General features: G+C 39.9%; 50 protein-coding genes (1 of these 50 running past the window's edge). 24 read left to right on the top strand and 26 right to left on the bottom strand.

The features are described 5' to 3' along the window. The 10 genes from J8L97_RS09105 to J8L97_RS09060 form a co-directional block, all read right to left on the bottom strand. On the bottom strand, positions 1-720 hold the 5' portion of the coding sequence (locus tag J8L97_RS09105) for a hypothetical protein (RefSeq protein ID WP_211048930.1). Its footprint begins 585 nt before the window's first position; only the first 720 of its 1305 coding nucleotides appear in the window; the start codon lies at positions 718-720; the stop codon falls past the left edge of the window. A gap of 24 nt (positions 721-744) precedes the next feature. Continuing rightward, positions 745-1350 (bottom strand): energy transducer TonB, encoded by a 606-nt coding sequence (locus tag J8L97_RS09100; RefSeq protein ID WP_211048928.1) that lies wholly within the window; start codon positions 1348-1350, stop codon positions 745-747. Between the two features lie 2 nt (positions 1351-1352). Next, complete coding sequence (locus J8L97_RS09095; RefSeq protein ID WP_192509289.1) at positions 1353-1763, bottom strand: ExbD/TolR family protein; 411 nt, start codon at positions 1761-1763, stop codon at positions 1353-1355. Between the two features lie 23 nt (positions 1764-1786). Continuing rightward, entirely contained in the window at positions 1787-2314 is a 528-nt protein-coding gene (locus J8L97_RS09090; protein WP_210994927.1) for a MotA/TolQ/ExbB proton channel family protein, read from the bottom strand. A 2-nt stretch (positions 2315-2316) separates the two neighbouring features. Continuing rightward, positions 2317-3684, bottom strand: a complete 1368-nt coding sequence (locus J8L97_RS09085) for a MotA/TolQ/ExbB proton channel family protein (RefSeq protein ID WP_211048926.1) — start codon at positions 3682-3684, stop codon at positions 2317-2319. Positions 3685-3693: 9 nt separating this feature from the next. Next, positions 3694-4446, bottom strand: coding sequence for a DUF3450 domain-containing protein (locus tag J8L97_RS09080; RefSeq protein WP_210994925.1), 753 nt, complete (start codon positions 4444-4446; stop codon positions 3694-3696). A gap of 216 nt (positions 4447-4662) precedes the next feature. Next, positions 4663-6552 (bottom strand): methyl-accepting chemotaxis protein, encoded by a 1890-nt coding sequence (locus J8L97_RS09075; protein WP_211048925.1) that lies wholly within the window; start codon positions 6550-6552, stop codon positions 4663-4665. Positions 6553-6808: 256 nt separating this feature from the next. Further along, the gene (locus J8L97_RS09070; RefSeq protein ID WP_211048924.1) at positions 6809-7573 is read right to left on the bottom strand and encodes a basic secretory protein-like protein; all 765 of its coding nucleotides are present in this window, start codon (positions 7571-7573) and stop codon (positions 6809-6811) included. Beyond that, entirely contained in the window at positions 7573-9924 is a 2352-nt protein-coding gene (locus tag J8L97_RS09065) for a GH92 family glycosyl hydrolase (RefSeq protein WP_211048923.1), read from the bottom strand. Before J8L97_RS09065 ends, J8L97_RS09070 begins: the two co-directional genes overlap by 1 nt. A 157-nt stretch (positions 9925-10081) precedes the next feature. Beyond that, on the bottom strand, positions 10082-11350 hold the full coding sequence (locus J8L97_RS09060) for a sugar MFS transporter (protein ID WP_211048922.1): 1269 nt from the start codon (positions 11348-11350) through the stop codon (positions 10082-10084). A 134-nt stretch (positions 11351-11484) separates the two neighbouring features. Here J8L97_RS09060 and J8L97_RS09055 point away from each other — a divergent pair, with 134 nt between their 5' ends. From J8L97_RS09055 to J8L97_RS24055, 6 genes are all read left to right on the top strand, one after another. Continuing rightward, a complete protein-coding gene (locus J8L97_RS09055; protein ID WP_211048921.1) occupies positions 11485-12675 on the top strand; it encodes an AGE family epimerase/isomerase in 1191 nt (396 codons plus the stop codon). Beyond that, on the top strand, positions 12675-13619 hold the full coding sequence (locus J8L97_RS09050; protein ID WP_211048920.1) for a carbohydrate kinase: 945 nt from the start codon (positions 12675-12677) through the stop codon (positions 13617-13619). Before J8L97_RS09055 ends, J8L97_RS09050 begins: the two co-directional genes overlap by 1 nt. A 136-nt stretch (positions 13620-13755) precedes the next feature. Continuing rightward, the gene (locus J8L97_RS09045) at positions 13756-15924 is read left to right on the top strand and encodes a tetratricopeptide repeat-containing sensor histidine kinase (RefSeq protein WP_211048919.1); all 2169 of its coding nucleotides are present in this window, start codon (positions 13756-13758) and stop codon (positions 15922-15924) included. Between the two features lie 190 nt (positions 15925-16114). Next, the gene (locus tag J8L97_RS09040; protein ID WP_211048917.1) at positions 16115-16447 is read left to right on the top strand and encodes a hypothetical protein; all 333 of its coding nucleotides are present in this window, start codon (positions 16115-16117) and stop codon (positions 16445-16447) included. A 149-nt stretch (positions 16448-16596) separates the two neighbouring features. After that, on the top strand, positions 16597-19419 hold the full coding sequence (locus J8L97_RS09035) for a VCBS repeat-containing protein (RefSeq protein WP_211048915.1): 2823 nt from the start codon (positions 16597-16599) through the stop codon (positions 19417-19419). Positions 19420-19753: 334 nt separating this feature from the next. Further along, on the top strand, positions 19754-19897 hold the full coding sequence (locus tag J8L97_RS24055) for a YdeI/OmpD-associated family protein (protein ID WP_211048913.1): 144 nt from the start codon (positions 19754-19756) through the stop codon (positions 19895-19897). 159 nt (positions 19898-20056) lie between these two features. Here J8L97_RS24055 and J8L97_RS09025 read toward each other — a convergent pair whose 3' ends face one another. The 4 genes from J8L97_RS09025 to J8L97_RS09010 all read right to left on the bottom strand — a co-directional run bounded on the left by J8L97_RS09025 (position 20057) and on the right by J8L97_RS09010 (position 26090). Further along, the gene (locus J8L97_RS09025; RefSeq protein ID WP_211048911.1) at positions 20057-21373 is read right to left on the bottom strand and encodes a leucine-rich repeat-containing protein kinase family protein; all 1317 of its coding nucleotides are present in this window, start codon (positions 21371-21373) and stop codon (positions 20057-20059) included. 61 nt (positions 21374-21434) lie between these two features. After that, positions 21435-21935 (bottom strand): YcgN family cysteine cluster protein, encoded by a 501-nt coding sequence (locus tag J8L97_RS09020; RefSeq protein WP_211048909.1) that lies wholly within the window; start codon positions 21933-21935, stop codon positions 21435-21437. 113 nt (positions 21936-22048) lie between these two features. After that, entirely contained in the window at positions 22049-23857 is a 1809-nt protein-coding gene (locus J8L97_RS09015) for a DUF885 family protein (protein WP_247688597.1), read from the bottom strand. 283 nt (positions 23858-24140) lie between these two features. After that, positions 24141-26090, bottom strand: coding sequence for a sensor histidine kinase (locus tag J8L97_RS09010; protein ID WP_247688602.1), 1950 nt, complete (start codon positions 26088-26090; stop codon positions 24141-24143). Between the two features lie 374 nt (positions 26091-26464). Here J8L97_RS09010 and J8L97_RS09005 point away from each other — a divergent pair, with 374 nt between their 5' ends. From J8L97_RS09005 to J8L97_RS08985, 5 genes are all read left to right on the top strand, one after another. Then, positions 26465-27604: a Na/Pi symporter gene (locus J8L97_RS09005; RefSeq protein WP_211048903.1), complete on the top strand. Its 1140-nt coding sequence runs from the start codon at positions 26465-26467 to the stop codon at positions 27602-27604. Positions 27605-27794: 190 nt separating this feature from the next. Beyond that, positions 27795-29462 carry a hypothetical protein gene (locus J8L97_RS09000; RefSeq protein ID WP_211048901.1) on the top strand — a complete coding sequence of 556 codons (1668 nt, stop codon included), beginning with the start codon at positions 27795-27797 and terminating at the stop codon, positions 29460-29462. 454 nt (positions 29463-29916) lie between these two features. Beyond that, positions 29917-30462, top strand: coding sequence for a GbsR/MarR family transcriptional regulator (locus J8L97_RS08995; RefSeq protein ID WP_211048899.1), 546 nt, complete (start codon positions 29917-29919; stop codon positions 30460-30462). Positions 30463-30478: 16 nt separating this feature from the next. Continuing rightward, positions 30479-31822 (top strand): cytochrome ubiquinol oxidase subunit I, encoded by a 1344-nt coding sequence (locus tag J8L97_RS08990; RefSeq protein ID WP_211048897.1) that lies wholly within the window; start codon positions 30479-30481, stop codon positions 31820-31822. After that, positions 31815-32813, top strand: a complete 999-nt coding sequence (locus tag J8L97_RS08985; RefSeq protein ID WP_210994910.1) for a cytochrome d ubiquinol oxidase subunit II — start codon at positions 31815-31817, stop codon at positions 32811-32813. Before J8L97_RS08990 ends, J8L97_RS08985 begins: the two co-directional genes overlap by 8 nt. 77 nt (positions 32814-32890) lie before the next feature. On the opposite strand, the gene J8L97_RS08980 is transcribed toward J8L97_RS08985, so the two are convergent. Further along, positions 32891-33907 carry a lytic transglycosylase domain-containing protein gene (locus J8L97_RS08980; protein WP_211048895.1) on the bottom strand — a complete coding sequence of 339 codons (1017 nt, stop codon included), beginning with the start codon at positions 33905-33907 and terminating at the stop codon, positions 32891-32893. Continuing rightward, on the bottom strand, positions 33900-34181 hold the full coding sequence (locus J8L97_RS08975) for a YcgL domain-containing protein (RefSeq protein ID WP_192509269.1): 282 nt from the start codon (positions 34179-34181) through the stop codon (positions 33900-33902). The genes J8L97_RS08980 and J8L97_RS08975 overlap by 8 nt, the downstream gene beginning before the upstream one ends. Before the next feature lie 214 nt (positions 34182-34395). On the opposite strand from J8L97_RS08975, the gene minC reads away from it, so the two are divergent. The 3 genes from minC to minE are packed head-to-tail and all read left to right on the top strand — an operon-like array spanning position 34396 to position 36183. Further along, positions 34396-35097, top strand: a complete 702-nt coding sequence (minC, locus tag J8L97_RS08970) for a septum site-determining protein MinC (RefSeq protein WP_192509268.1) — start codon at positions 34396-34398, stop codon at positions 35095-35097. A 5-nt stretch (positions 35098-35102) separates the two neighbouring features. Continuing rightward, the gene (gene minD, locus J8L97_RS08965) at positions 35103-35912 is read left to right on the top strand and encodes a septum site-determining protein MinD (RefSeq protein WP_192509267.1); all 810 of its coding nucleotides are present in this window, start codon (positions 35103-35105) and stop codon (positions 35910-35912) included. 1 nt (position 35913) lies between these two features. Continuing rightward, positions 35914-36183 (top strand): cell division topological specificity factor MinE, encoded by a 270-nt coding sequence (gene minE, locus J8L97_RS08960; protein WP_210994907.1) that lies wholly within the window; start codon positions 35914-35916, stop codon positions 36181-36183. A gap of 66 nt (positions 36184-36249) precedes the next feature. Here the strand turns inward: minE and rnd are convergent, their stop codons facing one another. The 3 genes from rnd to J8L97_RS08945 form a co-directional block, all read right to left on the bottom strand. After that, positions 36250-37380, bottom strand: coding sequence for a ribonuclease D (rnd, locus tag J8L97_RS08955; protein WP_211048893.1), 1131 nt, complete (start codon positions 37378-37380; stop codon positions 36250-36252). Positions 37381-37435: 55 nt separating this feature from the next. Further along, positions 37436-39088: an AMP-binding protein gene (locus tag J8L97_RS08950; protein WP_211048891.1), complete on the bottom strand. Its 1653-nt coding sequence runs from the start codon at positions 39086-39088 to the stop codon at positions 37436-37438. Positions 39089-39208: 120 nt separating this feature from the next. Next, positions 39209-40072 (bottom strand): alpha/beta fold hydrolase, encoded by an 864-nt coding sequence (locus J8L97_RS08945; protein WP_211048889.1) that lies wholly within the window; start codon positions 40070-40072, stop codon positions 39209-39211. Between the two features lie 133 nt (positions 40073-40205). Between J8L97_RS08945 and J8L97_RS08940 the strand changes: the two genes are divergently transcribed. Continuing rightward, positions 40206-41495 carry an alkaline phosphatase gene (locus J8L97_RS08940; protein WP_211048887.1) on the top strand — a complete coding sequence of 430 codons (1290 nt, stop codon included), beginning with the start codon at positions 40206-40208 and terminating at the stop codon, positions 41493-41495. 19 nt (positions 41496-41514) lie between these two features. On the opposite strand, the gene J8L97_RS08935 is transcribed toward J8L97_RS08940, so the two are convergent. From J8L97_RS08935 to J8L97_RS08910, 6 genes are all read right to left on the bottom strand, one after another. Continuing rightward, positions 41515-43530, bottom strand: a complete 2016-nt coding sequence (locus J8L97_RS08935; protein ID WP_247688596.1) for an EAL domain-containing protein — start codon at positions 43528-43530, stop codon at positions 41515-41517. A 91-nt stretch (positions 43531-43621) separates the two neighbouring features. Further along, entirely contained in the window at positions 43622-43918 is a 297-nt protein-coding gene (locus J8L97_RS08930) for a hypothetical protein (protein WP_211048885.1), read from the bottom strand. A gap of 44 nt (positions 43919-43962) precedes the next feature. Beyond that, complete coding sequence (gene tsaB / locus J8L97_RS08925; protein ID WP_211048882.1) at positions 43963-44649, bottom strand: tRNA (adenosine(37)-N6)-threonylcarbamoyltransferase complex dimerization subunit type 1 TsaB; 687 nt, start codon at positions 44647-44649, stop codon at positions 43963-43965. Between the two features lies 1 nt (position 44650). Continuing rightward, positions 44651-46477 (bottom strand): ATP-dependent DNA helicase, encoded by a 1827-nt coding sequence (locus J8L97_RS08920; protein ID WP_247688600.1) that lies wholly within the window; start codon positions 46475-46477, stop codon positions 44651-44653. Between the two features lie 170 nt (positions 46478-46647). Beyond that, positions 46648-48252 carry a methyl-accepting chemotaxis protein gene (locus tag J8L97_RS08915; protein WP_211048878.1) on the bottom strand — a complete coding sequence of 535 codons (1605 nt, stop codon included), beginning with the start codon at positions 48250-48252 and terminating at the stop codon, positions 46648-46650. Between the two features lie 145 nt (positions 48253-48397). Then, positions 48398-48625 (bottom strand): hypothetical protein, encoded by a 228-nt coding sequence (locus J8L97_RS08910; protein ID WP_211048876.1) that lies wholly within the window; start codon positions 48623-48625, stop codon positions 48398-48400. Positions 48626-48941: 316 nt separating this feature from the next. Between J8L97_RS08910 and hisG the strand changes: the two genes are divergently transcribed. From hisG to J8L97_RS08865, 9 genes are all read left to right on the top strand, one after another. After that, positions 48942-49841 carry an ATP phosphoribosyltransferase gene (gene hisG / locus J8L97_RS08905; RefSeq protein ID WP_192509256.1) on the top strand — a complete coding sequence of 300 codons (900 nt, stop codon included), beginning with the start codon at positions 48942-48944 and terminating at the stop codon, positions 49839-49841. A 4-nt stretch (positions 49842-49845) separates the two neighbouring features. Beyond that, the gene (gene hisD, locus J8L97_RS08900; RefSeq protein ID WP_211048874.1) at positions 49846-51147 is read left to right on the top strand and encodes a histidinol dehydrogenase; all 1302 of its coding nucleotides are present in this window, start codon (positions 49846-49848) and stop codon (positions 51145-51147) included. After that, positions 51137-52210 (top strand): histidinol-phosphate transaminase, encoded by a 1074-nt coding sequence (gene hisC / locus J8L97_RS08895; protein ID WP_211048873.1) that lies wholly within the window; start codon positions 51137-51139, stop codon positions 52208-52210. Before hisD ends, hisC begins: the two co-directional genes overlap by 11 nt. Positions 52211-52220: 10 nt before the next feature. After that, positions 52221-53282 (top strand): bifunctional histidinol-phosphatase/imidazoleglycerol-phosphate dehydratase HisB, encoded by a 1062-nt coding sequence (gene hisB, locus J8L97_RS08890; protein ID WP_211048871.1) that lies wholly within the window; start codon positions 52221-52223, stop codon positions 53280-53282. After that, positions 53279-53869: an imidazole glycerol phosphate synthase subunit HisH gene (hisH, locus tag J8L97_RS08885; protein WP_192509252.1), complete on the top strand. Its 591-nt coding sequence runs from the start codon at positions 53279-53281 to the stop codon at positions 53867-53869. Before hisB ends, hisH begins: the two co-directional genes overlap by 4 nt. 11 nt (positions 53870-53880) lie before the next feature. Further along, a complete protein-coding gene (locus J8L97_RS08880) occupies positions 53881-54615 on the top strand; it encodes a 1-(5-phosphoribosyl)-5-[(5-phosphoribosylamino)methylideneamino] imidazole-4-carboxamide isomerase (protein WP_211048957.1) in 735 nt (244 codons plus the stop codon). Then, positions 54597-55376: an imidazole glycerol phosphate synthase subunit HisF gene (hisF, locus tag J8L97_RS08875; RefSeq protein ID WP_192509251.1), complete on the top strand. Its 780-nt coding sequence runs from the start codon at positions 54597-54599 to the stop codon at positions 55374-55376. The genes J8L97_RS08880 and hisF overlap by 19 nt, the downstream gene beginning before the upstream one ends. After that, the gene (gene hisIE / locus J8L97_RS08870) at positions 55367-55978 is read left to right on the top strand and encodes a bifunctional phosphoribosyl-AMP cyclohydrolase/phosphoribosyl-ATP diphosphatase HisIE (RefSeq protein ID WP_211048869.1); all 612 of its coding nucleotides are present in this window, start codon (positions 55367-55369) and stop codon (positions 55976-55978) included. Before hisF ends, hisIE begins: the two co-directional genes overlap by 10 nt. Positions 55979-56170: 192 nt before the next feature. After that, a complete protein-coding gene (locus tag J8L97_RS08865; RefSeq protein ID WP_211048867.1) occupies positions 56171-56938 on the top strand; it encodes a glycosyltransferase family 25 protein in 768 nt (255 codons plus the stop codon). 199 nt (positions 56939-57137) lie between these two features. Here J8L97_RS08865 and J8L97_RS08860 read toward each other — a convergent pair whose 3' ends face one another. Then, the gene (locus tag J8L97_RS08860; RefSeq protein ID WP_312037143.1) at positions 57138-57551 is read right to left on the bottom strand and encodes an RICIN domain-containing protein; all 414 of its coding nucleotides are present in this window, start codon (positions 57549-57551) and stop codon (positions 57138-57140) included. Positions 57552-57671: the final 120 nt, after the last annotated feature.

The raw sequence follows: 57671 nt of genomic DNA, 5'->3' as shown, positions 1-57671 counted from the left end.
AATCCAATATGCAGGCTTATTATATAATCGAACCATTTTTTCCAGCACACTTACAACTTCTTTTGATTCACTCATTGAATAATGGAGTGCGCGTTTTAGTACTAACCAGTTTTCTTTTGGTATATCACCTTTATTTTCTGAAAGTAATATAACCGTATCAATATAACTAAGCGCTTTAGCGTACTCCTTCAACTGATAATGCACTTGACCTCTGAGTATATAATAAGACTCAGGCGCAGGTTTATTATTAATTTCATCCCATGCATCGAGGTACTTACTCACTTTATTATAATCAGAGTTTGCCATTGCTAGCTGTGCTAGGCTAAACGTTGTAGATAACCTAAGTGATTCTGGTATTCCTTCCTCAGAAACTACTGACTCAAATGCAGCAATGGCTTTATCTAGTTCATTTTCATTATAATAAATGAACCCATAAAAGTTATACATCATTGCAATCTCATAAGAGTTCATACTTGATGCACGCTCTTTAATACCATCAAGTGCCTCAAGTCCGGCTTGGACATCACCATCGTCGGCAAGCTTTTGAGCACGGGCTAATTGGCTATATACTTTTTCTCTTAAAGCTGGAACCCGTTTGGTTTTTGTTTCAGCAAACGCTGTTCCTACATCAGTCATTGGAGTCAATGACAATATTACTGGTCCCACAGTCCCAGTCACAAACATGGCACCGTACAGTGCTAATAACTTAATTTTATTCATAATCGCATCCTCGGTCCGCAACAATTAACCGTTTATTTGGAATGATATTTTGTTTTGCACACCCGCAACTTCAACAGCTTCGCCATTAACAACTCGAGGCTTATATTTGAATTTTAGTGCGGCATCTAGTGCTGCGCGGTCAAAAATAGACTCGGGTTCTGCATTGATAACTTTAGGCGCTCGAACCGTGCCATTTTTAGTTACTATAAACTCTACAATCACATATCCTTCAATACCCCGAGACAAAGCACGACGTGGATAAACGGGTGCTACTTTAACAATCGGTAAATATTCGCCATCGCTCGATTCTAGTGCAAGCCCGCCGGCCAGATTTACATCAGCCTCTACATTTGCACTGAAATCAAAATCAGCACCTGCTGCATCGAGGTTATTACTTTGCATTTGTGGCGCATCCATTGGTGGTGGCGGCTCTTTTGGCGTAGGTGGTTTTTGTGGTTTACGCTCTTTCTTTTGTACCGTTTCTTCTTTTTTCAAACGCACAAAATCAAGTACATTTCCTTTAACAGGCTCTGTCATTGCCCCTTCTCCGCCTTGGATAAGCGCCTGCATACCCAAGAACAAGAAGAAAGTAACAACACCTGCAATCACAAGTGCTATTAAGTAACGCATAGTTATGATTCCTGTGCAGCAATTGATACATCAAAGGCACCAGCGGCACGAGATGCATCCATGACTTTGATCAACATTTCAGTCGTGGCCTTTTTATCGGCTTGAATAACCACACTACCTTGGGGATTTTCAGCTTTTAAACGCTCAATGTTCGCTTGAACTGCGCGAACATCAATTTGTCGTTTATTAATCCAAATCTCACCGGTATCGGAAATTGCAACTAAAATATTTGCACGCTGCTTTTTAACCGCAGTCGCCGCTTCTGGGCGATTTACATCGATGCCAGCTTCTTTGACGAATGATGCTGTAACGATGAAAAATATCAACATGATAAATACAACATCTAACATTGGGGTCATGTTAATTTCTTCGGCTTCTTCTTCTTGAAACACTTTTGCTAATGGGGCTCTCATATTTTCCTCCTATACTTAACCACTTAATGATCAAGTAACATTTTATCTTCTAGTAACTCAACTTCGCGTTTTGCTTTGCGCTGTAAATACGTCGATGCAAAAACACCTGATAATGCGCCAACCATGCCTGCCATCGTAGGGATCGTTGCTTTAGACACACCCGATGCCATTGAGCGAGCACTACCACTACCCGTTATAGCCATCACATCAAACACTTCTATCATGCCGGTAACCGTACCTAATAAACCTAAAAGCGGACACAATGCGACCATTACGTTGATATAAGATAAATTTGCATTTAACTGAATGCCAACCCGTGAAATCTGAGCTTGGCGTATTTGCTCTGCATTCCAGCTGTTGCGCTCAGCCCTGTTTTCCCAAAGTGATAAAACACTTCTTTTGTATGTGCGATACCGTCCAAATAGAAACATGAACCGCTCTAAAATTAGCAACCACATCGCAAAGATTATTAGACCGATGACCAAGAGAACTTGGCCACCAGTGTCTAAAAACTCTCGCAGCGTATTGATTGCTTCAATCAATAGCACCACGATTACGCTCCTTTTTCGCTACGCTCAGCAATGATCCCTGCACTTTGCTCTTGTAATATCAGTAGCAAGTTACGAGAACGGGTATTTAACAGCGTGTATAAGAATACCGTTGGAATAGCCACAACAAGACCTAGTACAGTAGTAACAAGTGCTTGTGAAATACCACCTGCCATTAATTTAGGGTCACCTGTACCAAATAAAGTAATTGCTTGGAACGTATTAATCATGCCGGTCACCGTACCTAACAGACCTAATAAAGGTGCTACAACCGATATAATCTTAATGAGCGTTAAATTACGTGTAATTTTTGGCATTTCTCGCAAAATAGCTTCGCTCAATTTTAACTCTAGGGTGTCATAAGCCACATTCGGATATTGTTCTTTTACCTTCATAACGCGACCTAATGGGTTGTCATCTCGTGCCACATCTTCTTTAAGTTGACGACGGATTTTTGCCCCCATAATCATCAAAGAGAAAAATCGCTCTAATGCAATCAGCAGTGCAAGTACACCAACGCCAAGGATCACGTAACCAACTGCACCACCTTGATGAACCTGCTCTTGTGTATTGGGTGCTTGAACTAGCAAACCAAGTATAGAGCCACCTGTCGGGTCAAGTGCAAACTCAACCGTGCCCGCCGTTGCTAATTGCAAGTCAGCAGCCGTTTCTGTGAACCGAGAAACAGGCTGACGCGTAAGCTCTGATGTTGTGTTTGTTACTGGGTTATATGTAAGGTATTTTCCATCAGCAATTAAGTTAAATGCACCAACTCTCAACACCTCTTTCGTCACCTTACTTCCACCAGCTACAATCACTTCACTGTTGTAGCGAGATACTTTACCTTGCTCTGTCATTTCCCGCTGCAATTCATACCACACCTTTTCGATGTCTTCGATAGATGCAAGGCGTGATGAAGAACCCATTTTTTTCGCCATCTCATCCATGAATGCACTTCTACCTGAGATTTGTGCAGAAACCACAGAAGTCTGAAATTTGTTACTTGAATCACCCGCAACTTGCTGCAACACACCAAATAGCTCCTTTAAAGAGCCCATTCTCTTAGACAAGGTATCTGTTAAGTTTTGCAGCTTGATTTCATTTTCTTCAAATGATGTTTCTAATCGTTCTGAACGTGATAACTCTCCGTTACGCTTATTTGTAAGCGCATTTAGCATAGACACTTGTTGGTCTTGCTTCGCGCGAAAGTCTGCTTCACGCGCTTTGTTTTGCGTTGTTTGAGCTACTTGCCCTTGTTCTAACGTTTTAAGTAGCGAATCTAAGTTCAACGCTTGATCTGCAAATGCGCTTGTTGATAGTGCCAGTGTTGCTGCCAAGATGGCTTTTTGGCTAAACTGCTTTAAAAATTTCATCTTGAACCTCTATTTAGACGCGTGAACAGGTAGGGTAAGCATATCAGGGGCTAGTTGTTTGCGAGCAATACGCAGCCCTTTGTTTATTTGACTAATCGCTGTATCATCAACCGCAACAAATTGCTGCGCTTTTTGATCCCAGCTGCCGGCATGAGAGCCATCTTTGGTCACATATAGTAGCTCTAATCGACCGATTCGTAAGAAGTCTACTTCTCGCTCTTGACCATTTACGTCTAGTAGACTGGTATAAGCTTCGATTGTTCGGCCGTAATCCACTTCAACTTGGTAAGCTTCAACAACACGGCGAAACTTTTCACTCGATGTCACATCAGCTCGTTCCATCATTTTTTTAAGTGTTTCAACGCGCTCCGCGCGCTCTTCAGATAAAAATGGCACATCAAGAGCGACAAATTGCTCAAGACCTGTGATCATTCTTAACATCAAAGGTGTAATCTGGCGTTCTATAACCGACACCTGATCCATAGAGGCATTAATTGCAACCATTTCACTCAGTTGGTTTTCGATTTGCTTATCAAGTTGTGCGTTATAAACTGTCAGCCCGTCAATCTCTTTATTAAGCGTCTTGAATTTTTGCAGACGAGATTGCATTGAGTCTGAAATAGAATCAATTTTTGTTTGAGTAGTTTGAGCTGAATCATTGATCACATTGCTCTTGTCTATGACTTTTTGTAAGTCATTCGCTTGAACGCTTGCTGTAGTTGCAAATACAGTTGCAAGTAGCAGGGGTTTCACGCACTTCATCGCATACACCTTAGTTTTCTAGTAATTAAGTTGCGAGCAGTCTAAAGTCGTTTAATGACAAACGTGTTGCGATAAAAATACAAAAAAATGACAGTTGTCATAATAGAGAAATCAACCCTTTCAGGTACAGCATTATTAAAGGAATCTGAACAGTGAGGACGTATTTATTAGGCAAAAAAAACCAGCAAATAATTGCTGGTTCCTTAAATTTTTTGTTTATACTTTGAACTTCAATACCATTTCTTCAAGTTCATCAAACTGCTGTTGTAACTGTTTACATTCAGCCAAGGTACCATTTAAATTTTCAGCCCCTTGAACACTTAAGTCACTGATATGATGGATATCACTATCAAGTGATTGAATAACCGAATTTTGTTCAGCCGTCGCACTTGCAACGGCATGATTTACACCATCAATGGACTCAATCGCATGGCTTACTTCCCCCATTTTATCACCCGCCGCTGTCGCTTGGAGCGCACTTTTAGCGGAATCATCCAAGCTTGAATTCATCACGGCAACCGCTGATGCCGAGCCCTGTTGTAACTCAACAATGGTATTTTCGATTTCTTGGGTCGACTCTTGTGTTCTTTGAGCCAACTGCCTAACTTCGTCAGCAACGACAGCAAACCCTCTCCCGGCTTCTCCTGCTCTAGCAGCCTCTATCGCAGCATTGAGCGCTAGCAGGTTAGTCTGCTCACTCACACTTTTAATCACTTCAAGTACTTGGCCAATACTCGCTGAGTGTTTATCTAAACTATCGACTGTCGACTGCGCTTTTGACATTTTGTCACTGAGCGATGCTATTTCCGCGATGTTTGCATTGAGTGCTGTTTGACTATCGTTACTCAGCTGGTTTGCCTCGCTGGCAAGTTCTGACGCATGGGTTGCATTATTCGATATTTCAACGGCACTAGAAGATAGTTCGTTAATCGCCGTAGCAACATTGTCAGTACGTTTAGATTGATCGCCATACATATTTAATGTGGATTGGGTTTGGTCTACCAAACTTTTTACTGAGTCATCAAGTGACACTGTTGTATCACGCACCTGCACAATAGAGTTATGGATCTTGTCTATAAATAGATTAAAGTAATTAGACAGCTCACCAAACTCATCATCATTCTCTACAACCAGTCGGCGTGTTAAGTCGCCCTCACCCTGTGCAATGTCTTTTATCGCTTCATTAAGATTAACAACCGGCTTCATCAAGTATTTGAGTAACACTTGTAACATGACCACAATAACGACCACACCCAAGAGCATATAAATAGCCGCCATATTTCTAAATGACGACACTGAAGAGTAAGCAATCTCTTTGTTGATCACGACCCCCAAATACCAATCAACATTTTTGATTCCTTTCATTTCAATAAAAGAAACCAGTTTATCTTGGCCGTCAATCTCGAGCTCAATAAATGCTTCATTTAATGGCACGTTACTACCAAACAACTCTGCCATTGGCTTGTCGTTAAATGCAGGATCAGGGTGAGATAAAATACGCCCGTTATTATCTAGTAAGAAACCATAGCCAAACCCTAAAAAGTCAATTTCGGTAATAATCTCAGTGATCGTTGCCATGTCGATATCACCACCAGCAACACCTGCAAATGCGCTACCATCATACATGGGAACCACAGCTGAAATAGTTAATTCATTTGTTGTGACATCAATATACGGGTTAGTAAATGCTGTGCTCCGTTTTGACTGCGCTAATTTGTACCATGGCCGAGTTGTCGCGTCATAATCTGCTGGAAGCTGAATACTCGGATCATCTAACACAAATTTACCACTGGGCATTCCGACATACACATTTTTAAAGTCTCCTGCGACATCGGCTGTTTTTAAGCGCCTAAGAACCTGCTCTTCACTATCAGACTCTCGATGACCCAATGCGACAGACTCAACAACTTGTAATCGATCATTTAGCCAGTTGGCGATATTTTGGGAAACTGAATGAGATATTTCTTGAAGGACGGCGGTTAACTGAGTTTGCGTTTGTGCGCGCATCGACACAAAATTATTAACGGTAAACAATCCTAGTACAATAACAAGCACCAATGATGCTGCGATTGTGACTTTACTTGTGAACTTAAACGATTTGAACATCCTGAGCCTATTCTTTTGTATTTATTGCAGGGACTACTATCAACTGTAAGCTTGATATCCCACTCTACCCATAATTAGCAAAAATGAGAGCATATGTCTCTTACTTATCGGACAATCCTTTTGATAGTTTAGTAAATTACTGATTTAGTACTGCATAAAATAATTAAAAATACAAAATAAAAAAGGTGAGCTAACTCACCTTTGGTACAACAACACAACTTTTATCCTTGCTAGGGGTAAGCAAAATCACAGTTGTTTACAATGAGTTTTGATATCTGTGCCAAGATTCAGTGAGTGATATTCCGGTCTTTTCAGCAAATAACGACCAGCTCCATTTTACTTTATCATACGGATCAAGCTGAGCATTGAGATCAACCAACAAGTTCGGCTGATGGTTTTTTTCTAGCCAATACAGGTAGAAAGCTGTGGTTTTGTAACCACTATCGTATTGCCCGCCACTCTTACGATGTGAGAAATCAACGTAGCCGGCCTTCATTCTCACTACATCTGCAATGCCTTCAATCACGGGACCTATTTCTTGATAATTATGATCATCAAGCTGATAGGCATGCGCAATTTCATGATAGAGCACCCCAACTAATTCATCATACACGGCTTGCGCACTATTTTTGGCCGCAAATGTCGCAAAATATTGAGCACTTATGTGAATTACCGCGCCATTGAAGTCACCTTCTTTATACGCCACTCCCTTCATATCTTCGAGTATTATACTTAGCGTTGGTAACTTTGGGGCTTTGGCTACATCACGGTATAATAATCGTGCGACATTATAGCTAATTTGTTGAATTAGTGTGCTATTCAAACTATCCCAATGCGTATTTGCTATTTTCGTTTTGCGCGTCAACGTAACTTTAGGTAAAGAAAATTTTTGCCAATGAATATCGCCTATATAAGTTACTGGCTTTAAAGATAATTCAACTTCTTTTGGCGCCGCCGCAAATAGACTCGTGTTTAACAATAAAGCAAATCCGCTGACGATAATATTTAATCGATGTTTCATTATTGATACTCCGATAAAGCAGGTGGACGCGCTGTTATATTCTTACCCCACTGTTTATTAGGCTTGTTCCCCATTACATAGCGTAGCTCGCCACCGGCAACAATATCGTTATGTGTTAAGTAATTCCGAGTAAACGCCTTACCATTTAACGTCACTGATTGGATATATTTATTTTGCTCACTCAATCCTTTTGCAAACGTCGTAAATGATTTATTTCCCGCTAGCTTCAAAGTTACCTTTTCGACTTGCGGTGCGCCAATTGCATAGCTTAAATCGCCCGGTGATACAGGGTAAAAGCCCATCGCCGAGAAAATATACCAAGCAGACATTTGCCCGACGTCATCATTTCCAGCTAACCCATCCGGTTTATCTGAACTCAATGTATCCATTATCTGACGTATACGCTCTTGTGTACGCCATGGCTTACCTGCATAGTTATATAGATATGCAATATGGTGGCTAGGCTCATTTCCATGTGCATAATTACCAATAAGGCCCGCAATATCCTCATGTTCTTTGATCATCTCATCTGACAAATGAGTATCAAACAAAGCATCTAGCCGTTGCTCAAACTTTTCATCTCCCCCCATTAAGTCAATAAGTCCAGCAACATCTTGTGGTACATAGAAGCTATATTGCTTTGAGTTTCCTTCTGTAAATGGCCCCATGTACTTAGCCTCAAATGGGTTAAAGTTTGGATCCCATTTACCCGCACTGTCTCTGCCTCGCATATAACCAGTTTCTTTGTTAAACACGTTTTTGTAACTCATAGCACGTGCAAAGTACTCTTTTGATAATTGAGTTTTCCCCATAGATTCAAACAAACGTGCTATTGCATAATCATTATATGCATACTCCAGCGTAATCGAAACAGACTCAGGTAATACGTCCATGGGTACATAACCAAACTTTTTATATTCGGGGATAGCGTCATAAACAGGATTGTTTGCAGTGCTTAATATAGCCTCAATCGCTAAGTCAGTGTCAAAGTCTCGTATTCCTTTCATATAGGCATCAGCAATGACAGATACGGCATGGTAACCAATCATTGTCCATGTTTCATGTGCATGAAATGACCAAATAGGTAACATCTTTTCATAACTTTGCTGGTAATGTACTAACATAGACTGGATCATCCCCGATACCCGCTCTGGCGCGATATATGTAAGCAGAGGATGTAATGCACGATATGTGTCCCACAGCGAAAATAACGTGTAATGCTCAAACCCTTTCCCTTCATGGATTTCACCATCAACACCTCTATACTGCCCATTCACATCTTGATAAATACTTGGCGCTTGTAGAGTGTGGTAAAGTGCGGTGTAAAATTGACGTTTTTGTGCCTTAGTTCCTTCAACATCTACTTTGTCCAAATGCTCTGCCCATTGCGCCTTAGCTGCCTGGCGAGTCTTGTCAAAATCCCAGTCAGGGATCTCGGCTTTTAAATTCTCCAGTGCGTTTGAACGGCTCACTGCGGATAACCCTACTTTAATGTAAAGTGGTTCACCTTTAACATCATTAAATGATGCAACAAATTTTACAGCCTTTCCCGCTGTTTGCTTAACAGCTTGGTTTTCGATGGTTGAGTGCTTTTCTTTGCCTAAACACCCCATACAGCGATAACGATTGTTATCTTCATTAATAAACTTATATTCGCTAATTGGCTTCGAAAATTCTATCGCAAAGTACATTTGGCGGTTGCGTGCCCAGCCATTAGTAGCACGATAAGCGACCAAGGTATGGTCATCTACTTTGCGTAAATCGCTCCAAATCACTTTATTCTTGAAATTGTAAATTGCTGCGGTTAGATCAAACATAACATGACCTTTGTCAGCGCTATTAAACGTATACTTATGCATACCGACACGCGTGGTCGCCGTAACTTCTGCCGTGACATCATAATCAAGCAGCTCAACACCGTAATATCCTGGTTCTGACCATTCTTTATCATGACTAAATCGCGAACGATAACCTTGTTCAGGGTGACTGGCTGTCCCCGCCGAAGTTTTAATATCGCCCGTCATCGGCATAACCAATAAGTCACCTAAATCAGAGTGACCCGTGCCTGAAAAATGGGTATGGGAAAAACCAGTAATAGTATGGTCATCATAATGATAGCCAGCAAAGCGTTTATAAATCTCTGACTGTTGAGACTCGCCGCGCATCGGGTTGTCTGTATCAGGGCTCAGTTGCACCATCCCAAAAGGTACCACGGCACCTGGAAATGTGTGACCATCGCCACCAGTACCGATAAATGTGTCGACCCATTGGGTATTACTCGTATCTTTTGAATTTGCTAACGCACTTGTTGCAGTAACTGCGATTGCGAAAGCCCATACTGAGCGTTGCATCTGCCTCTCCTTTATTATTAAACTTCTTTGGATCGTTCCAAGGTAATTTATATTACACCGATTATGAATACGTATTCAATACAATTGCGATAGAATTTTGTTAACAGATATAAAAAAGGCAAGCGAATGCTTGCCTGATCACGATAAGTCAGTGATCTTAGCTTACCTTACGGGTCCAGCGTTCTGATAATTTAACCACGTTAATGGCATACCAAGCAATATAAACATAACATATCGCAGGGATAATAAAGCTAAGCTGGATGTTAACAAAGTCCGCAAATAAACCTTGCAGTAACGGTACGATTGCACCACCAACTATCGCTAAACATAACCAACCTGAGCCTTTACTTGTTAACGATCCTAGCCCTTCAATCGCAATTGAAAATATCGTCGGAAACATAATAGAGTTGAATAAGCCGATGGCAAGTACAGACCACATAGCAACAGTACCATCCGTTAATATCGTCACAGCGAGCAAAGTGACAATACATATCGTATTAAATAACAATGCTTTAGAAGGAGCAACCTTTTGTAAGGCAGCAGAACCGATAAAGCGACCAATCATTGCCCCGCCCCAATAATAACTGATGTATTTAGCTGCTTCATGCTCAGCAAGACCTGCAATGTGCCCTTCAGAAAAATAATTCACTAAAAAGCTACCTATTGCGACTTCAGCACCCACATAACAAAAGATCGCAACGACACCCATCACTAAGTGGGGGGCTTCTAACAAGTTATGCTCTTTCACTTTACAGTCTTGTTCTTCAGTATGAGCAGTGATCTCTGGTAATTTCAAAAAGGCAAACACAACTGCGATAGTCAATAGCGCAGCTGCTAACATTAAATACGGCACTTTAACTGCGTCCGCACCCGCTTCAGCGGCCAATGCACCGGCCCCACCAAATAACAAAAACCCACCAACTGCCGGCCCTATTGTTGTACCTAATGAATTAAGTGCCTGTGCGAGATTGAGCCTGCTCGAAGCCGTTTTTTCTGGTCCAAGTGCTGCGACATAAGGGTTCGCAGAAACTTGCAAAACAGTGATCCCAGCAGCTAACACAAATAACGCACTTAAAAAGAGCCAATATTCGTGCACCACAACTGCGGGGTAAAACAATAAACATCCTATTGATGCGACAATAAGGCCGCTCAACACGCCATTTTTATAACCAAACCGCTTTACTAACATACCAGCAGGCAATGAAACGATGAAATATGCACTGAAGAAACAAAATTGAATCATCATCGCTTCTGTGTAACTAAGGTCAAATACATCTTTTAGACGCGGTATAAGCACATCATTTAAAACCGTAATAAAACCCCACAGAAAAAATAAGGTCGTCATAGCAGTTAAAGGCAACGCATAGTTTTGGTTTTTTGCGCTTCCACCAGTGATAAAGCTTTGGTTAGTATTAATTTCACTCACAAGAGATACTCCATTAAAAGGGATAGCCAGATTCTACACACTGTTACAAGAAAATCACAAATGTTTTATTGGATCGTTCCATATTTTTTAAAATAATGATAAAGTGAATTATCACTATATTTTTGGAGCGCCGGATGCCACAAGACTTTAGAAGTGCCGACTTTTTGCGTAAGCACATCAATACTACCATGAAATTCTATCACCCAAATTGTATTGACCAGCAAGGTGGGTTTTATCAATTCTTTAAAGACGATGGTCATGTGTATGACAAACACACGCGTCACTTGGTATCGAGCACACGTTTCGTATTTAATTATGCAATGGCTCACATAGACCAGCCAAATGAGTGTTACTTCGAACAAATAGTTAGAGGGATAGCGTATTTAGAGGACATTCATAAGCAAAGTAATGGAGGTTATGCTTGGTTGATTGAGCACGGCGTAGCCAAAGATACGACCAATCATTGTTATGGATTAGCATTTGTTTTATTGGCTAATGCGGTCGCACTTAAAGCGGGTTTAAATAGTGCACTCACAACAATCGAGCGCGTATGGCAGCTGCTTGAAGAAAAATACTTTTTGCCAGAACACAAATTGTACCTCGACGAATACGATGGTGCTTTTCACAATGCAGACCCTTATCGTGGACAAAATGCTAATATGCATATGTGCGAAGCGTTACTTATGTGCTTTGAAGCCACAAATAATAACAAGTTTTTAACTCGCGCCTATGGCCTTGCGTACACAATGACGGTCGAAAAAGCCGCACTAGCCAATGGCCTCGTCTGGGAACATTACAATGCAAACTGGCAAATCGACTGGAACTACAACAAAGACGATCCAAAACATCTATTTAGACCTTGGGGGTTTCAGCCAGGTCACCAAACTGAATGGACCAAGCTATTACTGATCTTGCACCGCCATAAAAGTGAGCCTTGGATGGTTTCAACAGCAAAATCATTGTTTGATTCAGCTTTAGAGCATGCCTGGGATAAGGAGCATGGCGGAATCTGTTACGGTTTTGCCCCGGATAATAGCGTTTGTGATGGAGACAAGTATTTCTGGGTACAAGCAGAAAGCTTTTCAGCTGCAGCCCTGTTAGCTTTAGAAACAGGTGAGAATAAGTATTGGCAATGGTACGACAAAATTTGGCAATACAGCTGGGATCATATGATCGACCATACTCATGGTGCATGGTATCGTATCTTAACGCAAGATAACCGCGCATATAGCGATGAAAAAAGTCCTGCTGGAAAAACGGACTATCATACTATGGGGGCCTGTTATGAGGTCTTACGCGCCTATACATTAAAAGAGCAAGCATAATGAGTGTTGTATGTTTTGGGGAAGCCCTTATCGATTTTTTGTCTAACGGTCAAACCCCTGAGTCATTTACCAAGTTCGCAGGTGGTGCTCCGGCAAACGTAGCAGTAGCCGTTGCAAAACAAGGCATTAGTACAAGCTTTTGTGGCATGTTAGGTAATGACATGTTTGGGGAGTTCCTTAACCAAGAACTACAATCCCATCAAGTAAATACTAAATATTGTTTATTTACTGACAAAGCCAAGACCGCCCTCGCTTTTGTCTCTTTGGATCAACATGGTGAGCGTAGTTTTAATTTCTATCGTCCGCCTGCAGCAGATTTATTATTTAGAATCGATGATTTTAATCCTGAGATGTTTCATGAGCATAAGTTAATACATGTTTGCAGTAATAGTTTAACAGAGTCAAATATTTATAAATCAACAATCTATGCCCTTACTCAAGCCAAAAAGCATGGCTTAACGACCAGTTTCGATATGAACTTGCGAGTCAACCTGTGGTCGTCTTTAAATCATACTATCGAGCGTCTATGGCATGTTATTTCATTAAGTGATATTGTGAAACTAGCAAGCGACGAGCTTGAGTTTTTAAATCAGCATAGCCATGCAGGCCATCCAAAAACCACCACTATTGATGCTATCATGAAAGCAAATGTAAAGTGCCTTATTATCACAGATGGTGGCAACGACATTCAGTATTTCGCTAAAAATGGACATGGCCGAGTGACACCACCCGCCGTGCAAGCAATTGACACAACAGCAGCTGGTGATGCTTTTATGGGTGGGCTTATTGCGCAACTTATGGCTAAACACGAGCATAAAACAGCTATTACCGACCCTAAGTTGTTAGCGCAATTTATCAAGCATGCAAGCCGTTGTGGCGCATTTGCAGTGACTCGAAAAGGCGCATTTTCAGCCTTGCCGTCTCAGGATGATATTAAAACATAAACACGCACAGCCTAATTAAGCTAACTCAACTAAGAGTTAGCTTCGACCTATTTCTAACTGAGCCCCTTGTTTTCTAGCCACACAGCTGAGTTTAATATATTCTAACTTGCCTATCGACGATTAATGAGTTTCAAATTTGGCAAGGGTTATATTCTGTTTATTGTTTTGGGTAAATGCAAGCTTAGCCATAGAACAGAGTACGCTTAGTACGCAGTTACTCCACGCCCACACCTTGCATAATCACCTTGATCGCATTGAATTTCTAAATTCGATAAATACACATATTAGCGAGTCCAAGAACTTAGAGCTGAAAGTTGACTTTACTATATTGTTGGCTAAATCGCTGGACAACACAGGGCAAGGGAATCAAGCACTACGCATTCTTGAGCAAATGCTGTTACAGTCACAAGAAAATACCTTGCAGCATGCAAAGACAAGACTTGCATTGGGTAAGATACTCTACAACAACCACCGTTATGCAGCTAGCGAAACCCACTTTAACAATGCACTCATCACGGTCAAAAAATCAGCCGATTTTGCTCTTCATACCAAAGCAATTAACGATATAGCGAATTTGTACCACAACACTGGTCGCTATTACGAGGGAATAAATTTAATAAACCACCATCTAAGTAATTTTGAAGCACAACTCACCCCTGATTTACTCCCAGAGCTATATCACAGTATTGCAAGATTACTTGAGCAAGTCGATCAGATAAAGTTGGCGCTCACGTATAAGCTAAAGAAATTCGAAATTGAAACGTCACTTGAGCTAAATGACAATGAAAAGGCCGGTACCCTATATGCTATAGCCGTATCGTATTCTGACATCGGCCAATATGAAAAAGCGGTAAATTACTTTAAACAAACATATGAAATAGACAAAAAATCAGGGGATTTGTCTCACATGGGGCATAGCCTGACCCAACTCAGTTTCAACATCCACAAATTAGGTGATCAAGACACAGCGAAACGCTATGCTTTAAAAGCAATAGATGCATTTAAAGCAAGTAAAAGTGAGCGCAATGTCGCGTGGGCACAGCATAATTTATCACTCATACTCACCGCACAAAATAAGTTAAAAGATGCACTCAAACTTCAAACTGATGTTGTCAACATTGCAAATAAAGCCGAAGGTGACTACCACCTTAAAAATAGAAGTTTACTGCAACTAAGTCGCATACATTATTTACTTGATAATACACAACAGGCAAAACACCTTGCCAAACAGGTATTAAAACAAGCACAAAAGCATGATTTTAACCTGACCCAAATTGCTGTGGTTAAAATGTTAAGTGAATTATCAGCGAAAGAGCATAACTACATAACTGCGTATCAATGGCAAAAACAGCTCTTGGATCTCGAAAAGCGATACGCAAGTACAAACCTTGATAAAGAATTGGCTTATGTACAAAACTCGTTAGAGTCTCTAAATAAAGACATCTTAATCAAAAATAGTCAATTAGCCCACTCTAGCACACAAGCTAAGCTAACGAACTCTCAGAATCATGCGCTGGTGATATTGCTGGCACTGGTTCTAATCAGTATGATTTTTGTCATTTTCTTTTTGCGAAGTCACAGTAACAAAACATTACTCAGCCAAAAAAACGCCTATTTAGACCAAATTCTTTTACAAAGAAACAAATTATTTTCTCAAATCGCTCATGACTTAAGCACCCCTATCACCGCTGCGAAACTGCAACTAGAAGCCATGCAATATAATATATCTCCAAGAGATGATGAAAACTTAGAGCGGCTTGATAATAAATTGGGTGACATCAACTGTTTAGTGAATGACTTAGCTGGTATTGCATTACTTGAAGAAGCGACCTTTAAAGTAGCATTAGAAAAACAGTGTTTGTCAGAATTTTCAGCGCAGCTTGAAACAGAGTTGCCTATGCTAATCACACAACATACATTCGAATATCGTTTCACTAATTTAGTTAATATTGACGCAGTATACATTGACCCTGTACGGATCCGTCAGGTTATTTCTAACTTACTCAATAACGCCATTAAATATACCCATCAACCCGGCACTATTGCGGTAAAGCTGAATGTAACGAAAAAATCATTCGAGTTAATTGTTGAAGACTCTGCACCTACAATCAGTAAACAACATTTACCTCATATTTTTGACCACCTCTATAGAGCACCCAACTTAGCGACAACCAACACTTCAGGTCACGGGATCGGATTGGCGATAGTCAAACAAATTGTCGCTCTTCACAAAGGTGACATTAGCGCAGAACAAAGCTCGATGGGAGGGGTCAAAATAACAATCTGTCTACCCCATGAGCCATAAACTAGCACTATATACTTTTTGTCCTGGTATAGACTAATAGGATGAATACCCAGAGTGTTTTCATAGAATGCGGTTGTATTTCTGGAATGTATTTTATTCCAAGTATGCTATTACTGCGGCCTGTTCAGTAAAGACTTAAGGGACTCTTACTTTTTAAGCTAACGAGCCCAAAAACATAAAAAGGTTTACAATGAAACTATTTATACTTGCCTCTATTACCTTATTGCTTAGTGTTCAGGCGTTTGCCTCAGTAAAGTCATCGAGTTCTAGTACGGTAAAAACGGTGATTACATATTCACAACATGGTGGTGGAGATGTCGTTTTTAAAATTAGTAACTCGGAAATCAGTTGTGCTGATGGCTATTGGCTTAAAAAAATAGACCCTGACTTTGAGGCTAATTTAAGTGTACTTTTATCCGCTTACCATTCAAAATCAACCGTGATTACTGGTGGCCATGATGTTCAGATCTGGACGGGATCTACGAGTAAATACTGTTTACTTTACTCGATTGAGCTCATATAACTGGAGACTTACCAAACCATTGACTCAACATATGAAAAAAGGTACTTTCTCACCAGTTTTTTGGGATAAATAAATGGAACTTAAAGTTGTGTTCAATTAAAAATAAACTTCAGTTGGTGTTTTTCGGTAAAACAATAAAAAAAGTTATCTTGAAGTTACCTATTAAGGTACCAAGCTCTATATATATTCTTTTTTTCTCTTTTCATGCTTTTGCGAGTCAAAGTTTGCATGGCGAACAATATAATTCAGCAGCTGAACAAATTAATTTAAATTCGAATGTTCGAAACCTAGACTGTGACATCCAAACATTCGAAAAATTGCGCAATGTACCACACGGTCAAGACATGATCGTTCAAAACGATACGCTGCGTGAATGCCGAGCGTTATCTGCCCTAAAAAGAATGACAAAGCTCGGCAATGAAACGCTGCCAGCTACAGAGGGAATGACAAATTTATTGCAAGCCAATTCAGTCGATATCACCCCCCCTGAATTCAAAGGGATTGAATTTTCCACAAATAACGTGGATGTAACCACTGGCGAGCAAACAATTACAATTAAAGTCTATGTATATGAAGCTCAATCACAGCCAGGACGACTCGATATTGAACTACAGGCGCCAACAGGAACCCCTAACAGTCACCAAAAATTAATCAGATTCGATTCTTACTCAAATGCAGACTGGCAGCCAACTGATACCGCGGGTGTATACAGTCTAGAACGCACGGCAAGATTCGATAATTCATATGTTGCGGGTACATGGAATGTTAGTATCGGTACAATTTCAGATGCTCAAAACAACTACTCCTATGAAGGCATCTCAACTGCTCAACTCTCTAAGTTGGGTTACAACCCTTACATTCATATTACTAACCCTCATGCGGTCGACGTTACGCCCCCAGAGTTTAGAGGGATTGAATTTTCTAATCATGAGATAGACGTATCATCCGGCAAACAAACAGTGACTATTAAAGCTTATGTCTACGACGAACAGTCTAAACCAAGGCTGTTATGGGCATCCTTGTACCCGCCTGAAGGAGTTAACTATGTAAAGCAAAGAAGCTTAAACTTCCATGAATATTGGGGGACTGGTTGGATAGCCACTGAGTTGAAAGGGGTATACAGTCATGAACTCACAGTGACATTTGATGAGTCAGATGGCGCCGGAATATGGTATATGAATATTACATCAGCTTATGATGCTAACGGCAATACCAACGACCTTGCTTTATCCGAGTCAGATTTAGTCAAGTTGGGCCACAACCCCTATATTAAAATTATTAATTCCAACCAGATTGATAACACAGCACCAGAATTTAGAAGTATTGAGTTTTCAACAAATGAAATCGACTTATCTAGGGGCCAAAGTACCATTTCAGTCAAAATAGCTGTCTATGACGCACATTCCCAACCAGCTGATATGGGTGTTAATCTTATTCCCCCATCAGGTGTCCCTGATTCTCATAGAAAGGGAGTTAGATTCAGTCGGAACTCGTGGCAACCTACTGACACTGACGGGCTATTTACCAATGAAGGAACGGCCACATTCAGTCACCTAGACGCAAATGGGGCCTGGAGTACCCAGATCACATATATTATGGATAGCAATGAGAACTATATGGGTGGTGTTTCTACATCACAACTCGCAAACCTTGGCTTCGACCCCCTTATAAAAGTAAACATCTCAGAAAAGGATGTTAACGACCTAATGTTGTCAGTAGAAAACAATACTAACGATCCTCTAAATAATTCAAATAGCGCGACTTTTAAAATAACACACAAAAATTTCCTATCAGTTCCTACTAGAATTGTTTTTAATTTTAACTTGTCTGAAGGTTTAAGGGATACTTCGTTATCTATATCAGGGGTGTCAGTTTCGACACAAGCATGCTCTATTCGTGATCAAATCGGTAAATGTGATATTGTGTTGCCAACTGACTGGGAAGCTGCTTTTTTAACCCTAACTTATGCAAGCGAATCCAATCAAGAATTATCTATATCGGGTACTGTTAAATCTCGCTTTGCTGAATCCAATTTCGATAATAATAAAGCTACATATCGAATTGCGGCGGGTATTAACAATGACATAAACGGCGATGGTACCGCCGATGTGTTATGGCGTAATTCTCAACAAGGTCGTAATCTATTGTGGGTTATGGACGGCACTTCAGTATTACAAAACAAAGAACTCAGCGCGGTAGACGATGCTTGGGATATTGCCGGCCAAGGGGATTTTAATGCCGATGGTACATCAGACATTTTATGGCGTAATAATAAAACCGGGCGTAATTACATTTGGCTAATGGAAGGTGGTGCTTTATCTAAACATCAAGCTGTGAATACGCTCGCCGACTTAAGTTGGCAAGTCAAAGCTGTCGCCGATTTTAATGGTGACAACCGAAGCGATATTCTTTGGCACCATCAGCAAACCGGATTAACTGCCATTTATTTGATGGATGGCTGGCAAATTCAAGCCCGTGAAACAGTTAAACTCGTTGATGATTTGAACTGGAGTGTTGGTGCCGCTGCTGATATGAATGCGGATGGTAAAACGGATCTGATATGGCGAAACTCTGCCACTGGCGAAAACCATATCTGGCTAATGAACGGCACCAATATTGAAAATGAACATGTCTTAAATATCGTATCAACTGAATGGGAACTCGCTGGGACCGGTGATTTAAACTCAGACGGTACTGATGACATTATTTGGCGAAACTCACTTAATGGTAGAAATTGGGCGTACTTAATGCTTGATAGCAAAATTGAAACTAGCGGTTTAATCAATACCGTCAATAGCCTTGACTGGAAAATTAAGTCCATTGCTGATTTTAACGGCGATAAAAAAGCGGACATATTTTGGCATAATCAACATACTAACCAAACCTACATTTATTTTATGGACGGTACTCAAGTTGCCTCTAGCATAGAATTAGACCGAATGCACAGTGCTTGGCAAGCTGTTGGTAAGTAATTAGTCGTCATTAATAGCAATTAATGACTATTTCAGGGGGTTGTATAAAGTGTGGTTTATCATTTACTTTGTTCGCAATTGCATTGTTATATTTTGTAAGTAATATCAACATAAGTAACAACGCAACTGTTTCAGTAATCGAAACCACTCTCCCCCTGCAAAGCCTCGTGTCTGTATCACAGCACGCACCGGACGGTCATGCGATCGACGTCATGTAGAGCATACACAGCGTTTGATAGCTGATGGTAAAATATAAGATTTAGGGCTTGAACATCTGCGGGGAGCTAAGACCGATGGTCGTTGTGATAACGCTTATACAATAAGCGACATACAAATGACCGCCGACTTTCTAGCTAAAGTAGAAAAGCGTCAGACTGTTAGACAAGTTTATAATACATTGAATAATTCTAGCCGCAATATCATCGCGTATGGGCTAATAAGCGCAAAAAAGGCAGAAACCAAGCTAAGATGGTTTTAGAAGTTCATGAATATGCTAGTCAATAAACAAAAGCCTATACAAACAGCTCTTAATTTAACACACCAAAAACTTATTATTTTTAAGCTTACGGCCAGTATAGCAAGCGACTATCAAGGTTTATTCTCTAAAAAATCATCGCTTTTTATCAAATACAAACTGTTATTCTGAACCCAAAATACCCACTAGTTCTAAAAATTTTGGTCTGTTTTTCAACACATTTGAAGTACATGACGCAACGATTTTCACCAACTTTAAATAAGTCTCTTTGTGCTTTTCATCGCTATCGCTACAAACTTGTAGTAAATCCTCAACAAAATATCCAAATGCTCTTACCTCTATTGCTTGCACTGCATCTCGTTGGTACTCACTTAAATGGTGTAACTGGCTCGCAGCACCAAAATCACCAAACAATAAGTGATACTGACCGTTTATGAGAGAATTATGCGCATAAATATCTCCATGACTCACGTTATTCTCATGTAAATGCGCTAAGACCGACGCCATTTGTTGTGCTAATTTATATATGTTATTAATATGGTGTGCTGTTTCTGAAGTAAATGTATCTCTCGTACAAGAACTTAAGCTCGGGGGTAGCCCAAGGTTCCGATATGAGGAAGGGATTAATTCCATAACCATACCAAGTGAAGGTACTGCGTTAATTTGCGCTAACGTTTTAACAAGATTCGAATGTACCCCGGCATTCAAGCAGCAATCTAATTCATCTTGAGGGTAACCATCACTGGTAATATCGCCTTTAAACAATTTTATTGCTACGGTGCTTTTACCTTCCACCTGAGGTTTAGCTAAAAAGATTTCGCCCGACGCACCTTCACCTAACTTTTCTTTAAGCTCGAATTCTGCCAGTTTGTTTTTAGGAAATAAAGTAAGTGCTTCACTTCGAGGCCCACAAACCGGGTTACCCGAAAATGTGAGCCAAGCAAGTTTAGGTAAGTTAAATAGCCAATTGGGCAAGGTATATAACTTATTTGCTGATAAACGAACCAGTTCTAACTCGTTACAATTCGCCATTTTAGCAGGTAACTTCGTCAAGCGGTTTCCAGCCAAAGCCAGCTTCCTAAGCTGTGTCAGCTGCCCCATCGAATCGGGTAATTCAGTTATTTCGTTGTCTGTCAAAATTAACCAACGTACGCTAGGAGGTAAACTATATTCTGCTACTTTCGAAATTTTATTCCCTTTAAACGCGATCATCTCAAGGTTTTTACACTGCCCAAGTACCTCTGGTAGCTCTGTGAATTTATTATTTGACAAAAAAACGATTTTCAAATTATCTAACTGCTTAAATTCAGGTGGCAGTGATGATAATGCATTATTTGATAGATCAAGTATCTCTAAAGACGCTTTTAAGTCTAAAATCTCATGTGGAAATTCAGTTAAATCTTCCACTATTTTCAGTCGTTTCACGGGTCCAATTTCGTTGTTTTTTAGGGTATTTAAGCTGTATTGTGCTGAAAGCATGGGTCTGTATTCTTTTACTGTTTAATTATTTGTTAAATCAACTTCATTTCATGAAGCACACCTAGTCACAATCAAATTGTGGCCAATCTGCTATGTAATCTTCGAAATCTGACTCTATGTCCACGGTATTATCTTTAGTGACTCGGCCCTTGGCGCTGATCCCAGCTTGGTGCATTTTGGTTTTGTCTCCCTCATTAAGTAGAGGATGCCAACTTGCAAGACCTCTACCTTCATATAAACGGCGATAGCTACAGCTTTGTGGCATAAAAAATATGTCTTTGAGGTTTTCTTTTGTCAACTTCACACAAGAAGGCACAAGTTGCTGTCTTTGTTCATAACGTGTGCAACCACAGGTATTTTCATCAATATACTGACACACTAAGCTTGTATAAATAAGCTCTTCACCTTCTCTTAGAAAGTCAGTACTTTCAAATACATCATCTTCATCACTATCAATGAAAGAATGTAAACAACATTTCCCACACCCATCACAGATAGATTCCCATTGCTGTTGTGTCATATTTTCAAGGCTTGTTGAAAGCCAAAACGGTCTTTTAGTCACGTATACATACACTACTTCTGATTGCCCCAAGCCGCGATTTTACGCAACATCACGCGTTTAAGCAAAAGCTCAAAACAATATTTTTGAACTTTTGCTTTTTAATTACCTAGTTGCTATTTTTGACTCGTAACCCATGCCTTAATTTTTTTCTCAAGCAACACCATAGGCAATGCACCATCTATCAATAGCTGACGATGAAATGCTTTAATATCAAACTGTTCACCTAATTCTTTCTGAGCGAGCTCTCTAAGCTCTTGAATTTTAAACTGCCCTATTTTATAGGATACAGCTTGGCCAGGCCACGCGATATAACGTTCCACTTCTGCAATAACATCACTTTTTGCCATCGATGAGTTATTAATCATAAATTCGATTGCTTGTTCACGGGTCCATTTTTTGGCATGTAAGCCGGTATCAACAACTAAGCGCATCGCTCTTAATTGTTCATCAACTAACCGACCATACCACATTAAAGGATCAGTAAATAACCCGAGTTCTTTCCCTAAGCTTTCAGCATATAATGCCCACCCTTCAGAAAAAACAGTATATCCCCCAAACTTTCTAAATAACGGTAAGTCTTTGATCTCTTGTTGTAAGGCAATTTGAAAATGATGCCCTGGTGCGGCTTCATGAATTGACAATGTTTCAACTAAAAACTTAGGTTGAGCCTTTAAATTGTGTGTATTTATATAAAAGACACCGGGTCGGGAGCCATCAGGAGCAGGGCTTGCGTATGAAGCGCCAGCGGCTGATTGTGCTCTATATGCTTCAACAGCTTTTACGACATAATCTGCTTTAGGCTGTACATCAAATAACGAGGGAACTTTGGCGTCTATTCTACGTTTCGCATCTTCATAAGCTGCGATTAAGTCTTGCGAAGAATCAAAATAAAATTCGTCGCTCTCCCTTAAATGAATGAAAAATTCTTGCAAATCTCCCTGAAACTGTACTTGTTCTTTAACCCAGTTCATTTCATTACGAATTCGTTGAACTTCGTTTAGACCTGTTTGGTGTATTTCATCCGCACTTAGTGAAAGTGTCGTATGTCGTTCTATTTGATATTCATACCATGCATTGCCATTTGGTATAGCGCTTATCCCAACAGAGCTGCGACTATTCGGTATATACTCTTCTTCTAAAAAGCGTGCCATTTTGGCGTACGCAGGTATAAGTGATCGCTCAATCATAATCCGATAGCTTGAACGTAAATTCGCAACTTCTGCTTCTTTAAAGGATTCTGGTAACTTTTTGATTGGTTTCCAAAAAATAGAGTCTTCTGCTTTATTTACGATATGTGCTTTAAATTGCGGCAACAGCTTTTCACTTAATACTTGCGGTAATACAACATCATTTTTAATACCTAACCGCATATTATCAACGATGCCATCAAGCCAAATAAAATACTGTTCAGCTCTAGAAAGAAAATTCATATAATCACTGACTGTATTAAAAGGCTGTGCGCTGGCACCTGAACCTAAACTCGCAAACGTATTGTGCGCGCCCGTCATTTGGTTAATTGGCATCATATAAGAAGGAAATTCAGTTCCCCTTAGTGAAAAGGCCAAATCACGTAACAATACATCATAACTCAGCAGGCTTTGCCCAGATAACTGGCTCTTGTCAATCTTTGACAATTGTGCCTGATATTTTTTTAAGAACTCGATATATGCTTGTCGAGTATCTTCGGTACTCGGCTTATTAAACTGACCATTGTATTGGGTATAGCCAATAAATGTACCGCTTACTGGTCTTAGTGATATTGATTCATCAAAGTAACTTTTGGCAATCAATGCCATACTCTCATTTGCAGAGCGAAGCTTTTGAATTTTAGTTGTGCTTTCTATTGAGTTACTAGACTCTAGTAACTGGCAACCGCTTGCCATAAGTCCAATAGTTATTGCAATTGAAACGTTTTTAAACATTACTATCATTACCTTATCACTTTATTAGAAGTGTCTGATTCTGACAGAGAACATCTAACTAAACCATAACTTATCGGAATTCAGCCGTGAAACACATTAAAGTCATCACATACAAATCAAATAATAAGTTATTCCCCCATAAATGAAGCACCCAATGTAAGTGATCAATAAAGTAGGGATCTCGCTAAGCAATGAATGCTGTATTTGATGTACGAGAATGTGGAGTTTTACCCTGTAAAGAAAAACGGATTATACATTATGATCGGTTAATGTGACTTACAGGTTACGCTGCAGAAGCAATTCTACATGGTAATATCAGTTCAATGCACAAGCCACCTAGTAAGCTATTGTGAGAACCGATTTTACCATGATGCGCTTCTATTATTTTTTTACACATTGCCAAGCCCATCCCCTTACCTCCAAGCATCGCACTGCGAGATGCTTCTTGGCGATAAAGCGGTTGGAAAAGCTGTTGGTGAGCTTCATAGGTCAACGGTGTTCCTGAGTCCTCTATTCTGATGATAATACCTTCAACCTGCTCAACAAAGCTCAATTCCACTTCGACATTTTTACCACCAAAACGCAATGCGTTTTTTACCACCTCAATAATGACTTTTTTTAATGCCGAGGAGTCAAAGTTCAAACTGTCGATAGAATTAAGGTGATTATGCAACGTTAAGCTTTGATGACGCATATCGACTAAATGCTGACACTCTTGATGGACTTCATTAATAAAAGGCCTCAAGGAAACCGACTCAACCTTCAATAACTTATGCATATCCCCCTTACTTGTGACAAGCATCAATGAATTTATAAATTGATTTAGCTCATCAATTTTATCCATCAGTTTAGTATATGAATCATGAACGTTATCAACGATATTGTGCTGCAATGACTCCACCTGAATTTTCATAACCGTAAGAGGTGTTCTTAATTCGTGAGATAGATCCGTAAACAATTGCGCTTCATGTTTCTTGATGTCTTGTTTTTGCTGCTCAGATGTACGCTTTTCAAATGCAACAGTCTGATTGAGCGAATTAACTTGGTTTTGTAACTGAAATACAAGCTGCTTTTGAACTGACTTATGTTGAATTGCCATGGCAACCGTAAACAAACAAACCTCAACTAAATAGCCTATTTTAATGTAACTGGCAATTTCAAAGACATCGAATACGTTGCCATAACTCGCGCCCATTATCGTTAACACATTAAGAAACAATACATGATTGAATAGGCTCAATGAAAAAACTCGGATCCCTGGGGCTTGTTGCTTTAGTGCCCAAATACATGTGTACACAAACAGTGGAATAATAAATGTACTTGTTAATAAGTTGTAGTACACCGTTTCAATATAGAGCGCTAAGGGCACCAGCAGGCAATACACAGTAATCGCAATGATATATATACTGTTCAATACTGAATGGTGATGCTGTAACTGTAAAAAGCCGCGTACGAATAACAAATGGAATATTGGCACAATGGCCATTAACGCAATTGAAAATTGACCTGCAAAGAGCCCATTTTGAGGCCAAAGATATTGAAATGAAAACCCTGCCATATCGACGACGATGGCTAAAAACAATAGAGTCCAAATAGCATAAAATACATTTGTCATATTCAAATTAAATGACAAATTAACAACGACAATCAGTAAAATTGCTGCAATCACCCCAACTAATGCTGCGTTAGTCAACAAACTAGATTGTGATGTACTCAAGTAATGTTCAGCGCTATGAATACGGATATTGGCTGGTGCATTGGCAAATGTTTGGTAACTGACATATAGCGTTTTGGTTTCCCCTGAGGTCAGTTCTATGGGGATATAGGTTTGTGGGTCTAACACTGGCCGTTCATAGAAGGAACTACTTTCAGTCAGCTTGTATAAAGGTGCATCATCCGGTGTATCTTCCCAATACACCATAAGTCTTGGTAAGCGTGCAAATCCAAATGAGAGATACCATAATGCCGTATCTGAATCATTGACTATTGTGACTTTAAGCCACCGATCGTACTGCTGATTATGGGGTTTTTTTTGTTCCAAATTGAAGGGAGATAACAACTGCGGTTGATCAATAAATTGTTGTTTAGACGTAATGATCTCGGAAAAATCGTTATAATGAAGCGCGCTGGGTTTTACAGAATAGACTACTTGTTTATTGGTAAGTGTTAATTTAACATCCTGAGCAAACAAATTTGTACACATTAGCAACAGGAGTAGATTTACTAGCTTCATTGTAGTCACAATTCTCTCTTTGATTAACAATAGCTTAATCTTAAAAAATGTAGAGAATATGGAGAAGCATTCTCATTTAAAGCACTTGCACTTTACGGCTCCCCTCCTTTGCAGCTTTGTAAAGTAATGTAAATAGGTATAGTGTATACTCTGTAACCAAATTATATATTAAGATAAATAATATCAATACCTTAAATTTAAAACTCGCACTTTCATCAGAGTTATCGTAATGAATTTATCAGTACTTTTTGCCATTCGCCGAATTTCTAATCACACTGAAATATTTCTGTAATATTTCAATGTTCTAATCACCTCGAAATAAAAACGTCATATTAGCCTAATTAATGAGCTAGACATACACTTGAGACTATACAATGAGTGAATCAAACCAAAATTCGTTATTTTCAAAAGCTACCAATTGGGCAGCAATCGCATTTCTAGTCTATTTAGTACTTGTTGCGGTAGGAACAGTCAGTGGTGGATTTAAACTTGCTTCAGGCGGTAGCGCTGGTGCAAAAGAAATATTTGAATTTGCAACTAACCCATTTGTTGCTTTGCTCCTTGGCGCATTAGCCACCGCACTTGTGCAATCATCTTCTACGGTAACATCCGTCATTGTTGGCTTAGTAGCTGGTGGTTTACCAATTAGTATCGCCATACCTATGGTCATGGGTGCAAACATTGGCACCACCATAACAAATACACTGGTTTCAATCGGCCACATTCGCTCAAAAGAAGAGTTTCAACGCGCCTTTGCTGCCTCCACGGTACACGACTTTTTTAACTTACTGGCAGTCGCTATATTCCTACCTTTAGAAATTATGTTTGGCATGTTACAAAAACTTGCTGAAAGTCTATCTCATTTATTTGTCGGCGATGCTGATTTATCGCTTAAAAGTTATAACTTTATAAAACCTCTTGTTAAACCTGCGGTTAATGTAATTAAAGACGCCGTGAGCTTTCTCGATGGTAAAGCCATTGGTATTGCAATGGTCGTCATTGGTATTGCCCTGATCCTATTTGCCGTAACCACGTTAGGAAAGTTGCTTAAAAAAGCGTTAGTTGGTACTGCAAAAGAATTACTACACAGTGCAATTGGTCGCGGTCCAATCGCGGGTATTACTTCAGGTGCAGCGGTGACTATTATGGTTCAATCATCTTCTACCACAACGAGTTTAATGATCCCATTAGCTGGTAGTGGCGTGTTTAATACACGGCAAATCTATCCTTTCACACTAGGTGCGAATATAGGAACGACCATCACTGCATTGCTTGCTGCAACCTCTATTTCGGGAGCTGCTGCCGAGGTTGCCTTAACTATTGCCCTAGTACACGTGATGTTTAATATATTTGCGGTAGCGCTAATATATGGGATCCCAACCTTACGTGAGTTGCCACTGATTATGGCAGAAAAGCTCGCTAAAATAGGCGCTAACAACAAACCAGCCGCGCTTGGATACGTTTTAGGTTCCTTCTTTATCGTACCAGGACTCATTATGATGGCAGTTCGCTAAAACAATCAATTGTTAATATGCCAGCACTATGCTGGCTTTTTTCATATTGGTTTGCACATTGCAAACTTAACCGCGTCTCTCCGTCATACATAAAGCTAACCTTCTAATTAATATAAGCTTTATTTGGGTCATTTGTTGGTATATTAACTGCTTTAAAAACATATCACTCTTGTCTCAGTAGGACCCAGATATGTCACAATTAAGCGTTAAGTTTAACCTAGAACATGCAAAAGCGACTCTGTCAGAGTCATTTTATGATATTGACGTGACATGCAATGGCGACGCTCATGCTGTGGTGCAAATGAAAAATGAGTGTGGTCACTTATTGATTTGGGGCGATGTCGCACAACAAGCGCGCGACCGAGAAATTTGGCATAGCGTTCAACAAAATCAACAACCGACCGTCGCCGGTCGAAGTTGGCTATTTATAAATTTACTGAGCCGAACTATTTACGCTGGAGCTGATCTATACGGTCTATTTCCGGTCTTTCTCTATCAAGATACTGACAACATTATCGTTTCATCAAGCCGTCAAGCCTTAGTGGAAATGTTAGGTCGCCCCATTGCTTTAAATTCTAATGCGATGCGATGTATGCTGACCTTTGGTCAACTCTTTAATGAAATGAGCATTTTAGAGAATACTCACCACATCAGCGCAAGTTCAACATTTTCCTTATCGTTATCCTCTGAACGACTGTTCAAGCTTAAAACAGCGACTTTAAGTGAAGCAGCTAATCGCACAACAAACTTTAGTGACGCTGTAGAAGCCGTTGTAGAATCTGTCAGAGCAAGCATTGACAACTGTCAAAACCCAATGCTTTCCCTTTCTGGCGGTCTTGACTCTCGGCTTATTCTTGCTTGTTGCGAAGCTTTGAATATGAAACTGCCTGCTTTATGCTACGGTAATAAACACAGCGCAGATGCAAAAATTGCTGCTGAGCTTTCAAGTGTTTGTAATATCAAACTTTTTACCAGTTCAGATTTAGCGGGAAATGTAACAATTGAAAATAGTAAACGGATTGCGCTGGCCGGACAAGGAGAAGTCCCAATCCACCATGCACATGCATTAATTGATGCATCTCTTGTCGCCGCGACAAAAAACCACACGTTATTGACGGGTACAGGTGCAGAAACATATCGAGCTTTTTATTATGACCGAGGAATGCCTGGTTTTTCAGCTTTCGGTCTGAAATGCCTAAACCGTTTAACAATGCCAAGAGTTGAGCGCTACATCACCGAAGAATATGGAAAAACAGCCCGTACGGCTTTTGAATTATTTCCTGAATACGCTGAACAATTACAGGCGCAAGTACGTGAATTACTTCAAGCATTGAATGATAATAGCTATAGTGCAGCACAATTTGCCGATAATTTCTATTTGAAAGTTCGGGCTGCAAGAATGGTTGTTGCAGGTCAACAGTTACTAGATGAAGACTACAATCGAACCCACCCATTTTTGTCCCCAGAGGTCGTATCTGCAATAGGCTCGTTGCCAGCGAACTTTAAAGTCAGTAGTGCATTTCATCGAAAAGCGATTTGTAAATTATCGCCAAAGCTCGGCGCCATAAACTGGGATAAAACGTCAAAACCACTAAACAAGGGACTCACGTTATTTCAACGCTACCCAGGCCTTGCGTCTCGGTTTGGTTTTGGTCATTTTTTTGGCAAAAGTTCAATACCTATGTTTGAGTATCAATATAATCAAGACACAACTAACAACTTAGAGGCCGTGTTAAAATATATAGGTATCAACGAGGAGAAGAATATTCAAGCTTGTTATTCAGAAATGGAAAAGTCTGGCACTTTAGCGCATGCACTTGGGTTAACAGCTGTTTGGCAACACTTATTGATGAATTGATATTTTAAAGTAGCGCCCTGAATAACAAGGCGCTCACTTCTTAGAAATAGTCACCTAAGTAACAACAGCACATTGGACTTACCTGATAGGCCAAACGGGCCCTTAACGCCAATAACTGGTGGTTAAATAGAGTGCGATCCAAAATCATAGACCTTCAATTTAATCCAGCTCCACCCGAACTAATTACTAGGATATCTTTGGCTATCGCCGTTTCAAAGTCAAATCAGGACAAAAATATAGCACTCCTTTTAGACGCTAATTAAGTAGACGCTAATTAAGCTTCATATCAAACTCACTAATATTTTTATTCAATTTAAAACAAAAGGTTACAGCATGTATAAAACAACTTATTAATCTTGCTATTATTTGATTAAAATATCCTCATTAAAAGCTTGATCCAAATCAAATGTCCCTATATATTTAAGTTTCAATAATTACTGAAAGTTTAATAACTATGATTTTATCTCCTAAAATTGAAAACTTCGTGCTTCATTGCGGTGAAATGGGTAGTCGCTGGGGCTTCAATCGGACAATTGGGCAAATGGTTGGGCTACTCGTCATCAATGAGAAACCACTTACAGCCAATGAAATTGCTGAAGCACTAAAAATCAGCCGTGGCAACGTCAGTATGGGGATCAAAGAGTTGCAATCTTGGCAACTTGTGAAAGTTCATCATATTCCAGGGGACCGTAAAGAGTACTATTCACCTAACGGGTCTATTTGGGACCTTGCAAACAAAGTATTTGAAGAACGTCGAAAAAGAGAAATAGATCCAACACTTACTCTATTAAGAGGCCAAATTTTAGATAACGCCAACACACCCGAAGAGGAGTATGCCCAAGACCAAATGCAATCTATTCATGACCTTTTGGAAACCGTCACTAAATGGTCAGCTGAACTCCAACGCTTATCACCTGAACAACTTCAATCTTTAATGAAATTAGGTTCGTCTGTCAGTAAAGTCATTGATTTAAAAGATAAGCTTCTTAGAAAGTCGTAAAAAGCAGAGGTGCGTCATGCTTGATACATTATTACTATCCCGGATCCAGTTCGCAACAAACATTAGTTTTCACATTCTATTTCCTACCATAACCATAGCGCTTGGATGGTTTTTGGTATTTTTTAAAATACGGTATGATTTGACCCAGCACCCCGTCTGGCTAAGGGCCTACCGTTTTTGGGTCAAGATATTTGCCCTAACCTTTGCGCTTGGCGTAGTCAGTGGCATTACCATGTCATTTCAATTTGGTACAAACTGGCCCGGCTTTATGGAAAAAGTCGGTAACATTGCTGGCCCATTATTAGGCTATGAAGTACTAACCGCATTTTTCATGGAAGCCACATTTTTGGGCATCATGCTCTTTGGAATGAAGCGTGTTTCCCCTAAAGTTCATACCCTATCCACAATAGTTGTCGCCGTCGGTACTACTATTTCAGCATTTTGGATACTGTCATTGAACTCCTGGATGCAGACTCCGGCAGGATTTGAATTACGTGATGGTATTGTGTATCCAACCGACTGGTTTGCGGTCATTTTTAATCCTTCATTTCCCTACCGATTTTTCCACATGCTGTTGGCGAGTGGCTTAACGGCTTCCTTCCTAATTGCTGGCGTAAGTAGTTATAGATTACTCAAAAAGGATGACAAACATGCACCACAAGTCACGTTAAAAGTTGCGTTGACAGTTGCAGCCATACTTGCGCCATTACAAGTTTTTGTCGGTGACCTCCATGGATTGAATACACTTGAACACCAGCCTCAAAAAGTCGCAGCAATGGAAGGTGCTTGGGAAACTGAAAAAGGCCTCCCATTAGTGTTATTCGCTATTCCCAATGAACACACACGTAGTAATGATTTTGCTATTGAAATACCCAAAGCAGCTAGCTTAATTTTGACCCATGATTTAGACGGAGAAATCAAGGGGCTAAATGAGTTTCAAGGCGAGCACCCACCCATTAAACCCGTATTTTTTGGCTTTAGAATAATGGTTGGCATTGGTATGCTAATGATCATTGTTGCGTATTTTAGTCGGTTTACTTTATGGCGAAATAAAAAACTAAACAGTTGGCAATTAAAATTACTCGTGTACATGAGTTTCTCTGGCTGGATAGCAACACTTGCTGGATGGTATGTAACAGAAATAGGCCGTCAACCCTACCTAGTCTCTGGCATTCTCACCGTTGAAGAAGCGGTAACATTAGTGCCATCAAGCAACGTTGCTATTTCTCTTGCCGCGTATTTATTGACTTACCTTGTTTTGCTCGTCGTTTACATTAAAACCTTATTTTATACGGCCGACAAAGCCGTTCAAGTCGAAGAGTATGACTACTCAACAATGCCAGAGGTAACCAATGCTTAGTCCTGAAATGTTATCTTATATCTATGCTTCCTTAATGGCACTGTCTATTTTGGTTTATGCTATTTTAGACGGTTATGACTTAGGCGTAGGTATTCTATTACCAACAAAACATGATGAACATGCAAATACCATGATCGCCTCTATCGGGCCTTTTTGGGATGCCAACGAAACCTGGCTTGTGCTTGCTGTTGGCCTTGCGCTTATCGCTTTCCCGACAGCACATAGTATTATCCTCCAAGCTTTGTATCTGCCTGTCACAATCATGCTTATTGGCTTAATACTGCGTGGTGTCGCATTTGATTTTAGGGCGAAAGCGAAAACCAAAAGAAAACAGCTATGGGATACTATTTTCAAAGCTGGATCGATCATTAGTGCGTTTATGCAAGGCTTTATGCTTGGTTTATATGTCATGTCATTTGAGACAACGGTCGTATCATTTACATTTGCCATGCTTAGTGGCGCTGGCGTTGTCGCCGCCTATACATTAATTGGATCCGCATGGTTAATATTAAAAACGGAAGGTGAACTACAATTAAAGGCTATTCAATGGTGTAAAACAGCAGGACGGATCACCTTTTTGGGTGTCATCGCGGTTTCTATCATTAACCCCTTAATAAACAATGATGTATATACTCGTTGGTTTGAGTCTAACCTATTTACATTACTGCTTTGTGTACCACTGTTATGCTTGAGTTTGTTCTTTATTCAAGATAAAGCACTCAAACGGTTAGTACTAGCCCCAACTAAAAGAGCTTGGCAACCATTTATCATTTCGGCTGTCATTTTTGGGCTGTGCTTTTTTGGCTTAACATACAGCTTCTATCCCTTTGTTGTTCCGGGACAACTCACCATATTTGAAGCCGTTGCAGCACCTGAATCACTCAACTTTTTGTTGTATGGCGTCGCAATCGTCGTACCTACCATAATAACTTACACGATTTTTTCATATCGTGTTTTTTGGGGGAAAGTACAACCTCTTTCATACTATTAATTATTCACGTAGAGATATATTTAGCGCAAACAAAAAGGCAACCTGTTGGAGGGCTGCCTTTTTTATCTATTCCCCTACTAAATCTTAGGGTAAGCAATTCTATCTGATAAGTAACCTACACTTGTTGCGAAATAATAGGAACGATTCCAGTGCATCAGTGCTTTATAATTATCATATGCCAGATACATTCTGCCATTGATATCATCAGGCATGACAAGAGCTGCTGTAATATCTACTAAAGGTAGATTTGTACCATCTGCTTTTCGCAACCCCAGTGATTGCCACTTAGCAAGCGAACGTTCCGAATCCTTCCAATATTCTAGCCATTGTTTACGAGTCTTAGTTCCACGCTTTAGAACATACTCACTATTCAACCCTTCTGGAAGTTTCACTTGACGCCCCCAAGTTAAATCGTCGTTCCAGCCAGCTTGTTTTAAATAATTCGCGATTGAGGCAAATGCATCGAGTTCGGTCGTCCAGATGTCTTTTCGTCCGTCTTTATCATAATCAACTGCATATGCATTAAAAGAGGTCGGCATAAACTGAGTTTGACCCATCGCACCAGCCCAAGAACCCTTAAACTTTTCTAATGAGATATGCCCGTTTTTTAATATATCTAATGCAGCCCATAGCTGACGTTTATATAATGCTTCTCGGCGCCCATCAAATGCCAATGTGACAAGTGAGCTAATCACTGAATAACCCCCTTGAATGCGGCCAAAGTTGCTTTCTAGTCCCCATAAAGCGACGATAAAACGAGCCTGAACACCGAATTCTTGTGCTATTTTCTCAAGTTCTACTTGATGCTTTTTATACAGTTTTCTGGCCCGGTCTATTTTCCATTGCGGCACACGTTTAGGTAGATACGTTTCTAATGTTTCTACTACTTCAGGTTGATTTTTATCCGCCTTAATCACCTTCTTTTTAAACTTTGCCGTAGCGAAGGCTTCGTCAATCAAAGATTGCTCATACCCCTTTTGCTGCGCTTCTTGTTTTAGGGCATTGACATACAGATCAAACTTCTCTTGTGTGTTAGCATAACTGGTTGTTGATAAAACAACTGATGCCAATGATAGTGAAATTGTCTTAATCACTTTCTACTCCGTTGTGAGCCTTAAACTGATCCAGTAAGTTTTCTTCTGGTGGTGGTATTTGCAAGTAAAAACCATCTTCACTTAACTTTTCCTTAACCAATACTATATCAGCGATGCCTAATTTTTCACGTTTTGATAAGTCAAACATCATGACATACTTAGGTAGCCCAAACATATCCATCAATGCTTCAGGGATCTTGCTAAAATCGTCACGTTTCTCTATATAAAGATAGGTATCGGCTTTTTTTGAACTTTTATATACAGCAGTAAGCATTATACACCCATAATTTCTTGCTTATGTCTAATCAGCACTATACCATGACAGACAGTATATTTGGAAAGTTTTGCGACGCTTAGACGTATTAAATACGGGGCCAAACAATAATACTATTATAAAGTAACACATAGGTCCGTTTGTAAAAGATCTACAAAACTCTAACGTGTTCCCTTTTGAACTTTCTTGAATTTGTATAGTTATTAGAGCGCTTATGTCAGATCAAATATTTGAGTTAAAAGGAAACTTATTTACTCTTTCTGTTTTACACTTGTTCTCCGTTGACATTGCACGATTACGAAGTGAACTGGATGAAAAGATTTCCCAAGCACCAAAATTCTTTTTTGGTGCACCCATAGTTGTCAATCTTGCTGAAATCCAAGAGGTAGAGGTTGACTTTGCATTACTGAAAACAACCTTGTCTGATCTACAACTGAATCCTGTTGGTGTATGTAACGGTACTGAACAACAGCATAATCAAGCTAAATCAGCCAAACTGTCAGTATTGAACTATAGTAAAGATATAAAACCAACTACTCCAACTCAAACAGCGACTGAAGTCGTAGAAAAGCAAATTTATTTGCCCGCACAAATCGTTCAGGCAACAGTTCGCTCTGGACAACAAATTTATGCGAAAGACAGAGACTTAATTGTATTAGGCTCTGTGAGTCATGGTGCAGAAGTTATTGCCGACGGTAATATACATATTTATGGCACACTGCGTGGCAGAGCCATTGCAGGAGCGCAAGGGTACGAGGAAGCAAGTATATATTGTCAACGCCTTGAGGCAGAACTCGTGTCAATAAATGGCAGTTACTGGATCAGTGATTCACTCCAAGGTGAACATTGGGGCAACCCTGCTCAAATAAAACAAATTAATGATTCATTAGAAATTACCGCTTTGGTCAAAGGATAATTCAGATGGCAAAAATTATTGTCGTAACATCAGGTAAAGGTGGCGTTGGTAAAACAACTTCAAGCGCTGCAATAGGTACTGGGCTTGCCTTAAAAGGCTACAAAACAGCCATAATCGACTTTGATATTGGTTTACGTAATTTAGATTTGATCATGGGCTGCGAGCGTCGTGTAGTATACGATTTCGTAAACGTAATAAACGGTGAAGCTAATCTAAATCAAGCACTAATTAAAGACAAACGTGTTGAAAAGCTATTTATATTGCCAGCCTCACAAACACGGGACAAAGATGCTCTGACCAGAGACGGTGTAGAAAAAGTCTTGAATGAGATGAAAGAAAGTTTTGATTACATTATTTGTGATTCACCTGCGGGGATCGAAGCTGGCGCAATGATGGCCCTTTATTTCGCAGATGAAGCCATTGTAACTACGAACCCGGAAGTTTCATCAGTAAGAGACTCCGACCGTATCTTAGGTATATTACAAAGCAAATCACAACGAGCTGAACAAGGCTTGGCGCCAGTTAAAGAGCACCTTCTTTTAACTCGATATAATCCAACGAGAGTAGAAAATGGAGAAATGCTTTCAGTCGAGGATGTTCAAGATATCTTGGCTATTGACTTGTTAGGCGTTATCCCCGAATCAACAGCGGTGTTAAATGCATCTAACTCCGGACAACCTGTGGTTTTAGATAGTGAGTCTGATGCAGGACAAGCTTACAGTGATGCGATCAGCCGTCTGCTAGGTGAAGTGATTGATTTTAGGTTTTTAGCCGTCGAAAAGAAAGGCTTACTTAAGCGTATATTTGGAGGTTAACGTGTCATTACTTGACTATTTTCGTTCAGAAAAGAAAAGCAGTGCTTCTTTAGCGAAAGAACGCCTACAAATTATTGTTGCACATGAACGCTCCAAACGTGGTACGCCAGATTATTTGCCTCAGCTTAAACAGGATATACTTGATGTGATCCGCAAGTATGTGAAAGTTGACTCAGACGCAGTTAATGTTCAATTTGAACAAAATGAAGATGACTTAGCTGTTTTAGAGCTTAATGTAACTTTACCTGATGACATTAAGGACGAGAAATAGAAACACATTAAAAAGGCGCTTAATAGAGCGCCTTTTTAATTTTATTTCATAGTGATAAGTAATCGATTACACATCCCATTGAGATAGTGCTTTTTTAACATAGCAATAGCGCCAGTTTTGTAGTAAATCAGGTTTCAACAACACTGCCCGTTCTTCTGCTGTTTTCTTCCAGTTCCAGCTTAATAATTGGTTTATTTGCTTTTTAGATGCGAATACATCAGCGGGAATACCAGCATCAACAGCAACCATTTTTATAATTGCAGAGATATCTTTCGCTGCTTTTTTGTAATTCGGATAATCTATCAGTCTTAATAGCTTTTCTGGACAATTGGACTCAGTTACTGCTTTACCACGTTCAACACATTGTAAAATCTCTTTGCCTGAACGATTTACCTCACTCAGTTCAATACCCGGTATGTTTCTTAGACTGACTAAAGTTGTCGGCCTGCGCTTGGCAACTTCTACCATATTCAGCTCTTTCAACACAAAACTGAGCGCTAAATTCTTTTTTTGTGCTTTAGCTCTGCGCCAAGCTGCTAACTCTTTTAATACTGCTAAATCTCGAGGCTTTAATTGCCATGCATTTTTAATATCTAAATAGACGTGGTCGTCTGGCACTTCAAATGCACGTTTAGAAGCAATTAATTGTGACTCTTGAATTATGATGTCAAACAAGCTCTTCTCAATGATCTGACTTGCTATTTTCTCAAAACAGGGTAATAGAAAATATACATCACTTGCCGCATAATCAAGCTGATTTTCGGTTAACGGTCTTTGTAACCAATTTGTTCTTGATTCACTTTTGTCGATTTCAACATCTAAAAGCTTTTTCACCATACTTGCAAAGCCGACACAATTACCTTCTCCTAATAACTGCAACGCAAACTGTGTATCAAACATTGGGTGAGGAACAAACCCTGCAAACTTTTGAAATACTTCTATGTCTTCAGATGGCGAATGGAAAACCTTTAAAACTTTTTCATCTTTCAGTAAATGCCAAAACAGCGTAAAGTCTAATTCACATAAAGGGTCTATCAACGCTAAATGTGAGCCGTCGTACACTTGGATTAAGGCAACTTCCGGATATAACGTGCGGCGACGCATAAACTCTGTATCTATTGCAAGAATGGGAGCGTTAGACACCGATGAAACAAACTGATTTAATTGGTTTTGCGTAGTAATTAACTGATACTGCACGTTCACTCCTAGTGAAATTTGTACATAAAAAAACCGGCTAATGCCGGTTTCTTACCTACTCTTTTAAAGCCCTACGAAGTATCTTTCCAACGTTCGTTTTTGGCAGCTCCTCACGGAACTCAACCAATTTAGGGACCTTATAATTTGTAAGATTATCTCGACAATGGCCAATTATATCCTTTTCTGTCAATGATTGGTCTTTTTTCACAACAAATACTTTGACTTGCTCACCACTGACTTCGTGTGGGATCCCGATTGCTGCAACTTCAAGCACACCATCGTGCATTGCAACAACCTCTTCAATTTCATTTGGATAAACATTAAAACCTGAAACAATAATCATATCTTTCTTTCTATCTACGATATAAAAGAACCCATTATCGTCATAAGTGGCTATGTCACCAGTGGCAAACCACCCATCTTGAAGGCATTCAGCCGTCGCATCAGGTCTGTTATAATATCCGGCCATTACTTGTGGACCTTTTACTAATAACTCTCCAGATTCACCTTTGGCTGCTTCTTCACCACTTTCTAATATAATTTTTAATTCTGTACTCGGTGCAGGCAACCCAATTGACCCGTTATACCCATCAAGGTCCCAAGGGCAGATAGTCACTAAAGGTGCACATTCTGTTAAACCATACCCTTCCATTAACTTACTGCTGGTTACCTTTTGCCACTTTTCGGCAACCGGACGCTGAACAGCCATTCCCCCACCAAGTGACATCTTCAAGCTGGAAAAGTCTAACTCAGCAAAACCTGGCGTATTTAATAAACCATTAAAAAGTGTATTTACACCGGTAATCGCAGTAAAGCGTTGTTTAGCCAATTCTTTAACAAAACCAGGCATATCACGTGGGTTAGTGATCAGTATATTGTGTCCACCATACTTCATAAACGTCAAGCAATTCGCTGTAAGTGCAAATATATGATAAAGCGGTAATGCGGTAATAACGACTTCTTTACCATTATCTAGCACTTTGTCTAAACACCCTGAAACCTGCTCTAAATTGCCAACCATGTTGCCATGAGTCAACATGGCGCCTTTAGATACCCCTGTTGTGCCACCGGTGTATTGTAAAAACGCCAAGTCTGTAAGTGATATGTCGGGTACTGTATATAAGTTAGGGTCAGCCGCCACCACTTCTGCAAATGGTATCGTTGCTGGTAACGTAAAATCAGGAACCATTTTTTTAACACGCTTGACCACGAAATTAACAAGGTGTTTTTTGACGCCGCCCATCATATCGCCGATTTCCGTAAGCACAATATGTTTAACGGCTGTTTTTGGTAAAGCGTCTTGTAACGTTTTTGCGAAGTTCGCTAGAATAAATATTGCTTTTGTTTCTGAGTCGTTTAATTGATGCTCAAGCTCACGTACAGTGTATAACGGATTAACATTCACAACTGTACATCCCGCACGCAAAACGCCCAGAATAGAAATAGGTGTTTGTAACAAATTAGGCATCATAACCGCAATTTTGTCACCTTTACCCAACTTCAATACATTTTGAATGTAACTGGCAACTGATTTAGTTGCATCATCGATTTGTTCATAAGTTAACGTCTTCCCCATATTGGAATAAGCAGGTAAAGACCCGAATTCAGTGAAGCTCTTATCCAACATTTCAAGCAACGAGTTATAATGCTCTGGATCGATAGTTTCAGGCATCCCTTTTGGGTAGCGCTTTAGCCAGATTTTTTCCACTCTTAGCTCCTGTGTTCTATTTATTTTTTTAATACGTTACCTTAATAGAAATAAGGCACATAAACAATTGAGCAAATACTCTAATTGGGGGATATTCCCATATTTTGAATAAATATACAATCAAGTTCCATTAATTGTATTCAGGTGACGCTCTATTAACGCACAACAATCTTGGGGGTTTTCCATGTGGCAATGATGACCACCTTCGACAATTTCAACCTGCAAAGTATTGAAACAAAATTTAAAGGTGACCAAGTTTTTCTTAACGAAGTCATACCCTCGGTCTCCCATAATTAAAAGGCTAGGAACAGATAATCCGTTTAATAAATGTTTGCTCTGTTCAAGGGTAAACCTAAATGCTGAATGTGTTTTTAATTTTGGATCCGTTGTTAGAAGTAACTGCCCATCAGTACTTTTGGTGTTTCTGAGCATAAGCAACCGTGCAATCTCCGGGGTAAAGTCAGACACCTTCACGCGAAGGTTGACCAGTGTTTCAAAGTTTGGAAAAGCCTTCAACTCTGTTTTCTTGTCTATTCTTTTTCGTTCACGAAAAGACGCAATAAGTTGCTCTTTAGTGCCTTTTTCATCTCCATACATCATGCCAATGCCTTCAACCATGCATAAACTTTTAACGCGACTTGGATATAATGCACTGAACATTCCACATACTAGTGCCCCTAATGAGTGCCCTAGCAGATGACACTTCTCAATCTTTAAAATATCTATAATGGTAAGTAAATCATAAACATAGTCGACAAAGTAATAATGAGCGTTGGGACCTCGCCATTGCGATTTACCATGGCCTGCCATATCAATCATTAACCACCTATAACCTTCTTTTTTATGATCCACTAAAGGAGAAAAGCTGTTCGAATTATCTAACCAGCCATGCAAACAAATCACCCACTCTTCACCAGAGCCATGTATTTGGGCCGAAAAACCATGTTTCCCAAGGAGGTCTATCGTATTTTTTTCATCAATCAACTTTATTTCCGTATTCTTTGCACAACTTATAATTTAATATCTTGCCTGACAACTGAGGCATATCACAAGTTAAATGTAACACGTTAATGATATGCTGCTTAATGTCAAACACGGGAATCTTAAGGAAGTAATCATGAAAAAGACATTACGCGCTGTTACAGCCAGCGTCGCATTTTTATGCAGTAACGCTGCAATAGCCGAACCGAAGAATATTATCTATATGATAGGCGATGGTATGGGACCTGCGTATACGAGTGCATATCGCTACTATATTGACGATCCAAAAACAAAGCATGTAGATAACACCATATTCGATGAAATTTTAGTAGGTATGGCACATACGTACCCAGATGATGACACAGTTGTCACTGACAGCGCGGCTGGCGCCACTGCATTAAGTACTGCAACTAAAAGTTACAATGGCGCCATAGCGGTAGACACAAAAAAAGCGCCTCTCAAAACCATGCTTGAAATAGCCAAAGAGAAAGGCATGGTCACTGCGCTTATCGCAACATCACAAATCAATCATGCTACCCCTGCAAGTTTCGCAGCTCACAATGAATCTAGACGTAATTATGACCAAATTGCTGATGACTACGTCGATAATAAAATAGCAGGCAAGTTGCCAGTCGATTTATTACTCGGTGGCGGGACTCAATATTTCAAAAGAGACGACCGTAATTTAGTTAAAGAGTTTACAGATGTGGGCTATCAATATGCTGATTCCTTATCAGGTTTGCATAAATTGACACAAATACCTGCGTTAGGCCTGTTTGCGCCAAAAGGTTTACCGTATGCGATAGATGAACACCCTAACCGCTTGGAGCAAATGACAAAAAAAGCACTGTCACTACTCGATAGTAATAAAGACAATGGATTCTTCGTTATGATTGAAGGAAGCCAAATTGACTGGTGTGGTCATGCTAATGATATAGCCTGTGCCATGAGAGAAATGCATGACTTTGCCCAATCAATCAAACTGGCTAAAGCCTATGTCGATAAAAACCCAGATACATTGTTAGTTATTACAGCTGATCACTCTACAGGTGGCTTGACACTAGGCGCTAATGGCAAGTACTTATGGTTACGTGATGTGGTAAAAGGTGTCTCAGCTTCAGCTTCAATATTAACAAAGCAAATGATGGCAAATGATGATCTAGAAAAGCTATGGATTCAATACACTCAATTACCTTACAACAAAGCAACGGCTATTTTACTGAAAGAGGCTAAATCTGGCGGTGAGAAAGCATTGAAAAAGGTTATTAAGCAGATCATTAACAAAGCCAGTTACACGGGGTGGACCACAGGTGGGCATACTGCCATAGATGTACAGGTTTTTGCTCATGGAAAAGGATATGAGAAATTTATTGGCTCACAAAATAATACAGACATAGCAGAAAAGTTAATTAGCTATATTAAATAGAATCAGTGTGACGCTATCGCTATGTTGACTTATAAATGCCAATAGCTTCTTCTATTGGCATTGCTTTATAATATAAAAATCCTTGAACACACGTAATATTAGCCGCAATCACCACCTGTGCATCTGCTTTAGATTCTATTCCTTCTGCAACGGTTTTAAACCCAAGCTCAGCACATAAATCGGCGAGGTTTTTATATAACAGCGCTGCCTTTTCGTTACTGCCATCGGGTAACAAACTTTTGTCGAACTTGATAGTATCAATGTTCAATTTAGACAAAATAGAGAGGCATGAGTAACCCGTTCCAAAGTCATCCATTGCACACTGAATATTGCTATCTTTTAAAGTCGTTACTATTGCCACCATCTTATTAAAGTCTTCTATATAACTTGACTCTAGCAACTCAACCTCTACTTGATCGGCAAAACGAGAGAACGCTTTTATGACACGTTTATAGCCCCCAGATAACAAATTATCTGGAGAAATGTTAAAACTAATTTTGGGGTAAAGGCCTTGACTCGCAAATGCTTCTAAGTCAACCTCTAATTGATCTATCACAAAGTTATCAATCACATGCAGTAGGTTGTGTTCCTCCAAAGTTTCTAAAAACCAAGGTCCTGACACAGACTTATCTGGATTCACAAGCCGCAATAGCGCTTCAAATCCGACTATCTCCTGCGTAACTGGATTTATTTTAGGTTGATAATATAGGGTAAGTGCACCGTGATTTAATGCATCAGTTACTTCACTTAATGTATATCCAGAAATTTGTTGTTCCGCATGATGTGTCGCAAAGCGGCTTTCAGCTTGTTCTTCTATCATGCGACCAGCTGCATACCGTTTTACAAGCATATCAAGCGCTTTTCCTGACATATTATTTTTTTGGTGGGCAACTAAAAATGGATAGTAAATTGCTACATTCATGATAATTAGCAATGCTTGTAACAATACTATCCATACACTTTCAGTTAATATCCAAGCATTCACAAATACGGGGGTAAACCAAGGGATAGAATCTTGTGTAACAATAGGAATAAAATCGTGAATCAAAAGTTGATATGAAATAAAAGCGTTTATTGCTGGTGCTAATAAAAAGGGAATAAAAATATATGGGTTAAATACGATAGGTAGTGCATATAGCATCACTTCACTGATATTAAATACTGCCAGTGGCGCTGACAACTTCGCTATATGCTTTTCATGTTGAGCATTTTTGAGCAACAAACACGCAAGAATCAATCCCCATACACAGCCGGTGCCACCCAGAATTATGAAAGTAGAAAAGAAATGGTAGTTAATGAGCTCAGGTGTAACCATAAAACCAAATAACTCGCTAGACACTAAAATATGATATGTATTATCGCCATGTATTCCTAAGAACCATAAAAGGTGAGCGCCGATGAGCTGCAAACTTATCTTATCTTGTGGGTTTAATACCAAACTATCCAGTGCTAGGTAATCCAGCGCTATATCAGCGGCTTGCTCAACAAAAGGATAGATAAAAAGTGTAATCGTTGTAACCAACATATAGGGAAAAATCAAATTGACATGCTTTCTAAGAAACAAACTGATGGTGCTTACTTCCACTATTTTGAAAGCACGAAGACGCTCAAAATACGCCAGTGAGTAACAGCAAAAAATAGGCATAAACAAGGTGTAAAGTACGCCTGCTCGATGGTCAATATGCAATGTTTGATCATCAACATAAATGTAACCCGTCGTGGCAGTAAAACAACTAATCACCAGTATTGGTGCCGCTATTGTATGTATTTTAATATTTTTCGCTAAGTGATAACTAAAGGAAAGTAATGTAAATAGTGGAAATAGCCCCCACACAAGTTGGTTAAATTGATTTAAATAATGATGGTCAAACCCTTTAGCTGCTATATCAAGCCACTGGTTAACGAGGGTAATTAAAGAGGCGACAATAAAAAAGGGGATTAAAGCAATATAGCCTTCTCGTAAAGATAGAATTAGCGTATTGGACGAGACTTTCACAGCTGTTTTATTAAAGTGATTAAACGACGCTCTCAGCAAAACGGCCCCTCAAATTTTCTTTTAACAATACCGAACTTAGAAAATAAAACAATCTCCAGTGAATAATTTAAAGTGAATAAATTTCAAATGCCTAGGCATAAATATTGACACCAATTAACGACTCTACATCTTCTCGACGTGATTGGTTATTTATCTCTTTATAAGCACTAATAGCCAAACTACTCTTGAAATCGGGTTGATCATAAATTGTTGAACGAGATTGTTCTTGAAATGCCTGCGCTAGTTTGATGCCTTCTACTGAATCCCTAACTTGCGCAACGAGGTTTGGAGGGTTTGAAGACGGCGCAGTTACATTCTCCCGAGGCGCTTTAGGCACAGGCTTCAATTGATATGTATGTTGGTTGTTACTAACCGTTACCGTCTTCATTCTAATCGTACACTTTTCGTTGACTACGTTATAAACTTAACGAATTATTCCTTTCCTGGCAACTTTTTCCAGGTTACAGTATCTCGCACGTAGTTTGGTTGCGCATCCGCAGCATCCACAGTATTGCCTGTGCTAAATGCATGGTCGGCAATTTTTAGCATATAAAATGCATCAGGTAAGGTGACGTTTTCAAGCACAGACAAATTATGGCTTAATGCAGTATTTGGATAAGTTACCCATGCAGTGCCTACAGCACAACTTGATGAAACAATATTTTCCAAATTATCCGGATTGCATACTATTTCCTGATTGTTGGATACAGCGAGGCCGTTTTCGTCTTTGCTATAATCTCCAATATAAATCTCCCCCATCCGAGCATCAATTCCAGATATAACGCGACATTGGTTATGTTCATCAATCGCTTGCTGCGCCATCGTCTGTAAACTAGACACGCCCACTAATTTTAGACCCGATGAATACGCCAGCCCTTGTGCTATTGCTACGCCTATTCTGACCCCAGTAAAGCTTCCTGGCCCTTTGCCAAATGCAATACCATCAAGATCTTTCAGTGAACATTCAGCATCCAATAGCATTGCATCAATTTTCGGTAATATTTTTTGGCTATGTTGCTGCGGGCACTCCTCAAAGTAACGAAACGTTTTACCGTTATAATATATCGCTATACTAAGTGCTTCAGTCGAAGCATCGATCGCTAACAAGTTATACTTCATATTATTCTATATTCTCTAAGAATTGTGTTACAGCTTCCAAACTACGAGTTCGTCGCATATTTGGTAAACTTTTCAGAAATGTTTCACCGTATTTTCGCGTAACTAAACGATTATCGCAAATAACAAGTACACCTTTATCGGTTTTATCTCTAATGAGGCGTCCAACGCCTTGTTTTAAGCTGATCACAGCTTGTGGTAACTGCACAGTGTCGAATGACTCATTACCGAGTATTTCCGCATCTTTCATCCGAGCTTGTAGTAATGGGTCATCTGGAGAAGAAAAAGGCAATTTATCAATTAATACGCAACTTAATGTATCTCCTCGAACATCCACCCCCTCCCAAAATGAGGCTGTGCCCATGAGTACTGCATTACCATTACGAACAAATTGTTCAAGTATGATCCTTTTAGAAGACTGACCTTGCATAAAAATGGGGTACTCCGTTGCGGTGTTTAACCCCTCATAAACTAAGTGCATGACTCTATAGCTCGTAAATAGCAAAAATGTACGCCCTTTGGCCGCATTGATCAGTTGTTTCGCTATTTTCACAAGAGTATGAGGCATAGCATCGTCTCGGCTCTCTGGCAGATATCGCGGCATACAAAGTAGCGCTTGTTTTTGATAATCAAAGGGACTGTCAACAATGCTCTCATGTGTAGGCTTAAGCCCTAAGCTCGCAGTAAAATGTTTTAACGATTGATCCACTGACAATGTAGCCGAAGTAAACACAAAACTGGCTTGTGTTTTATCAATAATACTTTTAAATTTACTCGATACGTCAAGCGGAGTTATGTGGATAGTTATGAATCGACGAGACGTTTCATACCAGTAACTAAAACCCGTTTGGCTTACTTCAAACGCACGTTCAAGTTGATTTTTAAACTTAATCACTCTTTCAAAAGGGTGTTCTATTTTATCCGTTCTATCTAGACATAGCTTTAGTACCTGATACAAAAAATCAAGATCTCCAATTACCCTATGTAACGCATCACAAATTATTTTATTAGCCAACGCCTCTCGCCAGTCCCCTCTGCCACCTTCATTACCGAAAGCAATCCGTAAGTCAGCGACAGTTGTTTCCAATTTATTTAGGGTTTTTCCTAACTGCAGCATGTCAGGAATATCTGAGCGATAAATTAAACGAATATCATGAATTAACGCAAATAACTGCTTTGTATTTACCGATTCACCAAAGTAATCACTGGCAATTTCAGGCAGCTGATGTGCTTCATCAAAAATGTAACAATCAGCATTGGGCATTAACTCTGCAAAGCCTAAATCTTTGACTGCCATATCCGCAAAAAATAAGTGATGATTAATCACCACCAATTCTGCATCAATTGCGGCTACACGCGCTTTACGAATGTAGCACTGTTGATAGTCAGGACATTCCTTACCCAAGCAATTATCCGCGGTTGAATTCACATACGGTAAAACTTTCGCATCCTCTTCAATGCCTATGCAATCCGCTAAGTCGCCGGTACTTGTTTCTGCTGCAAACTTAGCAACCATAGCAAGCTGATGCATAACATCTGGATCGTCTGTTGGCACATTTGTTACATGTTCATTCAACCTGTAACTGCATAAATAATTAGCTCGACCCTTTAATAAAGCGACTTTTTTACCCACTTTTAATGCTTTTTGTAAAACTGGTAAGTCACGATGGAACAGTTGCTCTTGCAGCGCTTTAGAACCTGTAGAGATGATGCTTTTTTGTTTACTTAGAAGTGCAGGCGCTAAATATGCGAATGTTTTGCCTGTGCCAGTTCCAGCTTCAACAATACATTGCCCCGACTGTTCCATTGTGTCAAAAACAGCCTGAGCCATATCAATTTGTGCTTGGCGTGGTTTATAACCTGAGAACTGTAAAGCAAGAGGTCCTTGCTCTGAAAATACCTGTTGTATAGACAAATTTTTAGTACTGCTAGAATATTTTCGATAATTGTACGAATAGTTGGCGTATAGAGCAAGTCGCCTCTATACGCTTGGCTGCAGCATTAGACTTTAAATTTGCCTAATGCATCTTCAAGATGGGCAACGTTATCTGAGAGTACATTTGCGGCAGCTTGAGCTGACACTGAGTTACCGACCGCAACAGTGGCTATATCATTAATATCGGCAATATCATGACTAATTACCTTTGTAACCGCTGCTTGCTCTTCCGCTGAAGCCGCGACTGAATCAATCATTCTATTTACAGTCTGCGCTTGACTCACTATATCCTCTAACGCAGCCAACGCTTCTTCACTCAATGACACTCCTTTATCAACCACATCGGTACTTTGCGCCATTCTAGAGACCGCTATATCCGTTTCTTGTTGAATCGCGCTTATCGATTCCGCAACTTCCTGTGTCGCTGTCGCCGTTCGGCTTGCTAACCCTCTTACCTCATCAGCAACCACGGCAAACCCTCTCCCCTGTTCACCAGCACGCGCAGCTTCTATCGCAGCGTTCAGTGCCAACAAATTAGTTTGTTCCGCAATCTCATTTATCACTTTGATTATTTCGCCAATTTGTTTACCCCGTTGCCCTAGGTTACCAACTGAGTCTGACAAGTCTTGAATAGTGGTTGATACATTGCGAATACTTATCACCATTTCGTTTACAATTTTTCCTCCATGGCTTGCACTGCTACCCGCTTGGTTTGCAATGTCAGCTGCATCAACACTTTGATGGGCTACTTCAGCAATAGAGCTACTCATTTGTGCCGCAGCAGTAGAGATTTGATCTGCTTTTTGCTGTTGCCCTTTGATCCCTTCAGCCACTTGCTGATTAATTGTTTCGAGCGTTGAGCTGCTGCTACCAACCTCACTGGTTACCGATTTGATTTGCCCTACCAATGTTGTCAAAGCTCGTTGCATATCGTTTATAGAGGATGATAAAGCACCTATTTCATCCGTATTACCTGTGGTAAGCGGCATAATATCTAAACGGCCTTGGGCAATGTTTTCCGCTTGTGCAGCTACCAACTTTAAACGTTTCGATATAGAGCTTCCCAACCGCCACGCAATCACAACACTAATGGCAATTGCAATAAGAGTAATCACCACCAGCACTTTATTGAGTAAATCTAGTTCGTTCTGAATTTTGTTCATTGCACGTGATGTATCATCCCTTTCTTCATTCGCGCCTAATTCCAGCATATCCTCTAGTTTAGATATATAGCGCTGTTCAACATCAATTAAAGTCCTGAGCTTATCTTCCATAGATGCAGTTGAATTAATTATCTTTTGATTAGACATGTATAATACGGCATCAATTAAACTTTTTATTTCTGCCATAACTCGTCTATCTGCGGGCTTTTTAGATTCTAATTTATACAATTGATCGTAGTAGTCTAATAACTCATTTTTATCTTTATTATAAGTAAGAATGGCGCCATCAACATTGTTTACTATTGCATACAAAGCCGTATTTACATCGCCGAGCTCATCGATAAGCTGCATGTAAACAAATGCACCTGGCACGTCGTCACGTGCAACTTCTTTTGTTACGTCTGATATCTGAATTTCTTTAATAATTACAAAAGCAGAAGTGCCAGAAAGTAAAAACAATACTGCAAAAAATGCAGCATAGAATTTTTGAACTATAGTAAGATTCATGTTTACAACCTTAAATAAACTGCATGTCCGTTGCATTTTTCTTTTCACCACCTAAGTAGGGAAAAGTGTAATGATATTGGTAAGTTAAAAATAATTATATCTTGAAGGGCTTAAAAATTACAACTTTTTTATTAGTACATAAGCACTATGCCCATGTATCAAGGTGTTTGTCGCTTTCAGGGTCTTGATTGTTGCTAATTTGTTTGTTTTTTGCATCTATGTGCTGTTTTTTCTTTTTCATTTCTTCTTTTTTTGCACGCTCTAATTTTACTCTATCAATTGCACTTTCTTGTACCCCAGCTATATAAAATGATGGTTTATGCTGAACTTCTAAACGAACAATGTTAAACAACAATGGTTTAAGTGCATCCATTTGATTCACCTCTTACCGTTTACCTTAACTTATTATCGGCAGTTATAAGATATACTAAAGCTTATATAAAAAAAGCTTGCGTTACTTTCTGTAAATATGTTTATCTATATACGTAATCAAATACTAACGAAGAGTTAACCATGTTCAATACTATGACAGCTATACATCACCATCATCATTCACCGGGATAACCTGTCAGGTATTTCGCTGGTGGGTTATTCCTAAAAGGAACCTCCGGCGAGCAAAAAATCATAGCTTATTTTCGCCCCGAGGTTCCCTCGGGGTTTTTAGTTTTATAACTTAAGGAAAATAAATTATGAGCAACACAAATAGACTACGTATCGCAATTCAAAAATCAGGCCGTTTATCAAAAGACTGCCAAGACCTTTTAAAACAAATTGGCGTTAAACTTAATTTACGTGAACAGCGTTTAATTGCGCACTCAACCAACATGCCTATCGATGTATTACGTGTGCGTGATGACGATATTCCAGGTTTAGTGATGGACGGAGTATGCGACCTCGGCATTGTTGGTGAAAATGTCCTTGTAGAGTCTCAAGCCGAAAGACAAAATCAACAACAGTGCGCTGATGTAATTAAGCTATCCAAATTAGATTTTGGTTATTGCCGCTTAGCACTTGCGTGGCCACAAGAATTAGGTGAGCAATCAAAATCATGGTTTGAAGGTAAAAGAATAGCGACAACATACCCAGAAATATTAAAGCAATATCTTAAGCGTGAAAATATAAATGCAAGCGCTGTGATGCTTACCGGGTCGGTGGAAGTAGCACCAAGAGCTGGTTTGGCTGATGCGATCTGTGATTTAGTCTCTACAGGCGCGACGCTAGAAGCCAATGGTTTAATGCAAGGAGAAACAATTTTAGAGTCTAACGCTTGCCTTATTCAAAACCCATCACTTCAAGATCCTGAAAAATTAGCTTTAATTGAAAAGTTAATGCCGCGCTTGAAAGGCGTAAAACAAGCAAAAGAAAGCAAGTACATTATGCTCCATGCACCAAAAAACAAGCTCGACGAAGTTTGTGCTCTGCTACCAGGCACTGGTCAGCCAACTTTACTTGCCCTGGCTGGCAGCGATGAATACGTCGCATTGCATATGGTCAGCAGTGAAACTCTATTCTGGGAAACCATGGAAGAATTAAAAACATTGGGTGCAAATTCAATTCTCGTTATGCCAATTGAAAAAATGATGGAGTAGGCACGTGATCCGTTGGAACGACTTGACGTCACAACAGCAGCGAGGCGCTCTAATGCGCCCAGCTGTATCAGCCAGTGCAAGTATTGAAGCCACTGTTAATAACATAATTGAGCAAGTCAAACAGCTCGGTGATGCGGCACTTATTACATTTGCTGAGAAATTTGATAAACGCAATAATGTGAGACTTATTGTCCCGCAAGATGAGATAGATAACAGCGCACACGCGTTATCGACGGAACTGAAGGCGGCAATTGATACCGCATATAACAATATTAAAATGTTTCACCAAGCACAACGACCAAAAAACATCGAACTGGAAACTACGGCAGGCGTACTATGTGAGCTTCGTTATCAGGCAATTGATGCTGTTGGTCTTTATGTGCCAGGTGGCAGTGCACCTTTGCCTTCATCTGTGTTAATGCAAGGTGTTTGTGCGCAACTTAGTGGCGCAAATACAATTGTTCTCGCGACACCTGTAAATGGTGATAAACGCATTGATCCAGCTATCTTATATGCCGCTAAATTATGTGGCATCACGACGGTTGTTGAAAGCGGTGGAGCGGGTGCGATTGCAGCAATGGCGTTTGGAACAAATTCAGTGCCTAAAGTAAACAAGGTTTTTGGCCCCGGAAATAGTTATGTCACTATGGCAAAGCAATTGCTAAGTCAAAACCAACCTGGATTCGCAATTGATATGCCCGCAGGCCCTTCAGAAGTACTGGTCATTGCCGATCAGCGTGCTAATCCTCAGTTTATCGCTGCAGATCTTTTATCTCAAGCAGAACACGGCCAAGATTCACAGGTAATTTTACTCTGTAATGATCAGGAAACAATTAACCAAACTCAGCAAGCTATCAGTTCACAACTTTCATGCCTGCCTCGTGCAGACATCGCAAAAGCAGCAATGAAAAATAGCAGTTTGATATTAGTTGATTCAATCGAGCAAGCTTTCAAAATTTCAGCAGAATATGGGCCTGAACACTTAATCTTACAACTCAAAGAGCCTCAGAAATACTTAGACTTGGTTACCAATGCCGGTTCTGTATTCGTGGGAGACTACACACCAGAATCTGCAGGGGATTACGCATCTGGCACCAATCATGTGTTACCGACTTATGGGTATAGCAAAGTTTATTCTAGCTTAAATCTATTAGATTTCTTTAGAACATATACGGTCCAAACAATATCGAAAAAAGGGCTTAAGTCATTAAGTACGGCGATACTCCCCCTTGCGAAGGCCGAGGGGTTAGACGCTCACGCCTATGCCGTAAAAGTAAGATTGGAGCAATTAGAAAATGACGAATAAACCAGCAGAAGCAACCTTGTTGCCTGACAACATAGCAGCATTGACAGCTTATAGTTCAGCTAAAAGCGAAAAAATATCGGGCAATACTTGGCTAAACGCGAATGAAAGTCCGTATACGAAAGAGGCGTGCATCGAGATTAGCGCCTTAAATAGATACCCAGATCCACAACCTCAAGGTGTTATCGATGCCTATTCAACTTATGCAAGTGTGGACTCTGATCAGGTCATTATGACCCGAGGTGCAGATGAAGGTATTGAACTCTTAGTACGTACATATTGTGAACCGGCAAAAGACCGTATATCTCTGTTCTTACCAACCTATGGGATGTATAAAGTCACTGCCGATACCCACAATGTTCAAATTAACAGCTTATCTCAAGACTTATTACTTAATGGTGAAGTAAAAGACATCATTAATGCTGTATCAGGTAGTAAGCTAGTGTTTATATGTAACCCTAATAATCCAACAGGTGCAGTCACCTCTGTAGAAAAGATTGCTGAACTTACTAAAGCACTAGCAAATAAAGCCATTGTTGTTGTTGATGAAGCGTACATTGAGTTTTCTGAGTCATATTCTTGTGCATTATTAATCAAAGACTTTAATAATCTAGTCGTATTGAGAACCTTGTCAAAAGCATTTGCATTAGCGGGTTTGCGTACCGGCTTCATGTTAGGCGCCAAAAATACACTCGCTCCGGTTCGTAAAGTAATCGCGCCCTACCCAGTTTCAACTGTTGTAGCGCAAATTGCCGCCAATGCATTATGCAGCGACGCAATTACACAAATGCGACGCCAAGTAGTGATCTTGAATAAAGCAAAAGCAACGCTCATAGATTGGTTGGAGCAATCTCCCGCAGTGTCGAAAATACTCAGTGGTGAAGGCAACTTCGTTACTTTGCAATTAAAAGACAAAGCACTTTTAACGTTTGCTACCAACACAGGTTTAATAATGAGGCCATTTAAGTTATACAACCAAGATAACTGGTTACGCATATCAATTGGTAATGAACAAGAATTAAAATCTGTAAAAGATTGGCTGAACGCCATCTCTGCGCAGGTGTAAGGAATTAATCATGAGTAGTCCATATTTATTCATCGACCGAGATGGCACGTTAATAGATGAGCCAGCAATAGACAAGCAAGTAGATAGCCTTGAAAAGCTCGTGCTGTTACCAAATGTGATAACAGCCTTGTTACAACTTCAAAATGCAGGTTACAAGCTTGTCATGGTATCTAACCAAGACGGGCTTGGCACTGATAGTTTCCCAACTGCTGACTTTGATATTGCACAAGACAAAATGATGGAGATCTTTGAAGGAGAAGGCATACGTTTTGAAGACGTTCTCATATGTCCGCATTTTGACGAGCAAGCCTGTCAATGTCGCAAGCCTAAAACCGGCTTACTGACCGATATTATGCGCTCTGGCAAAGTGGATCTTGCTAAATCTTATGTGATTGGGGATCGTCAAACCGATATAGGTCTTGCCGAAAACTTATGTATTGAAGGTATTTTGTATGAAGGAAGCTGGTCCCACATTGTCACACAATTAACGACGTTAAATAGGCAAGCGATTGTAAGCCGTAATACAAAAGAAACACAGATCAGCGTATCAGCCAACCTAGACCAAACAAAAAATGGCGAAATTTCGACTGGTCTAGGATTTTTTGACCACATGCTAGACCAAATAAGAACGCACGCCAATATAGGCTTGAATATTATCGCTAAAGGTGACTTACATATTGATGAGCATCACTTAGTAGAAGATGTTGGCATTGCTTTGGGGCAAGTGATAAAACAAGCACTTGGTACAAAATCACAGATTGCCCGATATGGATTTTCACTCCCAATGGACGAATGTAAAGCCGAATGCCAGCTAGATTTGTCTGGGCGGGCGTCATTTGTACTCAATGCCAATTTCACACGACAGAGCACCGGCGATTTGGATGTGCAAATGGTAGAGCACTTTTTCAAATCTTTAGCAGACAATGCACAGTTTAGTCTAATTTTGTCGGTGTCTGATGGAAATTGCCACCACCAAGTTGAAGGGTTATTCAAAGCGTTTTCACGCGCTTTAAGAATGGCGATAGCCCAAGATATAACCCAACAAACGGCAAGCTCTAAGGGGTGCTTATGATTGCAATTATAAATACTGGGTGTGCCAATATAAACTCTGTGCGGTTTGCCTTCGAGCGGTTGGGTGTTACCCCTGAAGTCATTACTGATCCTCAGCAATTGGTACACTTTGACCGTGCAATATTACCAGGTGTTGGCCATGCAAAAGTGGCAATGGAGCGCCTTACTAGCTCTGGGTGGAATGCGGCAATTGATGAGTACCAAAAGCCTTTAATGGGCATTTGCCTAGGTATGCAGCTACTTTGTGATAAAACCGCAGAAGGCGATATAAACTGTCTCGGTAAAATACCTGGCGTGATCTCTCAACTAGATGTGAAAGACTTAACTGCACCTCACATGGGATGGAATAATTTAAGCGAGTGTATCAAGCACCCTTTAACTGAAAACATCAATAGCGACGACCAGGTGTATTTTGTGCACAGTTTCGCGCATGCAGTCAGTTCAGTAACCCTTGCTCAGAGTGAGTATGGTCAGCGTTTTTCTGCAATCGTAGCGAAAGATAATTATGCAGGAATGCAATTTCACCCTGAACGAAGCGCTAAAATTGGCGCAACTTTGTTACAAAACTTTTTAAATTGGCAGCTGTAAAGGAATTTATGATGATCATACCTGCGCTAGATGTATTACAAAACCAGATTGTGAGGCTATATCAAGGTAAATACGATACCGCACAATTTTATCCGTTTCAGTTAGATGAACGACTGATGTCTTACCAACAAAGTGGTGCAGAAAAGTTGCACTTAGTCGACCTTGAGGGCGCCAGAGACCCTAAAAATAAACAGTGGCTGCAAATTCAAGCCGCGACCAGCGCGTTATCTGTACCCTATCAAGTCGGCGGTGGTATTCGTAGCTATGAAGATGTCAAGCAATGGCTTGACGCAGGAGCCGCACAAGTTGTTATTGGTTCGATGGCGGTCGATAAACAAGCAGAAGTATCGAACTGGATAAAAGAATTCGGGCCTGAGTACTTTGTTATCGCCCTGGATGTTAATAAAACTGAAAGTGGGTGGGCACCCGCGACACATGGGTGGCTTTCTGATGCGAAAGTCGATTTGTTCGAATTAATCGATTTTTATGCCAGCCTAGGCATTGCTGACTTTCTATGTACGGATATCAGTAAGGATGGCACGATGACAGGTCCATCATTTACTCTTTACGAACAACTGTGCAAGCACAATCCTGCTATAAAGGTTCAAGCTTCTGGTGGGGTAAGCTCATTAGAAGACATAGAAAAACTAGTCAAGATTGGCGTCAGCGGCATAATCCTTGGAAAATCGTTATTAGATAATGCGTTTACAGTTGAGGAGGCGCTAAAATGTTATCAAAGCGCATAATTCCCTGTTTAGACGTGAAGAATGGACAAGTTGTTAAAGGCGTCAAATTCAAAGGCCATGAAGTCGTCGGAGATATATTGGATCTTGCTAAACTATACAGTGAAGCTGGCGCTGATGAATTAGTATTCTATGAAATAAGCGCCAGTGTTGAAAAGCGCTTACTGGATGTAAATTGGGTAGAAAATATAGCGAGGCATATCGATATTCCCTTCTGTGTTGCTGGGGGCATTAAATCCGTTGCGGATGCTGCGAAAGTACTCGAGCAAGGCGCAGATAAAATAAGTATTAATAGCCCTGCCATTGCCCGACCAGAGCTTATTAAGGAATTACATGATGAGTTTGGTAAACAATGCGTCGTGGTAGGTATAGATAGTTTTTATGATGAACAATCAGATGAATACTTGGTCTATCAGTTGACTGGAGATCCAAATGCGTCTAGCCGTACACGCTATAAAACCCAAGATTGGGTTAGGAAAGTCCAAGAGCTTGGCGCAGGTGAAATCGTATTAAACTGCATGAATCAAGATGGCGTAAGAAAAGGTTATGATAACGACCAGTTAAGCCAAATTCGAGCAATATGTGACGTACCTCTTATCGCTTCTGGCGGCGCTGGTACCATGCAAGACTTTGCCGACGTATTTACAAGCAGTCACGTAGATGGCGCTTTGGCCGCTAGTGTATTCCACAAAAACATAATAAATATAAAAGAGTTGAAGCAATTTTTAGCCACTCAAAATATAGCGAGCAGATTATGCAATTAACACCAACCAACATTTCAAAACTAGATTTTGAGAAAGCAGAATTATTACCGGCTATCGTTCAACACGCCACATCAGGTGTGATCCTCATGCAAGGATTTATGAACAGCGAAGCAATAAATGTAACGTTAGAGAAAAAATTAGTCACCTTTTATTCTCGCTCAAAACAGCGTTTATGGACTAAAGGAGAAGAGTCTAACAATGTGCTCAATTTAGTGAGTGCGCATACTGATTGCGATCAAGACTCCATCTTAGTGCTTGCTATTCCTGAAGGACCAACTTGCCACTTAGGAACTCAAAGCTGTTTTGGAGAAGCAAAACCTGCCCTCGGGTTTTTAGCCGAATTAGAACAAGTGATTGTATCTCGTAAGCAAGATGATCCTAAGACAAGCTATACTGCTTCATTATTTGCCAAAGACATCAGTCGAAGCTGCCAAAAAGTAGGAGAAGAAGGTGTTGAAGTCGCATTAGCTGCTATGAAGGCAGACAAAGATGAACTAGAGAATGAATCTGCTGATTTACTTTATCACTTGCTGGTGTTGTTACAACGAAGTGAAACTGATTTGTCGAGTGTTATAAGTTGCCTACAAAGCAGGCAGAAATAACACTATTCTGTTCTTTACGGTTTACCATGGTATGCTTGCTAAAAATAGTTAAGGACCTCACCATGGTAAAACCTCTTCACTGCGCTTTTGCTTTTGTTATTGGTTTAACTGGCTGCAATTTATTATTGTTTGTAGTAACAGCAAAAATAGATAAAAGTACTTTTGGCATTTTAAACTTGAGATCTCACTGAAATGAGTAATATTGTTCCCCCCATTTTTTTGATTAATTTAGATCAGAGCACACAACGTTTGAAAGCCTGCTCGGATAGACTAAACCAACAAAGCTTGAGCTTTGAGCGAATCTCGGGAGTATATGGTAAATCCCTCAGTTATGATGAATTACATCGCCATTATAGTACAAATTTAAATAGCAAAAAATACCACCGAGCACTTAGTCAAGGGGAAATTGGTTGCTATTTGAGTCATAGAAAGGCTTGGCAAACCATCGTTGACCGTAAACTTGATTATGCCATTGTAATCGAAGATGATTTCAAACTTGTAGGAAACCTACATGATGTTTTTAATACGATCAAAAACCTCAATTTCGATTGGCAACTCATTAAGCTTGCAGCCTATGAAAACCGAAAAAAGCCGATTGCATACTCACAAAAATTAAATGGTCTGTTTAGTCTTGTAATTCATAAAAAAGCCATGACAGGATGTTGCGCTCAAGCGATTAGTTTAGAGGGCGCAAAAAGACTTCTTGAAGCCTCTGAGCAATTTGCCAGACCTGTAGATACTGATATACAGCATATCTGGGAAACTGCAGTGCCAGTTTATTCGATAATGCCCTACTATATTGAACAAGCGGGTGAATTTGAAAGTGATATAGCTAAAGCGTCGAGTAGCACACCTGTTAAAAAGCATTTTTGGAAGCGAAAGTGGCATCAGTTTCAAGAAAAACGACTAAATATGATAGCCACTCGCGACGTAATTAAAGCGCTGAAAGAGCGGACCTAAAATTGGTGTATAACACCTATCCACTTTGTGTTAATAATAAAATTTACAGGGATAAATTGAATTTACAGTGTTTTTATACTCTTTCCCTGGATCATTATGTACAATCGTTTTATTTTGAAATTCTCATTGTATTTTTTCAATCAATAGTAAGTCAAAGAGCAACTTTAGTTTAAAGTGCCCTTTGACTATTTAAAATAATTTATTTTACAGTATACCAGTATTGGTCATCTGAAAACTTTTCCCAATCCCAAATAACCACATCAGCCCCATGGCTACCTGATTTACCCTTAGGGTCTAATACATAGCCCTTAGAGGTATTAATGAGTAAATTACCATCTATTCTCCAGTATTGGTCAGTGTTAAACTCACAGTTCCAGATACCTACATTTTCCCCTTTACTTCCATTTTCACCACGAACATCTAAACATAGGTCTGATGCCGCATTTTTTATTCTAAAGGAACCACCGAGTTTAATACTCTCCCACGTTCCCAAAGGTTCAATATACCATTTTTGATCTAGGGTATTATCACAGGTCCAAAGCTGTACATCACTTCGTTTAGCACCTGAAGTACCCTGTGGATCTAAACAGAGACCTTGAGCTGAATTCCTAATTTCAACTTGCGAGAATTGTTGAAATTCTAAACGCTCTGTTGCCGCATTTGAAAGCGAAGAAAAAACAGCTGAACATGAGAGTATTGAAAAAGCAATTTTTTTAAATGCATATTATTATCC

The organism is Pseudoalteromonas sp. MMG012, from assembly GCF_018100875.1.
GTDB classification, from domain to species: Bacteria; Pseudomonadota; Gammaproteobacteria; order Enterobacterales; family Alteromonadaceae; genus Pseudoalteromonas; species Pseudoalteromonas aurantia.
The sequence above is the reverse complement of the archived record's forward strand: the minus strand, read 5'-3'. Positions and strand labels throughout refer to the sequence as shown.

Bases quoted from the DNA above. Each gene is read 5' to 3' on its own strand.
- J8L97_RS08940 (WP_211048887.1), top strand. From the start codon at position 40,206: ATGAAAAAGACATTACGCGCTGTTACAGCCAGCGTCGCATTTTTATGC.
- J8L97_RS09000 (WP_211048901.1), top strand. From the start codon at position 27,795: ATGTCACAATTAAGCGTTAAGTTTAACCTAGAACATGCAAAAGCGACT.
- J8L97_RS08930 (WP_211048885.1), bottom strand. From the start codon at position 43,918: ATGAAGACGGTAACGGTTAGTAACAACCAACATACATATCAATTGAAG.
- J8L97_RS08985 (WP_210994910.1), top strand. From the start codon at position 31,815: ATGCTTAGTCCTGAAATGTTATCTTATATCTATGCTTCCTTAATGGCA.
- J8L97_RS08920 (WP_247688600.1), bottom strand. From the start codon at position 46,477: ATGGCTCAGGCTGTTTTTGACACAATGGAACAGTCGGGGCAATGTATT.
- minD (WP_192509267.1), top strand. From the start codon at position 35,103: ATGGCAAAAATTATTGTCGTAACATCAGGTAAAGGTGGCGTTGGTAAA.
- hisF (WP_192509251.1), top strand. From the start codon at position 54,597: ATGTTATCAAAGCGCATAATTCCCTGTTTAGACGTGAAGAATGGACAA.
- J8L97_RS09010 (WP_247688602.1), bottom strand. From the start codon at position 26,090: ATGAAGCTAGTAAATCTACTCCTGTTGCTAATGTGTACAAATTTGTTT.
- J8L97_RS09025 (WP_211048911.1), bottom strand. From the start codon at position 21,373: ATGCTTTCAGCACAATACAGCTTAAATACCCTAAAAAACAACGAAATT.
- J8L97_RS09015 (WP_247688597.1), bottom strand. From the start codon at position 23,857: ATGTTTAAAAACGTTTCAATTGCAATAACTATTGGACTTATGGCAAGC.
- tsaB (WP_211048882.1), bottom strand. From the start codon at position 44,649: ATGAAGTATAACTTGTTAGCGATCGATGCTTCGACTGAAGCACTTAGT.
- J8L97_RS24055 (WP_211048913.1), top strand. From the start codon at position 19,754: ATGACCGCCGACTTTCTAGCTAAAGTAGAAAAGCGTCAGACTGTTAGA.
- J8L97_RS09065 (WP_211048923.1), bottom strand. From the start codon at position 9,924: ATGCAACGCTCAGTATGGGCTTTCGCAATCGCAGTTACTGCAACAAGT.
- hisG (WP_192509256.1), top strand. From the start codon at position 48,942: ATGAGCAACACAAATAGACTACGTATCGCAATTCAAAAATCAGGCCGT.
- J8L97_RS09100 (WP_211048928.1), bottom strand. From the start codon at position 1,350: ATGCGTTACTTAATAGCACTTGTGATTGCAGGTGTTGTTACTTTCTTC.
- J8L97_RS09095 (WP_192509289.1), bottom strand. From the start codon at position 1,763: ATGAGAGCCCCATTAGCAAAAGTGTTTCAAGAAGAAGAAGCCGAAGAA.
- J8L97_RS08975 (WP_192509269.1), bottom strand. From the start codon at position 34,181: ATGCTTACTGCTGTATATAAAAGTTCAAAAAAAGCCGATACCTATCTT.
- J8L97_RS08910 (WP_211048876.1), bottom strand. From the start codon at position 48,625: ATGGATGCACTTAAACCATTGTTGTTTAACATTGTTCGTTTAGAAGTT.
- J8L97_RS09050 (WP_211048920.1), top strand. From the start codon at position 12,675: ATGAGTGTTGTATGTTTTGGGGAAGCCCTTATCGATTTTTTGTCTAAC.
- hisH (WP_192509252.1), top strand. From the start codon at position 53,279: ATGATTGCAATTATAAATACTGGGTGTGCCAATATAAACTCTGTGCGG.
- J8L97_RS09005 (WP_211048903.1), top strand. From the start codon at position 26,465: ATGAGTGAATCAAACCAAAATTCGTTATTTTCAAAAGCTACCAATTGG.
- J8L97_RS08995 (WP_211048899.1), top strand. From the start codon at position 29,917: ATGATTTTATCTCCTAAAATTGAAAACTTCGTGCTTCATTGCGGTGAA.
- J8L97_RS08990 (WP_211048897.1), top strand. From the start codon at position 30,479: ATGCTTGATACATTATTACTATCCCGGATCCAGTTCGCAACAAACATT.
- J8L97_RS08865 (WP_211048867.1), top strand. From the start codon at position 56,171: ATGAGTAATATTGTTCCCCCCATTTTTTTGATTAATTTAGATCAGAGC.
- hisB (WP_211048871.1), top strand. From the start codon at position 52,221: ATGAGTAGTCCATATTTATTCATCGACCGAGATGGCACGTTAATAGAT.
- J8L97_RS09040 (WP_211048917.1), top strand. From the start codon at position 16,115: ATGAAACTATTTATACTTGCCTCTATTACCTTATTGCTTAGTGTTCAG.
- J8L97_RS09085 (WP_211048926.1), bottom strand. From the start codon at position 3,684: ATGAAATTTTTAAAGCAGTTTAGCCAAAAAGCCATCTTGGCAGCAACA.
- J8L97_RS09070 (WP_211048924.1), bottom strand. From the start codon at position 7,573: ATGAAACATCGATTAAATATTATCGTCAGCGGATTTGCTTTATTGTTA.
- J8L97_RS09080 (WP_210994925.1), bottom strand. From the start codon at position 4,446: ATGAAGTGCGTGAAACCCCTGCTACTTGCAACTGTATTTGCAACTACA.
- minC (WP_192509268.1), top strand. From the start codon at position 34,396: ATGTCAGATCAAATATTTGAGTTAAAAGGAAACTTATTTACTCTTTCT.
- hisC (WP_211048873.1), top strand. From the start codon at position 51,137: ATGACGAATAAACCAGCAGAAGCAACCTTGTTGCCTGACAACATAGCA.
- hisIE (WP_211048869.1), top strand. From the start codon at position 55,367: ATGCAATTAACACCAACCAACATTTCAAAACTAGATTTTGAGAAAGCA.
- J8L97_RS08880 (WP_211048957.1), top strand. From the start codon at position 53,881: ATGATCATACCTGCGCTAGATGTATTACAAAACCAGATTGTGAGGCTA.
- J8L97_RS09075 (WP_211048925.1), bottom strand. From the start codon at position 6,552: ATGTTCAAATCGTTTAAGTTCACAAGTAAAGTCACAATCGCAGCATCA.
- J8L97_RS09055 (WP_211048921.1), top strand. From the start codon at position 11,485: ATGCCACAAGACTTTAGAAGTGCCGACTTTTTGCGTAAGCACATCAAT.
- J8L97_RS08915 (WP_211048878.1), bottom strand. From the start codon at position 48,252: ATGAATCTTACTATAGTTCAAAAATTCTATGCTGCATTTTTTGCAGTA.